Source organism: Streptomyces sp. NPDC028289, assembly GCF_055565975.1.
Window position 1 is genome coordinate 1 of the sequence record NZ_JBVHTI010000007.1, and the last position, 55258, is coordinate 55258.

A 55258-nucleotide genomic window follows, 5' to 3' on the forward strand; every position below is an offset into this window, starting at 1 on the left:
TGGTACTGCAGGGGGGACCCTGTGGGAGAGTAGGACACCGCCGAACAAATATTGGAAAGAGCCCCACACCTCACGGTGTGGGGCTCTTTTGCGTTGTTCAGAAAGTGACGTCCGCCGTATCGGCCGTGCCGCCCTTTCGGCCCGGGGCCTCCTGCCAGCTCCAGTAGAGGTTGGTGTGCGAGATGACCTGCTCCGGGGCCGGCGCGCCGTACGCGGTGAGGTCCTCCGTGGTGTGGGCGTCGGCGACCAGCGTCGCGTCGTAACCGCGGACCATCGCGCCGTGCAGCGTGGAGCGGATGCAGGCGTCGGTCTGGGCACCGGTGACGACCACGCGGCCCACTCCGCGTTCGGCCAGTACGGACTCCAGTTCGGTGTCCTCGAAGGAGTCCCCGTAGCGTTTGTGGACGAGGGGCTCGGTGGCTTCGCGGACGAGTTCCGGGACGTACTGCCAGGGGGCGCTGTCCGGTTTCAGTTCGTCGCTGGAGTGCTGGATCCAGACGACGGGGATCGCCTCGGAACGGGCCTTGGCGAGCAGGGTGTTGATGTTGGCGATGACCTCGTCGCGGTTGTGGGAGCTGTCCACCACGCCGTTCTGCACGTCCACGATGAGCAGGGCGGTGTTCGGTCGGTTCGGGAGAGTCGTCATGGCGCCCACCGTAGACCGCGGCAGTGACAAGCCAACTGACAAACCAGGTGAGTGCGGTGGGCGGTGGGGGTTAGCGTGGCCGCATGAGTGCTACGACCAGCGGTGATTACGTGATTCGCGCGATACGGGCCGACGAGTGGGAGGCGGTCAAGCGGCTGCGTCTCGTCGCGTTGCGGGATCCGGTTGCGGACATCGCGTTTCTCGAGACCTATGACGACGCCCTGGGGCGGCCGGACTCCTTCTACCGGGAGCGGGCGGCGCGTTCGGCCGAGGAGCCGAGCGGTGCGCGGCAGTTCATCGCCGAGGCGGCGGACGGGGAGTGGGTCGGGTCCGTGACCGTGCTGATCGAGGAGGCCGGGACCACGGACTGGGCCGGGTTCCCGGTGGAGCGGCGGCAGGGGCATGTCGTGGGCGTGTTCGTACGGCCCGAGCACCGGGGGAGCGGGCTGGTCAAGGCGTTGTTCGACGCCGGTGTGGCGTGGGCTCGGGAGCGGGGTGCGGAGCGGGTGCGGCTGCTGGTGCACGAGGACAACCCCCGGGCGCAGGGTGCCTACCGGAAGGCCGGGTTCGTGCCGAGCGGAGTGAGCGTGCAGCTCGAGGCGGACGCGGGCAAGCGGGAGTTCGAGTTCGTCCTGGAGTGGCCGGCCTAGACCGGCAGCTCCCGGTGCGGCCAGCGGGAGCGGGCCTGTTCCTGGGAGCGGAGCAGGGCGAGGGACGGCAGGCCCTGGTCGGTGCCGGTGGCCAGGAGGTCGGGGAGCTGGGGGAACGGCGCCACGGCCGCCACGTCGTCCAGGACCAGGGTCAGTGGTGGGTCGAGCCGACCGGAGGATGACCGTTCGGCCATGCGCCGGCCGCGCTCGACCACGCTGGAGACGAGGGCCGTCAGGAGGGGCATCGCGCCGGGGTTGGTCCTGGGGTCCTCGATGGATTCACCGACCACATAAAGCGTGCCCCCTTCGTCGATGAAGGAATCCAGGGCGAGGGCATCGGTTCGGTTGGGTGTGCAGGCCTCGCGGATGTTGACCGTGAAGAGGGCGGCGAGTGCCCTGGCCGTCAGTTCCTGTGCGATGTCGCGGCGTTCGGGGTGGGACGTGAGGGCGGCCTCCAGTTCGCCCGCGGCGCCGGGGGCGGCCTTCGGGTGGGTGCGGAGGGTGCGTACGGCGTCCTGGACGCCGGTGCCCTGTGCCCAGCGGTGGACGTGGCGGATCGTGCGGTTCTCCAGGGCGGCGGCGTGCAGATAGCTGCGCAGGAGGGTCTCGGCCGTGTCGGTGAGCGTCTGGTCGATCTTCGCGGTGGGCCGGACCGGGGTGAGGAGGGCCTGGGCGCGCTGGATCGCGGTGGGCTTGTCCTCGCAGTGGGCCGTGGGGGACCAGTGGAAGCGGGCGGGGGTGTCGCAGAGGTGGTTCGGGTCGTAGAGGAGGACGGGTCCGAGTTTGGCTCTGGCGTCCTTCGTCTCCGACCAGAGGGCGGGGTTGGAGGTGACGACGAGGGCGGGGCCGAGTGCGTCCTGGATCGCCTGGGTCGCGGTCGCCTGCCGGCTCTCCCGTGGTGCCGCGTGGATTCTGGTCCAACTGGTCCAGGTGCCCGGCCGGTCGCCGTTGGCAGCGGAGGGGCGGATGTCCTCCAGAGGGCGTTGCGGTTCTGCGGCGGGTGCGGGGGGCGTCGGCTCCCTGAAAACCTCTTGGAAAGCCGGCTGAGGTGCCTCCTGGAGCGTTTCCGGCTCGGGGCGGGGCTCCGGGACCGCGGTCGCGGGTCTGGTCTTCGCCGCCGCCGTCCGTCTTCTTCTCCCGGCCCGCCAGCGGGCGATCGTCCCCAGCACGAACACGGTGAGGACGATCAGGACCATCAGCTGGCCGATGAACAGGCCCCAGAACAGTCCCCAGCCGGCCAACTGGGCCGCCGGTGTGTCCGGCCAGGCGCCCGTGATGTCGTGCGGGGAGCCGATGAGGTGGCGCATCGCGAGCGGGGTGTGGGAGAGGTTGACGGTCGACGGCCAGCTGCCGTGGGCGAACCAGGCTGCCAGGCCCGTCGCCGTCCACACCATGATCGTGATGCCGAGCAGGAACCCGAGTATGCCGATCAGCAGGCCGTCGGGGATCCCGCCGCCCTGCTGGTCGCGTTCCTGCCGAGGGTCCGGTCTCACGAACGGCCTCCCTACGCCACCGTCGACTCGGAGTCGCCGAGGTGCTGCTCCACGAAGGCGGCGGCCCGCTGCTCCGCCTCCAGTTCGGCGGCGACCAGGGCGTCGTCCGCGGCCAGTAGGTCGCTGGACGACTCGGTCATCGCGCGGTCCGTGAAGACGAGAGGGCGTTCCGTCTCGGTGACCAGGTGTTTGACCACCTGGACGTTGCCGTTGACGTCCCAGACGGCGATACCGGGGGTCAGGGTCGGGATGATCTCGACCGCCCAGCGGGGGAGGCCGAGGACGCGGCCGGTCGCCCGTGCCTCGTCCGCCTTCTGGGCGTAGACCGTCCTGGTCGACGCCATCTTCAGGATCGCCGCCGCCTCCTTGGCCGCCGCGCCGTCCACGACGTCGGAGAGGTGGTGCACCACCGCCACGAAGGACAGGCCGAGCCGGCGGCCGAACTTCAGCAGCCGCTGGAACAGCTGGGCCACGAACGGGCTGGCGATGATGTGCCAGGCCTCCTCGACCAGGAAGATGCGCTTCTTGCGGTCGGGGCGGATCCAGGTGTGCTCAAGCCACACGCCGACGATCGCCATCAGGATGGGCATGGCGATGGAGTTGCGGTCGATGTGGGAGAGGTCGAAGACGATCAGCGGGGCGTCCAGGTCGATGCCGACCGTGGTCGGGCCGTCGAACATGCCGCGCAGGTCACCGTCGACCAGGCGGTCCAGGACCAGGGCGACGTCCAGGCCCCAGGCCCGTACGTCGTCTATGGCGACGTTCATCGCCTCGGCCGACTCCGGCTCGGGGTGCCGCAGCTGCTCGACGATGTCCGTCAGTACGGGTTGGCGGTCGAGGATCGACTCGTTGACGTACGCGTGGGCGACCTTGAGGGCGAAGCCGGAGCGTTCGTCGAGGCCGTGGCCCATCGCGACTTCGATGATGGTGCGCAGCAGCGCCAGCTGGCCGGTGGTGGTGATCGCCGGGTCCAGCGGGTTGAGGCGGATGCCGTGGTCCAGGGCCGCCATCGGGTCGAGCCGGATGGGTGTTATCCCCAGCTCTTCCGCGATGAGGTTCCACTCGCCGACGCCGTCCTCGCCCTGGGCGTCCAGGACGACGACCTGGCGGTCGCGGAAGCGGAGCTGGCGCAGGACGTAGGTCTTCTCCAGGGCCGACTTGCCGTTGCCGGACTCGCCGAGGACGAGCCAGTGCGGGGCGGGGAGCTGCTGGCCGTAGAGCTGGAAGGGGTCGTAGATGTAGCCCTTGCCGGAGTACACCTCGCGGCCGATGATCACGCCCGAGTCGCCGAGGCCGGGCGCGGCCGTGGGGAGGTAGACGGCCTGGGCCTGGCCGGTGGAGGTGCGGACCGGGGAGCGGGTCGTCTCGACCTTCCCGAACAGGAAGGACGTGAAGGCTTCGGTGAGGACGGACAGCGGGTCCCTCATCAGCGCATCAGCCTCTACCTTCGGATTCCGGTGGCGAAGGGCAGTGTGTTCACGAAGGCGCGGTGGTGCTCGCGGTCGCACCACTCCAGTTTCAGGTACGACTTTCCGGCGGACGCCCTTATCGTGCGCTTGTCGCGGTTGAGGGCCTCCGGGGTGCGGGAGGAGACGGTGATGTAGCCGACCAGGTTGACGCCGGCCGCGCCGCTGGCCAGGTCCTCACCGCGCTGGTCGAGGCGGTTGTGGGCGGCGATGTCGCGGGGGTCGACGGTCCGGTTCATCTTGGCGGCGCGGGACGCCTCCGCCTCGTCGTTCGTCTTCTCGGTCAGCATGCGCTCGATGGCGACCTCGGTGGGTTCGAGGTCCATGGTGACGGCGACCGTGCGGATGACGTCCGGGGTGTGGACCAGGAGCGGGGCCAGGAAGTTGACGCCGACCGGGGTCATCGGCCACTCCTTCACCCAGGCCGTGGCGTGGCACCAGGGCTCGCGGGTGGCGGACTCGCGGGTCTTCGCCTGGAGGAACGTCGGCTCCATCGCGTCCAGTTCGGCCGGCCAGGCGTTGCGCTGGGTCATGGCCTGGATGTGGTCGATGGGGTGGTCCGGGTCGTACATGGAGTGGATGAGCGACGCCAGGCGGCCCTGGCCGAGGGGCTGGCGGACGCGGATGTCCGCCTCCTGGAGGCGGGAACAGATGTCGGTGAGCTCGCGGGCCATGACGACGGCGAGACCGGCGTCGCGGTCCAGTTTGCGGCCGGACTGGGGGCGGGCCGCGCGGGCCATCGCCTGGGCCTCGGCGGCCAGTTCGCGGGAGTAGTGCATGCAGGCGACGAGGTACGCGCGGTGCTGCTCGCTGCTGGTGGAGACCATGGACTGGAGCTGGTCGTAGGAGCGGGACAGCCAGTCCGGGGCCTTCTCGTCCCCGCGCTGGGCCACGTCCTTGGCGTGGGCGTCGGGGTCGGCGGGGAGGGTGCGGGCGAGCATCTGGAGGCGGGTGACGAAGCCGTCGCCGTTGGCCACGTGCTTGAGGAGGGTGCCGAAGCGGTCGACGAGGGCTTCCTGGTCCTCGGAGTCGCGCAGGCCGACGCCGGGGCCCTCGATCTCGATGGCCGCCGTCACCGTCTTGCGGTCCGCGTGCAGGAGTACGGCGATCTCGTCGGGGCCGAAGGGCGCGGCGAGCCAGGTGATGCGGCCGATGCCGGGCGGCGGGCCGATCTCGACCTCACGGCCGTCGAGGCGGGTGCCGGCCTCGGACGCCGTGGAGCGGTAGACGGTGCCGTTGCGCAGTGTCCGCTTGAAACTGCGGTTGATCTCGAACCACTTGTAGAACGTGCGGCGCTTGTACGGCACGTAGACCGCGGCCAGCGCGATCAGCGGGAAGCCCATGAGCAGCACGATCCTGAGGGAGAGCACCGGGACGAGGAGCCCGCACATCATGCCGAGGAACGCGCCCGCGATGATGAGCACGATCTCGCCGGACTCACGGTTCCTGCCGATGATCGCGTTCGGCCGGGCGCGGCCGATGAGATACGTACGGCGGGGCGTGATCGGATGGGACAGGTGGGACTCTGTCGTCAACGCCCTTCACCTCCCGAGCTGTTGTTGCGGGTGTTGCTGGCGTGCGGGGTGTTCGCCGGGCTGGGCGCGCGGGGCGCGGGTGCGGCGGAGGGGACAGTTCCGCCGCCACCACCGTTCGGGGTGCGCGTGCTGTGCGCGGCGACGCCGCCCGAGGCGGGGTTGGACGGGCGGGCACCGGAGGCGCCGGAACCGCCGCCCCCGCCGCCGTTGTTGTCGGCGCGGGCGCTGTGGGTTCTGATGCCCTGGGCGACGAGGTTGGCGGGGCTGCTGATGACGGCGGCGGCCTTGCCTTCGGCGCCCGACATGAGGCGGTTGCTGCGGCCGGCCGCGATCTCGTCGCCGAAGCCGGGGACGAAGCGGTAGATCATCGCGCTGGCGAAGATGGCGAGCAGGATGATGGCGAGGCCGGAGACGACGGCGGAGAAGGAGTCGGGGCCGCCGTCGGAGGACAGGGCGCCGGCGAGGCCGAGCACTATCACGATGACCGGCTTGACGAGGATGACCGCGATCATGATGCCGGCCCAGCGGCGGACGTGGCCCCAGAGGTTCTTGTCGACGAGGCCGGCGTAGACGACGGTGCCGAGGAGGGCGCCGACGTAGAGCAGGGCGGCCCTGATGACGAGCTCCAGCCAGAGCACGCCGGCGGCGAGGATGCTGACGAGGGAGACGACGATCAGCATGATCGGGCCGCCCCCTATGTCGTTGCCCTTGCTGAGGGCGCCGGAGAAGGTGCCGAAGAACGTGTCGGTCTGGTCGCCGGTGGTCTTGGCGAGGACGTCGGTGACGCCGTCGGTGGCCGAGACGACCGTGTAGAGGATCAGGGGGGTGAAGGCGGAGGCCAGGACGGTGAGCCAGAGGAAGCCGATGGCCTCGGAGATGGCGGTGGAGAGGGGGACGCCTCGTACCGCGCGCTTGGCGACGGCCAGCAGCCACAGGAGCAGGGTGAGGATCGTCGACGCGGCGAAGACGACGGCGTACTGCTGGAGGAACTTCTCGTTGGTGAAGTCGACGTTCGCGGTCTCCTTGACGGCCCCGCTGAGCTTGTCGATGGTCCAGGAGGCGGCCTTGGCGCAGCCCTGGCCGAGGGAGGAGAGGGGATCGAGGGTGGAGGTGAGGGGGTCGGTGGTGGAGCCGCTGCTGCCGCCGGAGCCGCTCTCGCAGAGCTGCAGGGACGGGCCGGTGATTCCGGCGCAGTTGTTGCTGCTCGGGGTGGCGGACGGGGTCGCGGAGGGGGTGCCGCTCGGCGACGGGGCCGCGACGGCACGCGCGGCCAGGAGGATGGCGGAGGCCTGTACGGAGGCCACCAGGCCGGTCAGCTTGAGCACGTGGTGCTGGCTAGCGGGCATAGGTGAACCCTCCGAATTCCTGGACCGCCTTGCTGATCTCGTCGGTGCCGGAGACGGGGTTGTCTCCGCTGACCGGGGTGGGACCGGTCGTCTGGCTGGACTCCAGGACCTTCCAGTCGCCGTCGCTCCAGTTCAGCTTCATGGTGATGGTGAACCAGTTGCTGGTGACCGGGTTGGTGGACTTCTCGCCGGCCATGCCGAACAACCCGTTGCACCAGACCGCGACGGTGGCGGCGGCGTCGCTGTACGCCGTGACCTTGGTGCCGGCGGGGAGCGTGCGGTTGACGAAGGTGCTGCCCGTGGGGGCCCTGCCGTCGGTGCTGAGGCCGGCCTTCTTCAGGAAGTCGGCCGAGTAGTCGGCGTCGAAGCCGGACTGCATGCTGTTGATGACGCTGGGGTCGGCGACGGTCTGCACGATCGAGTGCCGGGTGGCCGTGATGAACATGCCGTCGGAGCCCAGCGCCGTGGCGTAGTTGGCCGCCGCGCTCTGCGCTCCCTGTGCGCTGTGTGCGTACCCCGTCGGGATCCCGTCGCTCTTCGTCTCCACCGGCTTGGTCCCGCTGGCCGCCGTCGAGGAGGTCGCCGGCCCGCCGCCGTTGCCGGTGCTGCCGGTGTCGGTGCTGTTCGAGGGGGTGTCGTTGCCGCCTCTGTTCGCGAAGGCGATCGCCGCGATGAGGAGGACGACCACGCCGACGACCGTGACCAGGCTCCGGGAGGAGGACCGGCCGCCGCGGCGGGAGGCGCCGCCGTACGGGTCGCTGTCGGGCAGGCGGGTGCGGGTGTGGCCGGTCTCCGGGTAGCCGGGCTCGTCTCCGAGGCTCATGCCGGGTGCTCCCCCTCCACGTCGTACCGGAACGCGTAGCAGTACGACGGTAGCCGTGCTGGTTCCCGCGCGGGCGCGGTGTGGTGACTCGACATCAGGGAAACGCAACCTCGGAGCGGGGGATACGGAGGTCCAGGCGGCTAGACGGCCATGCCGTACACGATGGTGAACAGGGTGCCGAGTGAGCCGATGATGAAGACTCCGGTCAGTCCGGCGATGATGAGGCCCTTGCCCTGTTCGGCGCTGAAGGTGTCACGGAGGGCCGTGGCGCCGATGCGCTGTTTGGCGGCACCCCAGACGGCGATGCCGAGGCAGAGCAGGATGGCGACGGCCATGACCACCTGGATCATCGTCTTCGCTTCGTTGCCCAGGCTGCCGAAGGGGCCCCAGTCCGGAGCGATTCCGCCGATGATGGTGTTGATGTCACCCTTGTCGGCTGCAAGGAACATGTAAGTCACCGCCCCTGGTGGGTAGTTCCGTCCGCCCCTGCTCGGTGCAGAGGTCACGCATCATTGTCGCCGACAACGCCGCCGGAGTATGTCGACTTGACGTCATTGATTGGCGGGTTTCGTACGAAGGGATCGTACGGTCACTCTGTGTATCACGGCAGGTCACGCCGGGCAATGAGGCCTGGGCGGAACCTGTGGTGCAGTTCCGTCGTTAACCCCTTTTACGACCTGGCGGGGTTTTTGACGGCCAGTCGGGTGAATACCACCGTCCCGATGTTCTCATGACGAACGGGCCGCGGCTGGTTGCCGCGACCCGTGAGCCCGTGCGAGGCGGGAGCCGGTACTAGTTGGCGAAGGCGGTGATGCCCTCGGGGGTGCCCCAGCCGGTCGGACCGTCGTAGCCGGTGGTGGCGGTGCAGTAGTACGAGACGGAGCAGGTGCCGTTGTTGCCGCTCGTCACGTCGTTGAGGTACGAGGTGCCCTTGTAGTCGTACGGGTACTGCGCGGGGTAGGTGCCGCTGGCCGGGGTGCCGGCGAGGGCGTAGACGCCGGCGATGATCGGCGCGGAGACGCTGGTGCCGCCGAAGGTGTACCAGCCGGCGGTGACGCCGTAGGAGTCGTAGACGGAGACGCCGGTCGCCGGGTCGGCCACCGCGGAGACGTCGGAGATCATGCGCTTGGTGCAGCTGGTGTCGGTCTGCCAGCTGGGCTTGGCGTCGTAGGAGGAGCAGCCGGAGCCGGTGCCCTCGGAGCTGGACGTCTTCCAGACGGTCTCGGTCCAGCCGCGGGTGGTGGAGGACGTGGACAGCTTGGTGCCGCCGACCGAGGTCACGTAGCGGGAGGCGGCCGGGTACTCGGCGCCGTAGCCGCTGTCACCGGCGGAGACGGTGATGGCGACACCGGTGTGGTTGAAGTACGAGGAGTCGTACGAGGTGTCGGAGGAGGACTCGCTGCCGCCGTAGCTGTTGGACACGAACTTCGCGCCCAGGGTGACCGCCTCGTTCACCGCGGTGCCGAGGTTGGCCATGGTGGCGCTGGTGGCCTCGACGAGCAGGATGTTGCAGTTGGGGCAGATCGCGGAGGCCATGTCGAGGTCGAGGGAGATCTCCTCGGACCAGCCGGCGTCGGAGGAGGGCAGCGAGGTGGTGGAGCCGGTCTGGCTGACCTTCTTGAAGCAGCCGTTGGCCGTGGTGCAGGCGGAGAGGCCGTAGTACGAGCGGTAGGTCGCGAGGTCGGACTCGGCGTTCGGGTCGTTGTACGCGTCGACGATCGCGATGGTCTCGCCCGAGCCGTTGGAGGCGGCGGCGGAGGTGAGGCCGTAGGCCGACCGGAGGTTGGTCGGGCTGTAGCCGGAGGGGGTGGACGCGTCGGCGGCCTTGGGGGTGATGCCGGTCTTCGCGGCCTGCTGCTTCTGGTAGGCGGTGAGACCGCCGGTGACGCGGTAGGAGTTGCAGGCGAGTTCACCCGTGTGCTTGGGGGTGGCACAGGGGGTCGCGGTGTAGGTCACCTTGGACGACGCCGAAGGTGCCGCGTCGGCCTGGACGGCGGTGCCGAAGCCGGCGAACACCAGCGCGGCCGTGGCCGCTGCCGCGGCGCCGATCCGGCGCCAGCTGCCGCGGGTGGACGGTCTGTTGGGGGGAGTGGAACGCATACGTGCAGCCTCCTGAGTTCCTGTACTGGGGTTGGAACAGGGGCGGTGCGGGTGCGATCTGGTGCGTTCGCCGCCGGTACGGGTTCCCCGGCGGCGGGGCGGCGGCCCGCGAAGAGAATCCTTTGTTGAGTACGTGACAACAAGAGGCTGCTGGAATCCTGACTTCCGCATTGCCGAACGGGGCCTTCGCGTGACCCTTCGATGGCGGCCCGTTGGATTACGGGTGACGGGTGCTTGACTCAACTCACAGGAAATGCATGGGAGTTGCCAAGGACAAGAAACCTGGGGCAGCGCGGACATGAAAAACGGGCCACGGCCGGATGCCGTGGCCCGTCTCTCTTTCGCTGCCGCCGAGGGGACCCCACGTCCCCCTCACGGTGGCGGCTCCCCGTGACCCGACGGGGAGGTCATGCGGTGAAGGGCTCAGCCGGTGAAGGCGTCGGTCCCCTCGGGGGTGCCCCAGCCGGTCGGGCCGTCGTAGCCCGACTTCGCGGTGCAGAAGTACGAGGTGGAGCAGGTGCCGTTGTTGCCGCTCGTCACGTCGTTGAGGGCGGAGGTGCCGGCCGCGGCGTACGGGTACTCGGCCGGGTAGTCGCTGGTGCCCGGGGTGCCGGCCAGCGCGTAGACCGAGGCGATGAGCGGCGAGGAGGCGCTGGTGCCGCCGTAGGTGTTCCAGCCGGTGCCGTCGGAGCCGTAGGAGTCGTAGACGGAGACGCCGGTGGCCGGGTCGGCGACGGCGGAGACGTCGGCGATCATGCGCTTGGAGCAGCTGGCGTCGGTCTGCCAGCTGGGCTTGGCGTCGTAGGCGGAGCAGCCGGAACCGGTGCCCTCGGTGCTCGACGTCTTCCACACCGACTCGGTCCAGCCGCGGCTGTTGGAGGAGGTCTTCAGGGCGGTGCCGCCGACGGCGGTCACGTACCGGGAGGCGGCCGGGTACTCGGCGCCGTAGCCGCTGTCACCGGCGCTCGCGGTGATGGCCACGCCCGCGTGCTTGTAGTACGAGGTGTCGTACGTGGTGTCCGAGGACGACTCGGAGCCGCCGTAGCTGTTCGACACGAACTTCGCGCCCAGCTTGACGGCCTCGTTCACCGCGGTGCCCAGGTTGGCGTCGGAGGCCGACTTCGCCTCGACGAGCAGGATGTTGCAGTTCGGGCAGGTCGCGCTGACCATGTCGAGGTCGAGGGACTCCTCACCGGCCCAGCCGCTGTCGGCGGAGGGGAGGGAGGTCGTGGAGCCCGTCTGGGAGACCTTCGTGAAGCAGCCGTTGTCGGTGGTGCAGTCCGACAGGCCGTAGTAGGAGCGGTAGGTCGCCAGGTCTTCCTCGGCGTTCGGGTCGTCGTAGGCGTCGACGATGGCGACGGTCTCGCCCGAGCCGTTGGAGGCGGCGGCGTCCGTCAGGCCGTAGGCGGACTGGATGTCGCTCGGGCCGTATCCGGTGGGGGAGTCGGAGGCGGCGTCCGGCTTGACGGTCTTCGGCGCGACGCCCTTGAGGGCGGCCTGCTTCTCCATGAAGGCGGTGGTGCCGCCGGTGACCCGCAGGGCGTTGCACGCGGCGTAGCCCGCCTTCGGGGTGGCGCCGCAGCCGGCCTTCTCGTACTGGACGTGGGCCTTGGCGACCTGGGCGGCGATGGCCTTGGCGCTGACCTTGTGGGCCGCGGTGGCGGTCGCGGTGGCCGCGCTGGCGTGGGCCGCGGTGCCGAAGCCGGCGACCAGGAGCGCGGCGGTGGCGGCGGCTGCCGAGCCGAGCTGGCGCCATCTACCGCGTATGTGGGGGGAGTTGGGGGTGGGCGTACGCAACGTACAGCCTCCTGGAAGAGGTGGGACAGAGGCCTGCGGGTGGGGGACCACCGGTGTGGTTGCCGGTGGGGGCGGCGGCCCGCGACGAACCATCCCCTTGTTGAGTACGCGACAACAAGGTGGGTTTCGGAATCCTGACTTCCGCGTTACTGAAGGGCGGGAAGGACTTACTGATCAATGGGGCCCGGATGGCCGGAAGTTGGGGTTCGGTTGACCTGGAGCCCCTCCGGAGCGGGGCTCAATGCGCGTTGATCGGGGCGTACCGAGCCCTCTGAAGCCTCCAAGTGGGCCGGAATCAGCGGGGCTTGAGGCCGTGCAGGACGAGGTGGACGTGCTGGTCCAGACCGGCAAGGACCGCGTCCGGCGGGAGGGTGCCGTTGGTGGCCAGCGCGGCCAGGCCGTGGATGCAGGCCGCGGCCGTGAGGGTGACGGTCTCCGGGTCGCCCTGGACGACCTCGCCGCGCCGCTGGGCGTCGGCCACCAGCAGGACGAAGGAGCCCAGGGAGTGCTCGGCGGCGGCGGCCAGGTCGGTGCCGGCGTCCGGGTCGTGCTTGCGGGAGTACATCAGCTCCAGCAGCTCGGGGTTGCCGACGGCGAAGCCGACGTAGGCGCGGGCGAGCGCGGTCATGCGCGGTTCGAGCGCGGCGTCCGGGCGGTCCGCCGAGGTCAGGGCCTGATTCAGCCGCTCGTAACCGCTGAGGGCGAGCGCGTCCAGCAGGGCCTGCTTGTCCTTGAAGTGCCGGCCGGGGGCAGCGTGGCTCACCCCGATGTCGCGGGCCAGTTCGCGCAGGGACAGGGCGGCGGTGCCCTTCTCGCGCAGGGTTCGCTCGGCGCTCGTGAGCAGGGCGGCGCGCAGGTCTCCGTGGTGGTAGGGGCGGCTTTGCGGCATGGGGGCCATCGTATCTCGATGTAGTCGACGTCAGCTTTGTTGGCGTTGCCATCTTTGTTGTCGTTGACAGCATTGTTGTCGACGCCTACATTGGCGGGCATGGCTGAGAAGAATGACAAATGGAACGCTTCCGACCTCCCCGGTCTCTCCGGTCGCACGGCCGTGGTCACCGGCGCCAACAGCGGCCTCGGCTTCACGGCCGCGGACGCGCTGGCCCGGGCGGGTGCGCATGTGGTGCTGGCGGTGCGGGACCCGGAGCGCGGGCGGGCGGCCGCGGCGCGGGTGAACGGCAGCACCGAGGTCCGCCGCCTGGACTTGGCCGACCTGTCCTCGGTAAGGGAGTTCGCCGCCGGCTGGGACCGGCCGCTGGACCTCCTGGTCAACAATGCGGGCGTGATGATGCTCCCGGAGCAGCGCACCAAGGACGGCTTCGAGATGCAGTTCGGCACGAACCACCTGGGCCACTTCGCACTGACCAACCTGCTGCTGCCCTACCTCACGGACCGTGTGGTCACCGTCTCCTCGGGCCTGCACCGGGGCGGCGACGGAGTGATCCACTTCGAGAACGTGAACCTCGAGGGCGCCTACAACCCGACCCGCGCCTACGCCCAGTCCAAGCTGGCGAACCTGTTGTTCGTGCTGGAACTCCAGCGCCGGCTGACGGAGGCCGGCTCCCGCGTCCGCGCCCTCGCCGCCCACCCCGGCTACGCGGCCACCAACCTGCAGAGCCACACCGCCAACCCGCTGGCCCGCCTGGGCATGCGGCTCGGCAACCGCCTCCTCGCCCAGGACGACCGCGCGGGCACCCTCCCCACGCTGTACGCGGCGACCCAGGACCTGCCGGGCGCGAGCTATGTCGGCCCGGACGGCCTCGGTGAGATGCGGGGAGCGCCGACCCTCGTCGGACGCAGCGCGGCGGCGAGTGACCCGGCGGCGGCCCGCAGGCTGTGGACGCTGTCGGCGGAGATGACGGGGGTGACCTGGGCGCTCGGGGTGGCGGCCGCGTGAACGCCGTGGTCGTGTGAACGTCGTGACCGCCCAGTTTCCGGACGCCCGGCGGGCCCGTCGCGGCACCCGGATACGGTGAGCCGATACGACGGACAAGACGGTTCTCCGGGAGGTGGCCGGATGAGCGGCGGCGCCGTGGACTTCACGCTCGGCGGGCGTACGGCCCTGGTGACCGGCTCCGTGCGGGGGCTGGGCCTGGAGATGGCGCGGGGACTGGCCGGCGCCGGTGCGCGGGTGGTCCTCAACGGCCGGGACGCCGTGACGCTGGAGGAGGTGGCGGCGGGCCTGCGCGAGGACGACGGCCTGGACGTGACCGGCGCCGCCTTCGACGTCACCGACCGCGAGGCGGCCGAGGAGGCGGTGACCGCCCTCGGCGCGATCGACATCCTTGTCAACAACGTGGGCCACCGGGACCGCCGGGGCGTCGAGGAGATGGCGCCGGACGAGCTGTCCACGCTGCTCGACGTCCACCTGACGTCGGCGTACGCGCTGAGCCAGACGGTCGCCCGGGGCCTGGCCGAACGGGGCACCCCCGGCCGCATCATCAACGTCTCCTCCGTCGTCGGCCAGCTCGGCCGCATCGGCGACGTCGCCTACGCCACGGCGAAGGCGGGCCTCGACGGCCTGACCCGGGCCCTCGCGGCCGACCTGGGCCCCAGCGGCACCACGGTCAACTCGGTGGCACCGGGCACCTTCGCCACGGACGTCAACGCGGAGCTGGCCGAGGACCCGGAGTGGGGCAGATGGCTGCGGACCCGCACCGCACTCGGGCGCTGGGGCCGCCCGGCCGAGATCGCGGGCATCGTCGTCTTCCTGGCGAGCGACGCGGCGTCGTTCATCACGGGGCAGACGATCGCGGTGGACGGCGGGATGACCACGACGTTCTGAGGCCGCCCGGCGTGGTGAAACCGGCCGGAAGAGCGGTTCCCAGAAAAATCTCAGTGAAGTCGGGAACCGTTTCTCACCTTTGTGGGAGACAGTGGGCGCTGATGAAGCGCACCTCACGCATCTCTGCCACCTCGCGACGCGTCGCGCTCTGCGCCGTCGTCGTGCTGGCCGCCACCTCGGCCTCCGTCGCGGCCGCCGACGAGGCGGCCGGGCCCTTCGGGGTGACCGCGGTGGTCGGGTCCACCACGGAGAGCGCCAGAGTCGGGGCGCTGTTCGGTGCCGACAAGGCCGGGAGCCTGTCCGGCAACCACTTCTGCACCGCCTCCGTCGTGCACAGCCCGCAGCGGGACCTCATCGTCACCGCCGCGCACTGCATCGACGGGGAGGGCGACGCCACCGGGCTGGTGTTCGTGCCCGGGTACCGGGACGGGCAGGCGCCGTACGGGGTGTGGAAGGTAGGGAAGCGGTACCTGCCCGACGGCTGGGCCCACGGGCAGAGCGAGGACAGCGACGTCGCCTTCGCCGTCGTGGACGAGAGGGGCGGGAAGCGGGTCGAGGACGTGACCGGGAGCAACCGGTTCGCCGCCGGGGTGGCCACCGGCGCCACCGCGGTCACCGTCACCGGGTACCCCGACTCCCGTGAGGTGCCCGTCAGCTGCACCAACAAGCCCGTCGCCCGCGGCGCCACCCAACAGCGCATCGACTGCCCCGAGTTCACGGGCGGGACGAGCGGGAGCCCCTGGGTGAACGGGGACCACGAGGTGGTCGGGGTCCTCGGCGGGCACGAGCAGGGCGGGTCGACCCCCGACGTCTCGTACAGCGTGGTGCTCGGCCGGGAGGCCGCCGAGCTGTACAAGGACGCCACGGACGGCTGAGACGGCCGGATGAGGGGGCGTCATGTGCGCCGTCTTCCTGTGAAATAGCGCCACTCTCGGCCGAAATGGCGTTGAACAGCCCTGACATGGGGGAGGGTTGGGGCGTGCGGAAAGTATGGGTGGTCGGTGGCGCGGTGACGGCGCTCGGGGTGAGCTTCGTCATGCTGCTCGTCGTCGGCGTGTACGTCGTCGCCGGGAACCTTCTCAACGGGGTCGGCGGCGCCGGCAAGACCCTGGCCAAGGGAGCCGTACCGGCCGCGTACTCCACCCTCGTGCAGAAGTGGGGCAACCTCTGCTCCGCCATCAACCCCGCCCTGCTCGCCGCACAGCTCTACCAGGAGAGCGGGTTCAACCCGAAGGCGCAGAGCGCGGCGGCCGCGCAGGGGATAGCCCAGTTCATCCCGGGGACCTGGGCCACCCACGGCATCGACGGGAACGGGGACGGGGTCCGCGACGTCTGGGACCCGAACGACGCCATTCCGTCGGCCGCCTCCTACGACTGCGAGCTCGCCTCGTACGTCAAGGACGTGCCCGGCAACATCTCCGACAACATGCTGGCCGCCTACAACGCGGGGGCGTACGCGGTCATCAAGTACCAGGGTGTGCCGCCGTACAAGGAGACCCAGAACTACGTCAAGACCATCACCACCCTGGAGGAGAGCTTCGCCGCGCCGGTCAGCCGGCTCTCCCCGACCAAGCAGGCCGCCGGGGCCATCAACTACGCCCAGAACAAGCTCGGCACCCCCTACCTCTGGGGCGGCAACGGCACCGCGGCGGACAACGGCCGCTTCGACTGCTCCGGGCTGACCAAGGCGGCGTACGCCAGTGTCGGGATCACGCTGCCGCGGGTCGCCAACGACCAGTACAACGCGGGACCGCATCCCTCCCGCAACGAACTGCTCCCCGGGGACCTGGTCTTCTTCTCCACCGACCTCTCGAACTCCCGCGCCATCCACCACGTGGGGATCTACGTCGGCGGCGGATACATGATCGACGCGCCGTACACCGGGGCCGTGATCCGTTTCGACCCCATCGACTCGGCCGACTACTTCGGGGCCACCCGCGTCACCGAGGATGGCGCGAAAGCACTCCCCACCACGGTGTGAACGGAGCGTATAACCCACCCCCTGAGCTGGGGGTTTGTATCTCTCTTCGATAACGTCTGCGTGATCATTCGGTGGAACCTGGAACGTAGTGGTGTGGGCCGTGCGTTCCTGTTGACGTAGCCGACCACGGGGGTGGCAGCGAGCGACGCACACCAGGTGCGTCCCGGAACGACGACGAAGGGGCCGCAGCGCGATGGCTGTAATCGCCGAATCCGGGTCGAACCCTGACGTCGACCTGCTCTACGACATCAACGGCCTGGCCAAGGACGCGCCGCACTGGTTCGACCGGGCCATGGAGTTCGTCGGGGAGTACGGGCTGCTGGTCGCGATGGTGCTGCTGGTGGTGTGGTGCTGGTGGTCCGTGCGGCGCCGTGACGATGAGGACGTGCCGTCCACCATGGCCGCGCTGGTGTGGGCACCGCTCGCCGCCGCGATCGCCGTCCTCGTGAACGTTCCCATCCGCGGCTTCGTCGAGCGGCCCCGGCCGTTCCTCACCCACCAGGGGATCGACGTCCTCGTCTCCGGCAAGACCGACTACTCCTTCGTGAGCGACCACGCGACGATCACCATGGCGCTGGGGGTCGGTCTGTTCGTCGCCAACCGGCGGTTCGGGGCGGCGGGGATAGGGCTGGCGCTGCTGGAGGGGTTCTGCCGGGTGTACATGGGGGTGCACTACCCGACGGACGTGGTCGGCGGCTTCGCGCTGGGTACGGCGGTCGTCCTCCTTCTCTCCCCGCTGGCCACGGCTCTGCTGACGCCGGTGATGAAGGCGGTGGCGGGGTCTGCGCGGGTGGGGTGGCTCGTGCGGCGGCGGTCGGCGGCGGTCGGTGTGGTGCCGGGGGCACGTACGACGGTGGAGTCGGAGGAGCGGGACCTGGCGGCGTAAGCGGGGGCTGGGGCCGGGGGCGGGGACGCTTACCGGCGCCGGCAGGGTGCCGCTGCGCCCACCCGTGCCGCCCTGCGGCACGCCTGCCCGCAGCGGAGCAGCTGCGACGGCGTGCCTGCAGCTGAGTGGCTGCGACGGCGTGCCTGCAGCTGAGTGGCTGCGACGGCGTGCCTGCAGCTGAGTGGCTGCGACGGCGTGCCCGCAGCCTATGTAGCCGGCGCGACTGCGGCGCCCCGTAAGGGGCGCTGGGGGTACCCCGGCCGAAGGCTGGGGGAGGAACTGCGCGATCAGCCCCCGCGCGGCCGCGGATGCACGATCCGCCGAGCCACCCCTTCTTACAACCCCTGCGGAGAAGAGAAGAACCGATTCGGGTCGTACTGCTTCTTCACCTTGCCCAGCTTCGGCACGGCGTCGCCGTAGTACGCCTTCTTCCAGTCCGTGAGCGTCGGGTCCGTGTAGTTCTGGTAGGCCGCGCCGGAGGCGTACGGCTTCATCGCGGTGTGCGCCCCGTTCAGCCAGGACTGACCCGTGCTGCCCGAGGACCCGGCCCCCCACGACACGATGTACTGCGCCAGCATCCGCGACCGGCGGTGCACGAACGCCGTCGCCGTCGGCGAGACCCTGTTCACCGCTCCGCCCAGCGCCGTGAACGCGATGCTGCCCGCGCCGCCGCGGACGGCGGCGATCTGCCGCAGGGCCGTCTGGATGCCGGCCGCGGAGAGCGAGCGGTCGAAGAAGTCGGAGCGGGCGGTGTACGTCTCGCGGCCGAGCCTGCCCTGCGGGGAACGGCCGGGCGTGGAGCCGGGCAGGTGGCACTGGGGCTCGGTGGCGAAGGAGGAGCAGCCGGCGTAGATCTCCATCACCTCCTCGTAGGCGTGGCGGCGCAGCGAGACGGAGGAGGCGTTGGCGCCGGCCTTGTGGGCGAGGGCGTCCACCGCGTTCTGGAGTTCGCCGTACGTGCCCATCGAGAAGCAGGCGACCGAGACGCGGGGGCCGCTGCCCGAGTTCTCCAGGTGGAGGGAGGACCAGATCTCGTCCGGCTGGGACGGGCCCCACTCCTGCCAGGCCTTGAACACCTGCGCCGCCTTCGACCACGGCCAGGTCAGGTACGCCGTCACCCCCTGCGGGGTGGGGTGGGTCCTGAACTGCAGCTCCGTGACGACGCCGAAGTTGCCGTTGCCGGCGCCGCGCAGCGCCCAGAAGAGGTCCTTGTTCGTCGTCGCGTTGGCCACGACCTGCGTGCCGTCCGCCGTGATCAGCGTCGCCTGGGTAAGGCTGTCACAGGTCAGGCCGTACGCGCGGGACGCGACCCCGTGTCCGCCGCCGAGGACCAGGCCGGAGACACCGACGGTGGGGCAGGAGCCCGCGGGTATGGTCACGCCCTTGGCCGCCAGGCCCCGGTAGACGTCGATCAGCTTGGAGCCGGCGCCGACGACCGCCGTACCGCCGCTGACGCGGATGCGGTTCAGTTTCGAGACGTCGAGGATCAGGCGGCCGTCGCCGGAGGAGTAGCCCGCGTAGGAGTGGCCGCCGTTGCGGATCGAGACCTTCAGTGAATGGGCCTGGGCGTACGACAGCGTGGTGCGGATGTCGTCGGCGTGGGCGACGTACGCGACCGCCGCCGGCTTCAGGCCGTCGAACCGGGTGTTGTAGAGCTGATGGGCTGTCGTCCAGGAGGCCTCGCCGGGGCGGACCAGGGTGCCGTCCAGAGCGTGGGCGAGGGCCGTCCAGTTGGCCGCGGCCGCTGCGCTGGTGGTCTTCAGCCCCGTACGAGAGGATGTGGTCGCGAGTGGCGCCCCGGTCGTGTGGGTCGCGGTGGCGCCTCCGGAGCTGCACCCCGTCAGCGCGGTCGCCGCGAGGGCGGCCGCCCCGCCAGATATGAAGGTACGCCGTTCCATGCCCGTGCCTTTCGCGTCGGCTTTCGTGGGACGAGACGGCGTCCGTCGCACAGGGGTTCCCGTGCGGTGTAACGAACGCTGTGACGTCGTAACGACTGCGATGGCGAACGGCGAAGAAATGTTCGCGTAACCCGCCCGTTGGAACCGGCATGTGCCCTCACCGTAAGCGTTCCGTGACCTAACCGGGTCGACGGCAGGGGTTCACCCTCCGTTCACCTATGGCCATCGGCGGCTTCACCTGTTCTGCCTAATTTCGGCCGTACCGGGTGCGGTGAGCGGTCGTGAATGCCCAGTCAGGAGGCCCTCACTCACCACCTACTTCGCACGCCGCCGAAGGTGGCGCCTCTGGAAGGAACTCCCGAAAGTGAAGCTTCAGCGCAAGAACCGGCTGCGCGCCCTGTCTCTCGGTGCTGTCGCCGTCTCCGGCGCCCTGGCCCTTACGGCGTGCGGCTCCGACGACAACGGTGGCGGCAGCGGTTCGAGCACGTCTTCGGCCTCCGCCAACGCCAGCTCCATCAAGTGCGACAACGCCAAGGGTCAGCTGCTCGCCGACGGCTCCTCCGCGCAGAAGAACGCGATCGACGCCTGGGTGAAGAACTTCTCGCAGGCCTGTGGCGTGCAGATCAACTACAAGGGCTCCGGCTCCGGTGCCGGTGTGACCGCCTTCACGCAGGGCCAGATCGCCTTCGCCGGCTCCGACTCCGCGCTGAAGCCCGAAGAGGTCACCGCCTCCAAGAAGGTCTGCTCCGGCGGCCAGGGCATCGACCTCCCGATGGTCGGCGGCCCGATCGCCCTCGGCTACAACGTCCCGGGTGTCGACAACCTGGTTCTGGACGCGCCGACGATCGCCAAGATCTTCGACAGCAAGATCACCAAGTGGAACGACGCCGCGATCAAGAAGCTGAACCCCGACGCGAAGCTCCCCGACCTCAAGATCCAGGCGTTCCACCGCTCGGACGAGTCGGGCACGACGGACAACTTCACCAAGTACCTGATCGCCGCCACCCCGTCCAACTGGAAGTACTCCGGCGGTAAGGCCTGGCAGGCCAAGGGCGGCCAGTCCGCTCCGCAGTCCGCGGGTGTCGCCCAGCAGGTCAAGCAGACCTCCGGCGCCATCGGCTACTTCGAGCTCTCCTACGTCTCGGACGGCATCAAGGCCGTCTCGGTCGACACGGGTGCCAGCAAGCCGGTCGCCCCGTCGACCGAGTCCGCCACCGCCGACATCGCGGCCGCCAAGGTCGTCGGCACCGGCAAGGACCTGGCGCTGCAGCTCGACTACAACACCAAGGCCGAGGGCGCGTACCCGATGACCCTGGTCACGTACGAGATCGTCTGCGACAAGGGCAACAAGGCCGACACCCTCCCGGCGACCAAGGCGTTCCTGCGCTACATCGCCTCCGAGGACGGCCAGAAGATCCTCTCCACGATCGACTACGCCCCCGTCCCCGACGAGATCATCGCCAAGGTCCGCACCACCATCGAGGGCCTGAGCTAAAGATCCGCGTGTGCGGCCGAGTTCCGAACGGAACCCGGCCGCACCGTCCGGTGCACCGCCGCCCGGAGCCGTACGCCCCTACGTGTGGGACGTACGGCTCCTCCGAGCCGCCTCCCCAAGGCGACTCCGCAGACCGGAGATCCCGATGGACATATCGACGCAGACAGCAGACGCCTCTCCCCCTCCGCCCCCACAGCCCTCCGTTGCCGAGCAGAAGCGCAACGCGCGCGGCGCCACCCGGGCCGGTGACCGAGTCTTCCTCGGTCTCTCCCGCGGTTCCGGCATCCTGCTCCTGGTGATCATGGCCGCGATCGCGGTCTTCCTCACCTACCGGGCCGCCCTCGCGATCAACCGCGACCACGGCAACTTCCTCACCACCTTCGAGTGGAACACCAACCTCATCCCGCCGACCTTCGGCATCGCGGTCCTCGCCTTCGGCACGATCGTCTCCTCGATCATCGCCATGGCCGTCGCGGTCCCGATCGCGGTCGCGATCGCGCTGTTCATCACGCACTACGCGCCGCGCCGCCTGGCCGGCCCCGTCGCGTTCGTGATCGACCTGCTCGCCGCCGTGCCGTCCATCGTGTACGGCCTCTGGGGCGCGCTGATCCTCGTGCCGCACATGACCGGCCTGTTCAGCTGGCTGAACGACTACTTCGGCTGGACCGGGATCTTCTCCTGGGACGGCGGCGCCCCGCGCTCGATCCTGACCGTCTCGATCCTGCTCGCGATCATGATCCTGCCGATCATCACCAACGTGAGCCGCGAGGTCTTCCGCCAGGTCCCGCAGATGCACGAAGAGGCCGCCCTGGCCCTCGGCGCCACCCGCTGGGAGGTCGTCCGCATGTCGGTGCTGCCCTTCGGGCGCTCCGGCGTGATCTCCGCCTCGATGCTCGGCCTCGGCCGCGCGCTCGGCGAGACGATGGCCGTCGCCACCGTGCTCTCCCCGGACTTCGACATCCACGCCAGCCTGCTCAACCCGGGCGGCGGCACCTTCGCCCAGAACATCGCCAGCAAGTTCGGCGAGGCGACCTCGGACGGCCGTGACGCGCTCATCGCCTCCGGTCTGGTCCTCTTCGTCATCACCCTGCTGGTCAACGGCGCGGCCCGCATCATCATCCAGCGCCGCGCAGAGTACTCGGGGGCCAACGCATGAGCACCGCAGCAGTCGACAGGCGCGCGAGCACCCTGCGCGGCGCCAGCCTCCCGAAGTGGTCCCCCTACGCCATCGTCGCCGGATCCATCCTCCTCGGTGTGGTCATCGGCCTCGTGGGCGGCCTGGACAGCAAGGTCCAGTGGGGCCTGATCGCCGGCCTCCTCTACGTCCTCGGCACCTATGTCGTCGCCGCCCGCGTCGAGGGCCGCCGGCAGGCCAAGGACCGGGTCGCGACCTCTCTGGTCTGGGTTGCCTTCGTCATCGCCGTGGTCCCACTGGTCTCCCTGATCTGGGTGACCATCTCGCGCGGTGTGAAGGTCCTGGACCCCTACTTCCTCAGCCACTCCATGGGCGTCGTCGCCAACGCCGACACCGGCGGTGGTGCCTACGCGGCCATCATCGGCTCCCTGGAGCAGGTCGGCCTCGCCACCCTGATCGGTGCGCCGATCGGCATCCTCACCGCGGTCTACCTCGTCGAGTACGGACGCGGTCGCCTCGCGAAGGCCGTCACGTTCTTCGTGGACGTGATGACCGGTATCCCGTCGATCGTCGCGGGTCTGTTCATCCTCAGCCTCATGCTGATCTTCGACATGCAGCCCTTCGGCTTCGCCGGATCGCTGGCCCTGGCCATCCTGATGATGCCGGTGGTCGTGCGCTCCACCGAGGAGATGCTCAAGCTCGTCCCGAACGAGCTGCGCGAGGCGTCCCTGGCGCTCGGCGTGCCCAAGTGGCGCACCATCCTGAAGGTGGTCCTGCCGACCTCCATCGGCGGTATCACGACCGGTGTCATGCTGGCCATCGCCCGTATCGCGGGTGAGACCGCGCCGGTGCTGCTGCTGGTGTTCGGCAACCCGTTCATCAACAACAACCCCTTCGAGGGTGCGCAGTCGTCGCTGCCGCTGTTCATCTACCAGCAGTACGCGGACAGCGCCGGTGCCAACGCGGCCTACGACCGTGCCTGGGCGGCCTCGCTCACGCTGATCGCCTTCGTGATGATCCTGAACCTGGTGGCCCGCGGCATCGCCCGCTGGAAGGCCCCCAAGACCGGTCGCTGACCGGCCTGCAGCGACCGACTCCCTGGAAGTGAAGAAGTAATGTCCAAGCGAATCGACGTAAGCGGGCTCACCGCCTACTACGGCTCCCACAAGGCCATCGAAGACATCTCGATGAACATCGAGCCGCGCACCGTCACGGCGTTCATCGGCCCCTCCGGCTGCGGCAAGTCGACGTTCCTGCGCACGCTCAACCGCATGCACGAGGTCACCCCCGGCGGCCGCGTCGAGGGCAAGGTCCTCCTCGACGACGAGAACCTGTACGGCGCCAACATCGACCCGGTGGCGGTGCGCCGCGAGGTCGGCATGGTGTTCCAGCGCCCGAACCCGTTCCCCACGATGTCGATCTTCGACAACGTGGCCGCGGGTCTGCGGCTGAACGGCAACTTCAAGAAGAGCGAGCTGACCGACATCGTCGAGAAGTCGCTCAAGGGCGCGAACCTCTGGAACGAGGTGAAGGACCGCCTGAACAAGCCGGGCTCCGGTCTCTCCGGCGGTCAGCAGCAGCGTCTGTGCATCGCCCGCGCGATCGCGGTCGAGCCGAAGGTGCTGCTCATGGACGAGCCCTGCTCGGCGCTCGACCCGATCTCGACCCTCGCCATCGAGGACCTGATCGGTGAGCTGAAGGAGCGCTTCACGATCGTCATCGTGACGCACAACATGCAGCAGGCGGCGCGGGTCTCGGACCGCACGGCGTTCTTCAACCTGGCCGCGGTCGGCCAGCCCGGCAAGCTGATCGAGATCGACGACACGGAGCGGATCTTCTCCAACCCGTCGGTCCAGGCCACCGAGGACTACATCTCCGGGCGATTCGGCTGAGCCGGAACTGACCCCTCGCGGTGCTGCATGGCGGTGCCACCGCGAGGATGCAAAGGGCCCGCCCCTGGCTCCCGGGGGCGGGCCCACCTGCGTTCTCCGTGCCCACCCGCCCACCCGACTCGGTTCTTCGAGAGAGGCGAGGTCGAGGGTGGGTGGCACCGCCGCACGGCGGCCGCGGGCGCGTCGTGGCTGGTCGCGCAGTTCCCCGCGCGCCTTGCGGGGCTGTGTCCGGGCCTTGGCCGCGGGCGCGTCGTGGCTGGTCGCGCAGTTCCCCGCGCGCCTTGCGGGCGCTGTCTGGACCGTTCCTGAGACGCCTTCGCTGTCAACTCACGCCCGCCCCTTGCGCCTCCACCTCGCTTTTCGGCGGACCGAGTCGGGTGGGCGGGTGGGCCGAGGGGCTACAGGAACGCCAGGTGCACGATGCCGTAGGCCGCTGCTGCCACCAGGGCCGCTGCCGGCATGGTGATGAACCAGCCCAGGACGATGTTCTTGGCGACGCCCCAGCGGACCGCGTTCACGCGCTTCGTCGCGCCGACGCCCATGATGGCCGAGGTGATGACGTGCGTGGTGGAGATCGGCGCCTTGAAGAGGTACGCCGTGGTGAACATGATCGAGGCACCGGTGGCCTCGGCGGCGAAGCCCTGGGGCGGGTCGAGTTCGATGATCTTGCGGCCGAGGGTGCGCATGATGCGCCAGCCGCCGGCGTAGGTGCCGAGGGAGAGCATGAGGGCGCAGACGATCTTGACCCAGGCCGGGATCGGGTCGCCGTACGTCTCGTGGCCGGAAATCACCAGTGCCATGACGACGACGCCCATCGTCTTCTGGGCGTCCTGGAGGCCGTGGCCGAGGGCCATGCCGGCCGCGGAGACGGTCTGCGCTATCCGGAAGCTGCGCTTCGCCTTGTGCGGGTTGGAGCGGCGGAACAGCCACATGATGGCCGTCATGACCAGGTAGCCGAGGATCAGGCCGACGACCGGGGACAGGAACATCGGGATGATGACCTTGTCCACGACACCGTTCCAGAGGACGGTCGTGCCGCCGGCCAGCGCCGCACCCACCAGGCCGCCGAACAGCGCGTGGGAGGAGGACGAGGGCAGGCCGAAGTACCAGGTGACGAGGTTCCAGACGATCGCGCCGACCAGCGCCGCGAAGAGGATGCCCATGCCCGTGGAGCCCTTGGGCGTCTCGATCAGACCCTCGCTGACCGTCTTGGCGACCCCGGAGCCCAGGAAGGCACCCGCGAGGTTCATCACGGCCGCCATCGCGAGGGCCGCCCGCGGCGTCAGCGCCCGGGTGGAGACCGAGGTCGCGATCGCGTTCGCCGAGTCGTGGAAACCGTTCGTATACGTGAAGAAGAGCGCGACCAGGATGGTCACGACGAGCGCGAAGGTGTCCATCGACGACTCAGGACTCCTTGACGGCGATGGTCTCCACCGTGTTCGCCACGTGTTCGAACGCGTCCGCCGCCTCTTCCAGGACGTCCACGATCTGCTTGAGCTTCAGCACCTCGATCGCCTCGTACTTGCCGTTGAAGAGGTGCGCGAGAAGCTTGCGGTGGATCTGGTCCGCCTGGTTCTCCAGACGGTTCACCTCGATCCAGTACTCGGTGAGGTTGTCCAGCGTGCGCAGGTGGGGCATCGCCTCGGCCGTCAGGTCGGCGGCCCGCGCCAGCACCTCGATCTGCTGCTCGACGCCCTTCGGCAGTTCCTCGACGTTGTAGAGGACGACCAGGTCGACGGCCTCCTCCATGAAGTCCATGATGTCGTCGAGGGACGACGCGAGGTTGTAGATGTCCTCGCGGTCGAAGGGCGTGATGAACGAGGAGTTCAGCTGGTGGAAGATCGCGTGCGTGGCGTCGTCACCCGCGTGTTCCGCTGCCCGCATACGCTCTGCGATCTCGGCCCGGGCGGACGGGTCCGCCCCGAGCAGTTCCATCAGGAGTTTCGAGCCCGTGACGATGTTGTCCGCGGACGCGGCGAACATGTCGTAGAAGCTCGTCTCCCTGGGGGTCAGACGAAAGCGCACTTGGGGTCCTCGGTATGCATGGGTTTCGGTCAGGCTGATGCTAAGCGCATCATCCGGCCACGGCTAATGGGCCGCCCTCCAGTTTCGCCCATCGGGCATGGTGATCAGCACGGGGGCGTCCCGAGGGCCCTATACCCAGCAAAGTTCGTTACCATATACCCACCAGGGGTATATGTATCGACGATGCGGAGGACGCGATGACGACCACCGAGGCCGGCGCCACGACGCCCTCCGGAAGCGGAGCGCCGGCGGCCACGCACGGTTACCACAAACAGAAGGACGAGCACCTCAAGCGGCTGCGCCGGATCGAGGGCCAGATCCGGGGCCTGCAGCGCATGGTCGACGAGGACACCTACTGCATCGACATACTCACCCAGGTCTCCGCCTCCACCAAGGCCCTGCAGTCCTTCGCGCTCCAGTTGCTGGAGGAACACCTGCGGCACTGCGTCGCCGACGCGGCCGTCAAGGGCGGGGCGGAGATCGACGCGAAGGTCGAGGAGGCCACCCAGGCCATCGCCCGCCTGCTGCGGACCTGAGCGGGCCCGAGCGTGCCCGACCGGCTCCTGGCCTGAATCAGTAGGCCTCGCGCTCCTCGGCCACGCGCAGCACCTCGTCGATACTCTCCAGGCTGAGCCGTTCCTCGGCGGCCGACGCCGCGATGATCAGCTCTCCGCACAGCTCGATCTCGGCGAGGGCCACGTGGTCCTGAACTGCCGTACCGCCGACCGGAGCCACGTGCATCACCTCTTCTCTGCCGTCACCGGCTCTCTAGAGTAGGCAGCGGTCTACACAACGCGCATGGCACGGACGGGCTAGTTCACAGGTTGTACAGAGCCGTTCGCTGACTAGTGCGTCGGCTGGTTTTCGGCGATCCGGCCCGCGTAGATGTCCTCGGGGCGTGGCAGCTTCACGTCCACCGGAGTGCCGAAACCGTACAGCAGGGTCGTCGAGGCGACCGCCACCGTGCCCTTGTCGCTGTCGTTGACGAAGCTGAACCGCTGCCGCAGCTTCCGGATCCGGCCCTGGTCGTCGAGGTACACGTCGAACGGGACCTCGGGGGTGGCGAACCCTTTCGCCGCGGCTGCCAGGGCGGCCCTGTCGCCGGCGGACGCCGAACGGGCGGCGGCCGCGAGGTCGGCGGTGCCCCGGTAGTGCCGTACCCCGGTCCCGGCGAGCTCGGTCTTCCCCACGTACGTCGCGGTGCGGGTGCCGCGCAGCAGCTCGGCCGCCGCGAACGGGTCGGTCGCGCCGCCGGTGACCAGGTTGCCGTCGGAGAGGGACGCGGTCTCCACGCGGACCCACTTGTCGGCGGGCACCCCGGCGCCCCGGTTCTTCATGAACAGCGCGCCCGGGGCGAGGAGTTCGGTGATCGGGCGGTGCTCGGAGGCGCCGGCGGGGTCCTGCGGGAGGACGACGGTGAGCCTGCCGAGCTGCCGGTCGTAGTCGTAGACGCCCTTGCCGCGGATGGTGACCCGGGTGCCGCCGGTGGCCATCTCCATCGAGGTCGTGGCCTTGGAGGTGCGGGTGGCCCGCAGGGTGTCCGCCGCGTGCCTCAGGAGGGTGACCGGGTTGTCGCCGGGGGAGCCGCCGGCGCCCTCGGCCGTGGCGCCGCCACAGCCGGTGGCGCAGGCGCCGAGTCCGACCACGAGCCCCACGGTGACGGCCGTCTTCCCAGCGCGCCAGTGCTGCCGCCGATCCATTGCCTGCCTACCCCCAGCCGGTGCGTCCGTCACGGGTCCCGCGTCGTTCCGCTTAACGAGGGGTGGGTGGGGCCGTCACGCATACCAGTGCTTTGCCGGGCGTGGGTAACGTTGTCGGTGTGGCGCAGGAAGACGGTTCCGGGCGGGTCCTGCAGGGGGCGGGACACGATGCGGGCACGGTTGAACAGGGGCGGTTCTGTTTCGCGCGGTGCACGTGTGGGTGGCGGGGGCCGGCTCGGAGGGCGAGAAGCCTTGCGCGTTCTGATGCGGAAGGGCACGTGGCCGGGGGCGGCTGAGGCGGTGCGTCGGGTGCGGGTGGGTGGGGGCTGGTCGGGCAGTTCCTCCCCCAGCCTTCGGCCGGGGGTACCCCCAGCGCCCCTTACGGGGTGCCTCAGCTGACGCCCCTTCAAAGCTGCGGCCCTACTGGGTGTTGTGCAGCGACGCCAGTAGTTCGTCCACCAGTTCGGCGTCCCGTGGCTGGGTCAGGCGTTGGCGGGCCTCCGGGGGGCGGAGCCAGAGGATCCTGTCCACCTCGTGGTTCGGGGCGAAGTGGCCCTCGCCCGCTTCGGCGGCCCAGTAACGGACCGCTTTGGGGCGGCCGTTGGCGTAGTAGTGGGCCGTGGAGAGTTCGCTGCCGAGGGCGGCCGCGTAGCCGGTCTCCTCGGCCACCTCGCGCAACGCGCCCGTGACCGCGTCCTCGCCGCGCTTGAGCTTGCCCTTCGGGTGCGACCAGTCGTCGTACTTGGGGCGGTGGACGAGACAGACCTCCAGGTCGCCGCCGACCGGCGAGCGGCGCCACAGGACGCAGCCCGCCGCCAGCACCGGGGTGTCGGTCACACCGCCTCCACCCGCTGCTTCTGCCACGCCTGCTGGAACGCGAACCTGGCCGCCTCCACCTCGTGCCGCTGGTCGGCGTGGAGGACACCGAGGGCGTAGGCCGTCGCGGGGGCGATGCGCGGGGTGCGGGCCGCCGAGGCGGCCGCGGCCGCGGCTTCCGAGGCGTCGCGGTGCCGGTTCAGGGCCTGGCCGGCCGCGAGCAGCCGTACGTCCACGGGCGCGTCCTGGCCGCACAGCACCTCGCGGGCGTAGCGGTGCAGGCGCAGCAGGAGCCGGACCTGGTGCCAGGGGCCGTCCTGGGGGTGCGGGGCCGGGTCCGGGGACAGGCCGTGGACCAGGGCCTCCGCGTTGTAGGGGTGGCCCGCGGTGACCAGGGGGAGTGCGGCGATGGCGTCGGTGAGCCGCTCCTCGGCCGCCGACGCCAGCGGGCGCAGGTCGGTGGAGGGCGCCGCGGGCGTCAGCGGGACCTCGCTGGCCAGCACAGCGACCTTGTCGGCGACCGCGTGGAAGCGGGCGGAGCCGAGCGCCTGGAGGGCCGTGGAGTGGGCCCGGGTGCGGGCGAGGGTGAGCTGGCGGTCGAGGAGGGCGCCCGCCTTGGCCGCGCCCACCGTGAGGTTGCCGCGCTCGGCCACCGCCTCCGAAGTGGCCTGGTTGGGCAGGCTCGTCGAGCCGGAGAGGCGGTGCAGCGCCAGCAACAGGCGCTCCAGCCGGGCCTCGTAGGCGTGCTCAAGGCCCAACGTGCCCGACAGCCAGGCCAGTTCGGGCCGGATCTCCTCAGACCAGTCGGCCTCCAGGAGTGGTCGGAAGGTGTGCAGGCTGCCGCTGATGCGCCGGGCCGAGCGGCGCAGGGCGCGGGCTGCGTCGACGGACTCCTCCGTCGCGCTCACCGTCCCGGTCTCCCGGTGCAGGCGCAGCGCGCGGAGGAACTCCGTGGCCTGGGCGCGCAGGTAGCCCGCGAGGGCGTCCCCGGTCGTCACCCGGGCCGTCGGGTCCGTCGGTTCAAGGTGTTGCTGTGCCACGCCGGCGCCTCCGGGCGTCTATGAGCATCTCCTGGATGTTGCGCAGGGGCTGGCCGTCCGCGTCGGTCGCGTGCCGGGTCCATTCGCCGTCCGGGCCCAGGTGCCAGGAGGAGGTGGAGTCGGACATGCCGGATTCGAGGAACCGGTTGAGGGCGGCCCGGTGAGCCGGGTCGATGACCCGGACCAGCGCCTCTATCCGGCGGTCGAGGTTGCGGTGCATCATGTCGGCGCTGCCTATCCACACCTCGGGTTCGCCGCCGTTGCCGAAGGCGAAGACCCGGGAGTGCTCCAGGAAGCGGCCGAGGATCGAGCGGACCCGGACGGTCTCCGACAGGCCCGCGACACCCGGGCGGATCGCGCAGATGCCGCGCACCCAGATGTCGACCGGCACGCCCGCCATGGACGCGCGGTACAGGGCGTCGATGATCGCCTCGTCCACCATCGAGTTGACCTTGATGCGGATGAACGCGGGGCGGCCGGCCCGGTGGTGCTGAATTTCCTTCTCGATGCGCGCGATCAGTCCGTCGCGCAGCGACTTGGGGGCCACCAGCAGGCGGCGGTAGGTCTCCCGGCGGGAGTAGCCGGAGAGCCGGTTGAACAGGTCGGACAGGTCCGCGCCGACCTGCGGGTCGGCGGTGAGCAGGCCGAGGTCCTCGTACAGGCGCGCGGTCTTCGGGTGGTAGTTGCCGGTGCCCACGTGGCTGTACCGCCGGAGCGTCTCGCCCTCCTGGCGGACCACCAGGGACAGCTTGCAGTGGGTCTTCAGACCGACCAGGCCGTAGACGACGTGGCAGCCGGCCTCTTCCAGGCGCTTGGCCCACTTGATGTTGGCGTGCTCGTCGAAGCGGGCCTTGATCTCGACCAGGACGAGGACCTGCTTGCCGGCCTCGGCGGCGTCGATGAGCGCGTTGACGATCGGGGAGTCGCCGGAGGTCCGGTACAGGGTCTGCTTGATCGCGAGGACGTCCGGGTCCTCGGCGGCCTGCTCGACGAAGGCCTGCACGGAGGTGGAGAAGCTGTCGTACGGGTGGTGCAGCAGCACGTCCCGTTCGCGCAGGGCCGCGAAGATGTCGGGCGCGGAGGCCGACTCGACCTCGGCGAGGTCGCGGTGGGTGCCCGCGATGAACTTGCGGTACTTCAGCTCCGGCCGGTCCAGGCTCGCGATGCGGAACAGGCCGGTGAGGTCGAGCGGGCCGGGCAGCGGGTAGACCTCGGCCTCGGAGATCTTCAGCTCGCGCACCAGCAGGTCGAGCACCTCGCGGTCGATGGACTCCTCGACCTCCAGGCGCACCGGCGGCCCGAAGCGGCGCCGCATGAGCTCCTTCTCCAGGGCCTGGAGCAGGTTCTCCGCGTCGTCCTCCTCGACCTCCAGGTCCTCGTTCCTCGTGAGCCGGAAGGCGTGGTGCTCCACGACCTCCATGCCCGGGAACAGCTCCTCCAGGTGGGCGGCGATGACGTCCTCGATCGGGACGTAGCGGCCCGGGGAGCTCTCCAGGAAGCGGGACAGCGACGGCGGCACCTTCACGCGGGCGAAGTGCTTGTGACCGCTGACCGGGTTGCGGACGACCACGGCCAGGTTCAGGGACAGGCCCGAGATGTACGGGAACGGGTGCGCCGGGTCGACCGCCAGCGGGGTCAGGACCGGGAAGATCTGGTGCCGGAAGAGCGTGAAGAGCCGCGCCTGCTCCTTCTCGGTCAGCTCGGCCCAGCGGACCAGGTGGACGCCCTCCTCCGCGAGCGCGGGGGCGACGTCCTCGTGGTAGCAGGCGGAGTGCCGGGCCATCAGCTCGCGGGAGCGGGCCCAGATCATCTCCAGCACCTCGCGGGGCTGCAGCCCGGAGGCGGAGCGGGTGGCCACACCGGTGGCGATCCGGCGCTTCAGGCCCGCCACCCGGACCATGAAGAACTCGTCCAGGTTGCTCGCGAAGATCGCCAGGAAGTTCGCCCGTTCCAGCAGGGGCGTGTTCGGGTCCTCGGCCAGTTCGAGAACCCGCTCGTTGAACGCGAGCCAGCTGCGCTCCCGGTCGAGGAAGCGCCCCTGGGGCAGCTGGACCCCGTCGACCTGCGACTCCTCGTACGTGTCGAGGTCGGCGTCGATGTCGGGCTCCAGGTCGGAGACCACGGCGGCCACGGTGTGCGGACGGTGCGCGGCTATGGAGCCTACGGAGGGCTGGGTGTTTGAATTGTTTCCGCGGCCCGCAGGGCCTCCGCCAAGGGTGGTGGTGGGCGACGGGTGGGCCTCGGCCGCCTGGGCGTTCTGCTGACTCATGACCCCATTCTTCCGCGCCCGGGGCGTGACAGGCGCGTCGGAACGCGCGGGGGGGAGCTGGACGACCCCGTTTCCCGCGAACCCCTCGGGGGGCGGCGAAGGCTCTGGCACGGCGGGCTTCATTGGCTGAGCGTCGCAAGTCCGTCTGAACCAATGGTTACGAAGACATGGCGTATGGGATAGCGGCGGGAGGCTCGCGGACGTCCGTGCTCAGCCTCGGGAGGCCTTGGGGATCACGAAAGCGACGATCCTGTACGACCTTCCCACCGGCCCTGTGCGTCCTTGCCCCGTCCGGGGTACGCGTGGACCGACGGTCCCTCAGCCGGCCCGGCGGCGCAAGAGGAAGAACGCACCGGCCGTGGCCGCGGCGGTCAGCGCGAGCACCATCGCGGTGGCGCTGAGATGAACGGCCCAGAAGCCGTGCAGCGGGCCGTGCAGCGGCAGCCACGCCTCGCGCAGGTAGAGCCTGGTCACCAGGGTCACCGCGGCGGCCGTCCCGAGCGCCGGGAGGGTGCGGCGCAGCGCGATCCCGGCGAGCGCGCCGACGGCGAGGCCGAGCAGGAGCAGGGCCGGCAGCAGCGGGCCGCGCGGGATGAAGACGCGGTCGTAGGTCCAGTTGCTGACCAACTGCTCCTGGTCGGAGCTCCACACCCAGCCGAAGACCAGGGCGAGCAGCCCGCCCCCGGCGGCCAGCGACAGGGCGGCCGCGACCAGCTTGCCGGCCAGCCAGCGAGCCGGGGACACGGACTGGGTCCAGGCGAGCCGGGCGGTGCCGGACTCCAGCTCCCGCCCGATCAGCGCACCGCCCGCCCAGGCGGCGACGGCGACGCAGGAGTAGGTGAGGGCCTCGCCGAGGAAGTTGATGACGTTGTTGGCGTCGGTGAAGGCCGAGTAGTCGCAGCCGGGGAGGGAGCCGGAGGCCATCGGGGAGTACTGGAAGAAGCCTCGGCAGGCCCGCTCGGCCGGTACCTCCGAGAGGTGCAGCCAGAGCAGCCAGCCGGTCACGAGCAGCACGAACGCGGCCCAGACGAGCAGCGCGGAGCGGTGCAGCCGGCGCAGCGAGCGGTAGGCGGCCGCGGGGGCGGGGCCGGGGGCGGCGGGCAGGGCGGTCATCGGGCGGTCGTCTTTCCGGTCAGGCGGCGCAGTGCCAGGAAGCAGCCCAGGGTCAGCAGGGCCGCCACGGCGAGCAGCAGGGCGGTGCTGGTCAGCTGGAGCGGCCAGAAGTGCGAGACAGGGTGGTAGTCGCCGACGGGGACGGTGCCGCTCGGGCTCTGCCACACCGTCCAGGTGCTGTTGGGGAGGGCGAAGAAGGCCTCTCCGGTGCTGGTCCTCGTCGGCCACAGGCGGGGCAGGAGCAGCTGGACGGCGGTCCAGACCGCGCCGGTGAGGAGCAGGCCGAGGCCCAGGGCGGGCAGGGTGCGGCGGGAGAGCAGGCCCGTCAGTGCGCCCGCCGCCACTCCGCACAGGGCCAGGGCGACCAGGGTGGGGCCGTTGGTGTGGAAGGTCGGGACGTCGTACCACTGCTTGGCGGTGTCGATACGGCCGTTGCCCGCGGCCCAGGCCAGGTGGTGCAGCCAGACCAGCAGGGCGGTCCCGGCGACGACGGCCGCGGCCGGTACCGCGAGCCGGACGGTCAGCCAGCGCACGGGGGTGCTGGACTGGGTCCAGGCGAGCCGGGCGGTGCCGGACTCCAGCTCCTTGCCGAACGCGCCACCGGCCCAGGCGGCGGCCAGGAAGGGCACCGCGGCCGCGGTCAGGGTGGCGTAGTTGTACCAGTCCTTGTAGCGCAGGATCGCGTTCTGGTCGTACCTGCACCGCTGCCAGTCCGTGCAGGCGTCGTACTGGCGCCAGGCGTCGGCCGCGGCGTCGGTCAGCGGGCCGTACAGGAGGAGGAGCAGGACGGCGAGGACCAGGACCAGGCCCGTCCAGACGTAGAGCGCGGGGCGGTGCAGGCGCAGCAGCCAGCGCGTGAGGTGGGCCCGGGGGGCCGGTGCGGGTGCGGTCAGGGTGGTCATACGGCGGCCTCCACCGCGGTCAGGGCCGGGGCCTCGGGGTTGCGGAGATGGGCGAGGACCAGCTCCTCCAGGGAGGGGGCGCCGGTGCGCCAGTCCGCGGGCAGCGGGCCCGCCGGGCGGACCAGGGCGCTGAGCTGCCGGCCGGTGGTCCGGGAGTCCACGACGGTGTGCGGGGCGAGGTCGGCGTCGGCGGGGGCGGCGACCCGGGTGTGGGCGGCCAGCAGGTCGTCGATCTCGCCGGCCAGCCGGACCCGGCCGCCGCCGATCAGCAGCAGGTGGTCGCAGGAGTCCTCCAGTTCGGCGACCACGTGCGAGGACATCGCGATGGTGGTGCCGCGCTGGGCGGCCTCCACCATCAGCACGCCCATCAGCTCGTGCCGGGCGAGTGGGTCGAGGTCGGCCATCGGCTCGTCGAGGAGGAGCAGTTCGGGCCGCTTGCCGAGGGCGAGGGCGAGCGCGACCCGGGTGCGCTGGCCGCCGGAGAGGGCGCGGACCCGGGACTTCGGGTCCAGGTCGCCGCCGGCCACGACGTGTTCGGCGGCGGCCGCGTCCCAGCGCCCGGGGTTGAGGTCGGCGCCCATCGTCAGCGTCTCGGCGATCGTGAGCTGCGGATACAGCGGCTTGTCCTGGGCGACGTAACCGACCCGGCTGCGGGCCTCGGCCGGGGTGGTGCCGAGGACGGTCAGCTCGCCCTCGGTCGGGCCCAGCAGACCGGCGGCGAGGGCGAGGAGCGTGGACTTGCCCGCCCCGTTGGGGCCGACGACGGCGCAGACCCGCCCGGCGGGGAGCCGGAAGGCGCAGTCGCGCAGCGCCCAGCCCCCGCGCCGGCCGAACCGTTTGCCGAGCGCGGACGCCGCTATCGCGGTGTCGGTCATGAACTCTCTCCTTGGAGGTGCTTCGCGAAGTGTGTCTCGAGTACGGCGGTGAAGAGCGCGGCCACGTCGTCGCGGTCCAGGCCGGCCGCACGGGCCCGGGCGGCCCAGTCCGCCAGCTCCCCGTGCAGGGGGGACTCGGCGGCCGGGGCGGTGCCGAGCGAGCGCTTCACGAAGGTGCCGAGGCCGCGCCGGGCCTCGACCAGGCCCTCGCGCTCCAGCTCCCGGTAGGCCTTGAGGACGGTGTTGGGGTTGATGGCGGTGGCCTCGACCACCTCGCGGGCGGTGGGCAGCCTGTCTCCCGGCTGGAGGTGACCCAGGCGCAGGGCCTGCTTGGTCTGCTGGACGATCTGGACGTAGGTGGCGACGCCGGAGCGCCGGTCGATGCGGTACTCGACCACCCGTACAACCACCCTTTCACTAATTGAGTAGTGAAAGGGTGGTGGAAGGGCTGCCCGAAAGTCAACCCGGAATCGGTGAACCGATCGGCGGGGCTCGTGCGATGAGGAGACGTGAGCGGAACGAGAAGCGACGGTGAGCTGCTGCGGGCGGTCGCGGCGGATTCGGACCGGCGCGCCTTCGAGGAGTTGTACCGGCGGTACGCGCCGTGGCTGACCGCGCGGCTGCGCGGCCGGTGCGCGGACCCGGCGCTGGTCGACGACGTCGTGCAGGAGACCTTCCTCGCGGTGTGGCGGGGGACCGCCCGGTACCGCGAGACCACCGAGGACGGTGTGAACGCCGACGCCGCCGGGTGGCTGTGGCGCATCGGGTCGCGCCGGCTGGTCGACGCGCTGCGCGGCGACGGGGCCCGCGGCCGGCTGCGGCAGGCACTGGCCCGGCTGCGGCACCGGGACGAGGCCTCGGCGGAGGAACGCGTGCTCGCGGGGGTGGAGCACGGGGACCTCGCCGGGGCCCTGGTCCGGCTCTCGCCCGAACTGCGGGCGGTGCTCCAGGCGACGGTGATTGACGGACTGACCACCCGGGAGGCCGCGGTCCTGCTCGGCATACCACCGGGGACGGTCAAGACCCGCGCGATGCGGGCGCGCAAGCAGCTGCGGGAGGAGCTGGCATGACCTGGCACGTGTCTGAAGAGGATCTACGGGCGTACGCGCACGGCGAGTTGGCGCCGCCGCTGCTGTGGTCGGCCGACACCCACGTCGGTTCCTGCACCGAGTGCAGGGCGGTACTGGCGTCCGTGTCGGACCCGGTCGCGCTGGACGCCGGCTGGGAGCGCCTGGACGCCGAACTCGACGCGCCGCGGCCCGGCCCGGGCCAACGGCTCCTGGTCCGCCTCGGGGTCGCCGACCACACCGCACAACTGCTCACCGCGACCCCGGTGCTCCGCCGCTCCTGGCTGGCCTCGGTGGCCTTCGTGCTGGCGGCGACGGTCCTGGTGGTCCACGCGGTGGACGCCCCGGCGCTGTTCCTGGCCCTCGCCCCGCTGCTCCCGCTCGGCGCGGTGGCGCTGTCGTACGGCCCGGTCCTCGACCCGACGTACGAGATGGCCGCAGTGGCCCCGACGCACGGCTTCCGGCTGCTGATGATCCGCACCGTGGCCGCGCTGACCGCCTCGCTCGGCCTCAACTGCCTGGCCGCGCTGGCCCTGCCCGGCTACGGTCTGCTCGCCTTCGGCTGGCTGCTGCCCGCCCTGGCGCTCACCGCGGCCGGCCTCGCCCTCTCCGCCCGGCTGGGCCCGCTGCTCGGGCCCGGACTGGTCGGCGGGGTGTGGACGGCCCTGATGGCGGTGGCGGCGATGCACCCGGCGCACACACCGGCCGCCTTCACCACGGCCGGGCAGTCGGTGGCCGCCGCGCTCGCCGCACTCGCGACGCTCCTGCTCCACCAGGCGCGGGACCGCTTCGACGCCAAGCCCTACTGACCGCTGGAGTCCCACGTTGAACACCACCGTCTCCGCCGCCGGCCTCACCGTGCGCTACGGCGGCACCCCGGCGCTCGACGGCGTCACCCTGTCCCTGACGGACGGCGTCACCGGCCTGCTCGGACCCAACGGGGCCGGGAAGACCACCCTGTTGAAGGTCCTCGCCACCGCCGTACCGCCGGACGGCGGCGCCTTCACGGTGCACGGCCAGGACCCGGCCACCCCGGCCGGCCGGCTCGCGGTCCGCCGCACGCTCGGCTACCTCCCGCAGACCCCCGGCTTCCACCCGGACTTCACGGCCTTCGAGTTCGTGGACTACGTCGCCATCCTCAAGGAGCTCACCGACCGCGTCGGACGCCACCGGGAGGTGCGGCGCGTCCTGGACCAGGTCGGCCTGGCCGACGTACGCGGCAGGCGGATCAAGCGGCTCTCCGGCGGGATGCGGCAGCGGGTCGCGCTGGCCGCCGCGCTCGTCGGCGACCCCCGGTTCCTGGTCCTGGACGAGCCGACGGTGGGACTCGACCCCGAACAGCGCATGCGGTTCCGGGAGCTGGTCGCGGAGGCCGGCGAGGGCCGGACGGTCCTGCTGTCCACCCACCAGACCGAGGACGTCGCGATGCTCTGCAACCGGGTGATCGTGCTGGCCGGCGGCCGGGTCCGCTTCGACGGCACGCCGGCCGAACTGACCGCCCGCGCGGCCGGACACGTGTGGAGCAGCACGGAACGCGCCCGGGGCGCACGGGCGGGCTGGCGCACCGGCACCGGCGCCTTCCGCAACGTCGGCGACCCGCCCACCGGCGCCGACCTGCTCGAACCGACCCTGGAGGACGGCTACCTGCTGGTCCTCGACGCGGAGAACCCGGCGGGCACGGCGGGCACGGAGGTGGCGGCGGCATGACGACGGCACTCGTGACGGAGCCGGAGACGGCCGGGCGTGCGGACCGCGAACGCGACACCGCGTCCGCGTCCGTCTTCGCCCTGGCCGTGTTCGAGGCCCGTCAGCTCCTCCTCCAGATCCCGCTGCTGGTCTTCGGCCTGCTGTACCTCGCCTACGTCGGGTACGGCCTGTTCGGCCACAACGAGGGCATGGACGCCTATCCCGTCCTGCACGACGTGGACCGCTCCACCCAGGGCGGCCCGGAGCTGTTCGCCGTGGCCCTGCTGGTGTGCGTGCACCGGGCGGCGCTGCTCAACCGGCGGCGCGGCCTGGAGGAGCAGTTCGGGGTGCTGGCGATGTCGCCCGCGCGCCGTACGCTCGCCCACGCCCTGTCCGTCGTGCCCTTCGCGGTCGGCGTGGCCCTGGTGGTCGACGTCCAGTTCGCCCGCGCGGCGCTGCGGCCGGGCGCGGTCGGCCACGGCTCGGTCTTCGAACTGGCGGTGGCCCCGCTGACCGTCCTGCTCGCCGGTGGGTTCGGCGTGCTGCTGGCCCGAATCCTGCCCCACCCGGCGGCCCCGCTGCTCTTCCTGCTCGCGATCGGGCTGGTCGCCGGCCTGCTGCCCGGCGGTTCGGGCACGCACGGTGTGGACTGGCTGTGGCCGGCGGTGCTGCAGAACGGCGGCACCCCGGTTCCGGGCGAACTGCTGGGCCGCCCGGCGGGCTGGCACGCGCTGTATCTGCTGGGGCTCGCGGTGCTGTCGGTGTGCGCGGCGATGCTGGTGGCCGGCGGCCGGGCGCGGCTCCTGAAGGCGGCGACGGCCGTGGCCCTGGCGGCGGCGGTGACCGGCGTGGTCGGACAGGCGGCGGGGGACTCCACGGGTCTGCAGGCCCGGCGGAAGGCGGAGGCGGACCATCCGGCGACGTTCCAGACGTGCGTCGAGCGGGCCGGCTCCCGGTACTGCGCGTACCCCGACTGGAAGGGCTGGCCGGTCGACTGGGCCGGAGTGGTGCACCGGGTCCAGTCCGAGGCCGGCGGTGCACAGGCGACCACCCGCCTCACCGTCCGTCAGCGCATCCAGGAGATCACCGACCTGACCACGGACGCCACCCTCCCGACGAGCTCCACCCCCGGGACGGTCACCGTCGGCACCCAGTGGGGCGGCAACCGGGTCCCCGAGTTCGCGGTCGGGGTCGCCCGGGTCCTGGTCGCCGGCAACGAGCGGGCCTCCGTCGAGATGTGCGACGCCCGCCCGGTCACCACGATGTGGCTGGCCCTGGCCACCGACCCCGCCCCCGAGGACACCTTCCGCCGCCTGCGCATCGACGACAGCCTCTCGGGCCCGGCCGCGGTCCTCACCCCGGACGGCGGCAGCATGTCCGTCTCGGCCCAGCAGACCGAGGTCGTACGCGAGCTGTTCCGCGAGCCGCACGACACGGTGGCGGCCCGGGTGAAGTCCCACTGGCGGCAACTGGTCTCACCGCACACGACGACGACCGAGGCGGCCCACCTCCTCGGCGTGAAGGCACCGAAGGGGCCGGACGACTGCCAGGAGGGCTGACGGCGACCGCCCGGCGGGCCGAGGCGGGCATGATGGAGGCGACAGGTGCCGGGGCGGGTGAGGAGACGGGCGTGGACAATCCCTTGCGCGACAACCTCTTCCGGGACAACCCCTTCCGCGACGGGGGACCGGCCGAGAGGGCGATGCCCTGGCTCTCGGCCGCCGTCGTCCTCGTCCTCGCCGCGGCCACCCTGGCGGGCGGCGCCGGGCCCCTCGTCAAGGCGCTCGCCGCGGCGGTCGCCGTCGCCGTGACCGGCTGGTCCGCCTACCTGATCAACCGCAGGCGGCCGCCGCACCGGTGAGGGCCCCTCAGAGCCTCCCTCAGGTCTCCGTCCGGTACATCAGGTCTGTCTCGTGCGTCACGAAGCCCAGGCGCTCGTAGACCGCGACCGCCGCCGTGTTGTCGGCGTCGACGTACAGCATCGCCGTGGGCAGGCCGCGGTCGGCCAGGTACCGGAGCCCGATCGTCGTGAGGGACTTGCCGAGGCCGCCGCCCTGGGCGGCGGGGGAGACGCCGAGGACGTAGACCTCGCCGAGGCGTTCCGTGTCGTGGACCTTCGTCCAGTGGAAGCCGAGGAGTTCGCCGCCGCGCTCCGCGAGGAAGAAGCCGGCCGGGTCGAACCAGGGCTGGCTCTTGCGGTCGTCCAGGTCGCGCTGGGTGAGCGAGCCCTGTTCCGGGTGGTGGGCGAAGGCGGCCGCGTTGACGGCGAGCCAGGCCGCGTCGTCCCGGCCGGGGACGAAGGTGCGGACGGCGACGCCCTCGGGCAGCTTCGGGTCCGGCAGGTCCAGGCCGGTCAACGGGCGGCGCATCTGGCGCAGTTCGCGGAACAGGGTGAGGCCGAGGACCTGCGCGAGGTGGCGGGCCGCCGAGTGGCCGCCGTGCGCCCAGACCCGCAGCCGCTTGCCGGACGCGGCCAGCAGGGCGGCGCCCAGCGCGCGGCCGTGGCCGTGGCCCCGGTGGGCCGGATGGACGACCAGCTCGGCGGCCGGTGCCTCCACCGGGTCGGTGTCCTCCAGCTGGGCGTAGCCGACGAGTTCGCCGCCGACGGAGAGGAGCAGGTGGGAGACGCCCTCCCGGGCGCCGCCGCTCAGCTGCAGGCGGCCCTGCTCGGACACCGGCTGCTGGCCGTCGGCCCGCGCGGCCTCCGCCAGCAGTTCCCGTACGGCCTCGGCCTGATCCGGGGTGAGCGCGGAGTAGGTGTCGATGGAGCGGGAGTACATGGGCGGCCGTGCGGTGTCGTCGCTGGTCATGCGTACGAGGGTACGGGGCCGGATCGGCAAAGTGCGGAGCCCTGGAAAGGCGGAGGCAGGGCACCAGGATGTAACCATGAACCGTTCCTAAGGGCTGTCCCGTAATCCCTGGTGGATCAGCGCGCGGCGTCAGATGCGGTGCATCGCAAGGCGGAGGGTCGTCCTCATACTGGGCGTATTCGGGCGAGCCCGACAACGCTGCGAGGTGCCGTAGCTGTCGTCGTGCGCCCGCCGGGGATTACGGGACAGCCCTTAGAGGCTGAGTGGGAGTGAGTCCTGTTTCCAGATCTCGTGCTCAGCCGAACGCCCCGGACGGTGTTGGGCGTTCTGGTCGACCGTGTTCGCTCCGCGTCCGGGCGGCACAGATCGTGTCCGTGGTCCGGGGATGCGGGGGCGGTGTCCCTCACGCCCTGGGCTGCTCGGTTCGGCCTGGACGGTCCGATGCCCGCATCCATCGCTCTGGTGGGTACGGGGCGGTGCCGTCCTCCCCCAGTGCCTTGAAGGCCTGGGAGGTACCCCCATCCGGATCGGGTGACCCAAGGCGCGTCTTCCGATCGCCACGGCGGCTGCGTCGTGGCGGGTGGTGTTCCTGTTCTTGGTGGTGAGGGGTTTCTGCCAGTGCTGGGCGCCCCAACGGCTGGTGCAGGCGGGGTCGACGGCGATGACGGGGATGCCGAGTTCCGTCGCCATGGATACGAGCCGGGCCCGCATCCTGGCCACCGGCATGCCAGAGATCAGCTTGCGGAACCGTTTGCGGCGGCCGTGCTTCTCGCGCGTCTTCTCTCCGTGGAAGTCGAGATCCTCGATCGCGATCGCGAGGCCGTGCCGATGGGCCCAGTGCAGCAGCCGGATCAGGGCATGCCTGACCTGGGCGTCACGGTGACCTGCGGTGCCGGTGAGGTCGTATGCGAAGCGGAGCGGTTCGCCGAGCGGGTTGCCATGTAAGTCCAGGCGCCAGGCAGCCAAGTGATCGGCGTTGGTGTCCACGCCGACCACACCTCTCGCGCGGGCGGCATCCAGCGGGAGTGTCTGGACGGGTGGCAGGGTCCATGACGCGGTCAGATACCAGCGTCCCCGCCCTACGTCTTCGTGAATGCGATAGGCGACCGCGCGGTTCGTAGTGACGCGGTCGGCCCACTGCTCGCCCCGGTGCGCGAACGACACACGGCCGGTGAGTACGTACCGGCCGTTCGGAGCATTCGCAAGGTACGCCAGCGGCGCGGGAAGCTTGAGCGAAACCTCGCCGTCCGGGGTGACACGGATGGTCTCGTTGCCGTACAGCTTGCCCGCTTCGCCATCGGCCTGGAGGAAACGGCGTTCGGCCTGCCACCGGTGCCGCCACTGCTCCTCGGTGAGCCCGGCGGTGTCAAGGTGGTGGCGGGTGTTCAGCAGCCGTCTGCCGCCGCGCACCACGCGCACGACTCCCGCCTGCCAGTCTTCCCCTGCCGTCCGGAGCCGGTCTTCGAGGACGTGCAGACGGCGGGACTTGGCGAACCACTCCCGCCTGCTGCGATATCCGCCCGGCGTGTGCTTGGTGCCTTTCGCGCCCACAGGCAGGGACAGCCGGTGCGTGATCGTGTTGATGCCCTGACGGAGGCTGTGGATGTGCGCGAGATGGCCGCGGCGGAAGAGGGCCCATTGGTCGTGGGTCGCCTTGGTGAGCGACCCGGCACAACGGGAGGAGGACTCCTGGGTCAGGCCACGCTTGCGTTCGGCCCACCGGCCGGCGTCGTGGTCCAAGCCAGCCGCGCATCGTGTCTTCAGGTCCTTGGCGGCGAGGGATGCGAGGTGGTCACCGACCAGGCGCAGTGCCTCTTCGTCCTCGGTGGCCAAATCCTTCAGCCGGTCACGGATCGTGACCTGAGGGGCCCGGAGCCACGAAGGGTGCCGTCACCTCCCGCAACCCGCCCATCCCTGTCACCCCCGCTCCAGTGCCAGAACTCCCTTGCCCCACCCAACGACCACCACGGGCGAAGGTCACGCATTCGATGCAAGAACCTTCGTTCCCCACCTGATGAGTGCCCTTGCCCTCGCCGGAGACCTGCTCATCCAGACGCTATCGACCGCCAGGGCACCGACGACCTCTCGGCCCTCGCCGAAGTACATGACGGCCAACTCCTCGTCGTCCGCCCCGCTCGCGCCGCCGGCCGCGGACCGGATCACGATCGTGCAGTAGGCGCCTGCTCCTGCGGCAGCACGCCCCAGGGCCCGGTACGCACGCCCGTGCGTACCGGGCCCTTTCTGCTGCGTCTGCTGGATAAAACCTATGTGAGGCAGTGAACGGTTCCCGGTTGCTCCTGAAAATTCATCTCAGCCGCAATTCATCGAGGTCTAACTGAAAATGGCTTTCTCGGGCTCCCGGACCGCGTAATGTTTTCCATGTCGAAAGCGAACGGCGCGGACGACAGAACGAAGGAGAAGATCATGAGCTTTCACAAGATCGTCCCGGTGAAGAAGGCCGAGAAGCCCGCCCCGAAGCCGGCTCCGAAGAAGAAGGACTGCAAGAAGTCCCAGCCCAAGCGTCCCGTGGGCAACCGCTAACTCGCCAGCCCAGAGGAGGGAATTTCCATGAGCTTCCACAAGATCGTCCCCGTCAAGAAGCACCACAAGCCCGCTCCGGCCCCGAAGAAGCCCGCGCCGAAGAAGCCGGCTCCGAAGCGCCGCCCGGTCGGCGACGAGCGCTGACAAAGCATTTACAGAAGTAATTCAAATCAATTCACAGGTTGTTGCAGCGGGCCAGTAGAAAAACTGTTGCAGAACCACGACACAAGTCGCCAGAGAGAGGAACACCACCATGAGCTTCCACAAGATCGTCCCCGTCAGGAAGCACCGCAAGCCGGCCCCGGCCCCGAAGAAGCCCGCGCCGAAGAAGCCGGAGCCGAAGCGCCCCGTCGGCGACAAGCACTGAGACGCGCCGTGAGGCGGGGTCACCGGTTACGCGTGGTCGCACCGGTGGCCCCGCCTCGGCCATGTCCGCCCCCATACGACCCCTGAAGGGAGTCGCCGACCATGAGAGAAGCCCGCAAGGCCTTCCGCCGCTTCTGGCCGCTGACCCGCGGCGACCGCAGGTGGCTGTGGATGATCATCGCGTGTGTCGTGGTGTCCGCGCTCGCCGAGACCGCCGCGATCCTGCTCTTCGCCGACCTCACCGACAACGCCCTCCAGGCCGGTTCGCTCTCCGCCTTCTGGGGCCCGGCCGGTGCCTGGCTCCTGGTCGCCGCGGTGGGCGCCCTGGTCGGCTACCTCGGCAACTCGCTCGCCACCTGGACCGCCGAGAGATTCGTACTGCGGCTGCGCGCCAAGGTGTTCCGGCACGTCCAGGACCTCCCCCCGCACTTCTTCCAGAAGCACCGCCAGGGCGACCTGGTGGAACGCCTCACCGGTGACGTCGAGGCCATCGAGCAGATGGTGGTGTCCGGTGTCGTCGGCACCGTCGCCGCCGGGTTCTCCGCCGTCTTCTACGCGACCGCCGCCTTCTGGCTGCGCTGGGACCTGGCGCTGGCCACCTTCGTGCTGGCGCCCCTCTTCCTGTTCGCCGCCCGCCGCTTCTCCGGCCGGATCAGGACGGCCTCCCAGGACGAGCGGGTCGCCGACGGCGCGATCACCTCCGTGGTGGAGGAGTCCCTCGGCAACGTCGTCCTCACCCAGGCGTACAACCGCCGCCGGGACGAGGAGAAGCGCCTGGACGTCGAGGCCCGCGCCTGGATGCGGGCGAGCGTGCGCGGCGCCCGCCTCAGCGAGATGTACGCCCAGTTCGTCGAGGTCGTCGAGACCCTCTGCGTCCTGGCCGTCATCGGCCTGGGCGTCTGGGAGATCTCCGCCGACCGCATGACCCTCGGCCGGCTCCTCGCCTTCGCCGCCTTCCTCGGCTACCTCTACCCGCCGATCCGCAACCTCGGCCAGCTCGGCCTCACCCTCACCGCGGCCACCGCGGGCGCGGAGCGCATCGGCGAGATCCTGGACGCCGAGCCCGCCGTCACCGACCCCGCCCGGCCCGTCGGCTCCTGGCCGGTCCGCGGCTGGGTCAGCTTCCACAACGTCTCCTTCCGCTACCCCGAGTCCCCCCGCGCCTCCCTCCGCGACGTCGACTTCGCCGCGGGCCCCGGCGAACTGATCCTGGTCACCGGCAGGAGCGGCGCAGGCAAGTCCACCCTCTCCAAGCTCCTCACCCGCTTCTACGACCCCTCGGCCGGCGTGATCTGCCTGGACGGCGTCCCGCTCACCGACGTACCCCTGGAGTTCCTCCGCGAGAACGTCGCCCTGCTCCCGCAGCAGACGCTGATCCTCAACGGCACGGTCCGCGAGAACATCGGGTGCGGCCGCCCCGGCGCCACGGACACCGAGATCGAGCAGGCGGCGCGGGACGCGGCCGCCCACGGCTTCATCACCGCCCTCCCCGAGGGCTACGACACCCACATCGCCCCCGGTACGGCGGCGCTCTCCGGCGGCCAGCTCCAGCGCATCGCCATCGCCCGCGCGATGCTCCGCGCCGCCCCGGTCCTCGTCCTCGACGAGCCGACGGCCGGCCTGGACGCGATCGCCGCCCGCCAGGTCGTCGCCCCCCTGCGCAAGCTCATGGCGGGCCGTACGACCATCATGATCACCCACGACCTCACCCTCGCCCCCGACGCCGACCGCATCCTGGTCGTCGACCGCGGCCGCCTGGTGGAGGCGGGCACCCACGCCGAACTCCTCGCCCGCGACGGCGCCTACGCGGCCCTGGCCCACCCGCTCCCCGAGGCCATCGCGGCGGAGTCGGCGGCGCCGGTCCCGGACGAGACGATGATCCTCAGGTGGTAGCACCGTTCCTGAGCGTGTACCCCAGCCCGCGCACGGTGTGGATGAGCCGCGGTTCGCCGCGGCTCTCCAGTTTCCGCCGCAGGTACATGATGTAGACGTCCAGCGTGTTGGACGTCGGCGCGAACTCGAAGCCCCACACGTCCCGCAAAATCTTCTCCCGGCTGAGCACCCGCCCGGGCTGCCGCAGCAGGAACTCCAGCAGCGCGTACTCGGTCCTGGTCAGGTCGATGGCATGCTCCCCGCGGTGCACGGTCCGGCACCGCAGATCCATCGAGACGTCGCCGAACCCGAGGAACCGGTCCCCGCCGCCCGCCTCCGTCCCCGCCTCCCGCCGCGGACTGCGCCGCAGCAACGCCCGCACCCGGGCGAGGAGTTCCTCGGCGGCGAACGGCTTCGCCAGGTAGCCGTCGGCCCCGTTGTCGAGGGCGACGATGCGGTCCCCCACGGCATTCCGCCCGGTGATCATGAGAATCGGCACGGTGCACCCGGACGCCCGGATCCGCCGGGTGGCCGCAAGCCCGTCGAGCCCCGGCATCTCGACGTCCATCAGCACCAGGTCCGGCTCGCTCTCCGCAACCCCGAGGAGATCGAGGGCCACCCTGCCGTCCCCGGCGAGGACCGTCTCGTACCCCTCGAACCTGAGCAGCCGCCCGATCCCGTCCCGCACGGCCGCGTCGTCGTCGGCCAGCAAAATCTTCCTCGCCATCTGACTCGCCATCCGACAAAAGTGTGACGAGGCGCTGTGACGGGCCTGGGGGTGGGATGTGGATGGGCTACGGCTGCCGGGCCGGGGAGCGCGGCGGCCGGGTGCTCCAGTACCGGTCGAGTACGGCGGCCAGGGCGACACCCGAGGCCAGGGGCACGCACACGAAGAGCACGAACGGATGGTCCGGACGCCCCACGGCGATCAGCCAGATGTCGGCCACGAACATGAGGAGGAAGACCGCGATCGCGCCGTACGCCCCCCACGTCCCGGCCTTCCGACGCGCCGCCCCGCGCAGGATCAGCTCCTCGACGTCCGGCCGGCGCTCCCAGGTGAGGCTGCGCAGCGGGGCCGCGGCCAGGCACAGCTCCGCGACCTCGGCGTACGGGTCGTCCAGCTGCCAGTCGTTGAGGTGCCACAGCAAAAAGCGGCGGCCCTGGAAGTCGTACAGGTAGGTGAGCCACCGCGGGGCCGCCCGCCCGGAACCGCGCGGCGCCTGCTCCACCCGGATGTCGTACACCTCCGACCAGGCCCAGGTCCGCGCCCGCACCGGCCCCTGCGCGGTGATGCCGGCAGCCGTGACCCTGGTGCGCGCCCGGAACTGCTCCAGCGCGATCCGTACGATCGTCAGGCCCATCAGCAGCGCGAAGACCGGCCACCACCAGGACCCGTTTCCGCCTCCGTCCCCGTCGCGGGAGACCCGGCTGGTCTGGATGAACGCGTTCATCATCAGCAGCCCCGGCACGATGAGGTACGCGACAGGCGGCTTGCGCCGCCTCCGGTACTCCCGCTCGACTCCACCCTCGTCCACGAACCGTGCCCCTCCCCAGGCGCACCGAACGGGTGCGCGACTGGAGGAGAGGATAGGACGGCCGTCTGTGGCCTGGGGAACCGGTCCGGGCCGGGCGCCGGCGGACCGTTCCGCCACCGCTCGAACGGGTGACCTGAAGCCATTTCGCCAGGTCACGGCATGTCGATCACGGCAACCGGATGGTCGCCGGGTCTTCGAAGTCCGGATCGGTCATTGGAGGGTCCGTGCCAGGTCCGGCCACTGCGATCGGCGCTTCCGTGCTCGTGAGTGGCACGGATCTGCCCCTACTGCCTCTCAGACGTCGGCCACGTGGTCGATGGCATTGCGAAGCTGGCGCTGCCACTGGTCGTGACTTTTCCCGACGGGCAGGGCTTTCTACGGGTGTCACATGATCACTACCACTGACGAGCATGATGTCCGAAGCCGAGTGGTGAGCCCAGCCAGCCTTGAGCGGACAGTCACACCGAGTCCGGCGGAGCCGTAGGCGCACCCGGCAGCCGTACCGTCGCCACCGTGCCGCCGCCGTCGGCGCGGGCCAGGGTGACGTCGCCGCCGGCCTGCTGGACCGTGCGGGCCACGATGGAGAGGCCGAGACCGGAGCCGGGCAGGGCCCTCGCGCTCGGTGAGCGCCAGAAGCGGTCGAAGACGTGGGGGAGTTCGTCCTCGGCGATGCCAGGGCCGTGGTCGCGGACCGTGAGGACGCCGCGTTCGAGGGTGACCTCGATCTTGCCGCCCTCGGGGCTGAACTTCACCGCGTTGTCCAGGATGTTGACGATCGCCCGCTCCAGAGCGGAGGGTTCCGCGCGTACGAACCACGGCTGGACGTCCGCCGTGATCGTCAGCTCCGGGCCGCGCAGGCGGGCGCGGCGCAGGGCCGCCTCGACCGTGTCCTGAAGGGCCACGATCTGCACGCGCTCACCGCGCTGCCCCTCCGAGCGGGACAGCTCCTGGAGGTCGCCGATCAGCGACGCCAGCTCCGTCATCTGCGCCTTCACCGAGGCGAGCAGCGCCTTGCGGTCCGCCGGGGGGATCGGGCGGCCCGTCTCCTCGCTGCGGGTGAGGAGTTCGATGTTGGTGCGGAGGGAGGTGAGGGGGGTGCGGAGTTCGTGGCCGGCGTCCGCGATGAGCTGCTGCTGGAGCTCCCGGGAGCTGGCCAGAGAGCTGGTCATGCTGTTGAAGGAGCGGGAGAGGCGGGCGATCTCGTCGTCCGACTCCTCCTCCACGGGGATGCGGACGCTCAGGTCCTCGGTACGGGCGACGTGCTCGACGGCCTCCGTGAGTTTGTCGACGGGGCGCAGACCGGCCCGGGCGACGGCGAGGCCGGCGGCTCCGGCGCCGACGACTCCGATGCCGGAGACGAGGAGGAGGATCAGGGCGAGGTCTTTGAGGGTGTCCTGGGTGCCCTTCAGGGGGACAGCGGTGAGCAGACCGACGTGGGAGCCGCCTTCGGTGGCGAACACCTGGGTCATCACGCGCAGCGGGTTGCCGTCCGCGTCGGTGCCGTTGCTGAAGTACAGGGTGTTGGTGTCCCCCGCCTTGATGAGGTCTTTGTCTGCCTGACTGACCTTGATCACGCCCGTGGCGTCGTGGGTGAGGCAGAACGTGCCGTCCGTCTTGACCACCTGGCCGTACCCGATCCGCAGGCCGTTGGTGTCCTGAACCGTGCTGGTGCAGTCGATGAGGGCGTTCTGGGCGACGATGTTCGCCGGCCCCCGCACCTTCTGGAGGTCGCTCTCAAGCTGGTCGTACAGCTTCCCCTGCACGATGAACCAGCAGGTCACCGAAACCGCCGCCACCGCGAACGCCACCGCTGCCGCGACCAGCATCGACAGGCGGGCGCGGATCGGGAGGGTGCGGAAGCGGGCGGTGAGCCTGTTCACTCGGCGCCGCCCTGGCGCAGGACGTACCCGACGCCGCGCACGGTGTGGACGAGGCGGGGCTCGCCGCCGGCCTCGGTCTTGCGGCGGAGGTACATGACGTAGACGTCGAGGGAGTTGGACGAGGGCTCGAAGTCGAAGCCCCAGACGGCCTTGAGGATCTGCTCGCGGGTGAGGACCTGGCGCGGGTGCGCCATGAACATCTCCAGGAGGGTGAACTCCGTGCGGGTCAGCTCGACCTGGCGGCCGGACCGGGTGACCTCGCGGGTCGCGAGGTCCATGCGCAGGTCGCCGAAGGTGAGCGCCTCGTCCTCCTGGAGGCCGTCGCCGACCGTGGCCGCGTAGGAGCTGCGGCGGAGGAGAGCGCGGATGCGGGCGAAGAGTTCGTCCAGTTCGAACGGCTTGACCAGGTAGTCGTCGGCCCCCGCGTCGAGGCCGGTGACGCGGTCGCCGACCGTGTCGCGGGCCGTCAGCATCAGGATGGGGGTCGTGTCGCCGGCGCCGCGGATGCGGCGGGCGGCCGTCATGCCGTCCATCCGCGGCATCTGGATGTCGAGGACGATCAGGTCCGGCTTGTAGGCGGTCGCCTTCTCCAGCGCGTCCGCGCCGTCGACCGCGACCTCGGTCTCGTATCCCTCGAAGGCGAGGCTGCGCTGGAGGGCTTCGCGTACGGCCGGCTCGTCGTCGACGATCAGGATGCGCTGGGGTTCACGGTCGCCATCGGCGGGGCTCATCGCTCGCGGTTCCTCGGGGTGCGGTGGGTCTTGGTCGGGACGCCTCTCAGCCTCGCATGTTTCTCGGCTGTCGGGTATGCACGCTGGTGGGGCGGTACGCCCCTAGGTGGGTCGGGCGAAGTCCGCTGCGGTTCGGCAGCGCCCCGAAGGGGCGCGGGGCTGTATTTGATGTGCGGCTACCGCCGCGTGGGCGCGACCAGCCACGACGGCGCCGCAGTCGGCAGATCGCGGCACGTCCAGCGGAGCGCTTAGCCGCGTACCAGGGTCATGCGGCTCAGCGGCACCTTGCGCTGGTGCGGCCGGGCCGCCGAGGTGCGCAGGCCCATCAGCTGCGGGGCCGGCACGACCTCCGGGGCGCGCGGGGCCGGGGGCGCAGCCACCATGGACTCCGGGGCGCGCGGGGCCGGGGTCGGCGCCACCACGGCCTCCGTCGGTGCGTGGAGCTCGTACGCCACGGCAAGGGCCATGCTGACACCGGCCGGGCTGTCGGCGGACATCGTGTGCGAAACCTGCTTGATCATGACGTGCTCCCTTGCTCTGGTGCCGGTGGTTCAGCTGGTGGAGCCCGACCGCAGCTTGGCCAGGTCGGACTTGACGGTGTTGATCGGGATGGCGAAGCCGAGGCCGACGCTGCCCGCGTCCGAGGAGGACGAGGAGGAGTCGGAACTGGCCGAGTACATCGCGGAGTTGATGCCGACGATGTCGCCGCTGGCGTCGATCAGCGCGCCGCCGGAGTTGCCTGGGTTCAGGGACGCGTCGGTCTGGATCGCCTTGTAGGTCGTGGTGGACGATCCGGTGTCGCCGTTGAACTGCTGGCCGCCGAAGGAGAACGGCCACTGGCCGCTGCCGCCGCCCTGCTGTTGCTGCTGCTGGCCCTCGTCGGTGGAGACGGTGACGTCCCGGTTGAGCGCGGAGACGATGCCGCTGGTGACGGTGCCGGTCAGGCCCTCGGGCGAGCCGATCGCCACGACCGTGTCGCCGACCTGGACGCCATCGGAGTTGCCGAGGGTGGCGGGCTGGAGGCCGGAGGCGTCCTTGAGCTTGAGGAGGGCGAGGTCCTTGGAGCTGTCGGTGCCGACGACCTCGGCGGTGTACGACTTGCCGTTGCTGGTGGAGACCTTGACGGACTGGGCGCCGGAGATCACGTGGTTGTTGGTGATGATCTCGCCGTCGCTGGTGATGACGACGCCGGAGCCGGTGGAGGTGCCGTTGCTGAGGGTCGCGTTGACCTCGACGACGCTCGGGCTGACGGCGGCGGCGATCGTGGCGACGTCGCCCTTCTTGCTGGAGGGCACCACGCTGGTGGTGGTGCTGCTGGAGACGACGTTGTTCTTGCCGGTGAGCTCCTGGAAGGCGTACGCGGTGCCGCCGCCGACGGCGGCCGCGACGATCGCGACCGCGGCGAGGAGGGCTATCGGGCCCCGGGTGCGCTTCTTGGGCGCCGAGTGCACGCCGTGCTCCGGGTGCTCCGCCGGGTGCTCCGCCATGTGCTCCGCTTCGGGGCCGACCGTGGGGAGTACGGCCGTACCGCCGCCGTAGCCGCTCTGGCCGCCGTCGGTCGCCGGCTGCTGCGCCGGCTGGTGGGTGGGCGGGGGCGGCCACTCCGGGTTGACGGGGGAGGAGGCGTGCTGCTGCTGGGGGTACGCGCCCTGGTAGGCGTCACCCTGGGGACCCTGCGGGTTCTCGTACTCGCCGCTGCGGCGGAAGCTCTCGGTCATGACAAGTAGCTTGTCCCGTGACCATGAGAGCTCCCTGAGTGCCCGCTGAGAACGCCGCGAGAAGCTCGTTTGCCCGATATAAGGAACCTTCTCGCAGGTCGCGGGCGGTTCTCAGACGGGGTTCATGAAGTCTTTGCTGTGAGTCCGGTGGATCCTGTGGCTGCGGGCCGGTGGGGGCCGGCCGCGCAGTTCCCCGCGCCCCTGAAGGGGCGCTCAGCGCATCGCCCTGCTTTCAGGGGCGCGGGGAACTGCGCGAGCGACCACGGCGCACAGTTCGCCGACGTACTACTGGCACCCGCAGGAACCCCGCACCACCAGCCGGGAAGGAAACGTCTTCAGGCGTTCCCTGCGCGACCCCGCCACGCGCAGACCGTCGTCGAGGACCAGGTCCACCGCCGCCCGGGCCATCGCAGGGCGGTCCGAGGCGATCGTCGTGAGCGGGGGATCCGCCAGCGCCGCCTCCTTGATGTCGTCGAAGCCGGCCACCGCCAGCTCCCCGGGCACGTCGATGCGCAGCTCCCGCGCCGCCCGCAGCACGCCGAGGGCCTGGTCGTCGGTGGAGCAGAAGATCGCCGGGGGACGGGCGGGGCCGGAGAGGATCTCCAGGGCGATCCGGTACGCGTCGTACCGGTTGTACGGCGCCTCGAACAGCCGGCCCTCCGTCGGCAGGCCCGCCTCGGCCATCGCCCGCTTCCAGCCCTCGACGTGGTCGGAGACCGGGTCGCCGACGGCCGGCGTCTCCGCCGTACCGCCCAGACAGGCCACGTACTCGTAGCCGTGCTCCAGCAGATGGCGGACGGCGAGCTGGGCGCCGCCGAGGTCGTCCGTCACCACGGCCACGTCGTCGATCGCCTCCGGCCGCTCGTGCAGCAGCACCACCCGGGCGTCCCAGGCCTCGATCTCGGCGGCGGCCAGGTCGTTCAGCGCGTGGGAGACGAGGATGAGGCCCGAGACCCGCATCCCGAGGAACGCGCGCAGGTAGTGGACCTCGCGCTCGCCGACGTAGTCGGTGTTGCCGACCAGCACCATCTTTCCGCGCTCGGACGCGGCCTGCTCGACCGCGTGCGCCATCTCGCCGAAGAACGGCTGACGGGCGTCGGGAATGATGAGGCCTATGAGGTCGGTGCGCCGGGACGCCATCGCCTGGGCGACCCGGTCCGGGCGGTACCCCAGTTCCTTGATCGCCGCGAGGACACGCTCGCGCGTGGCCGGGGCGACCGGCCGGGGTCCGTTGTTGATGACATAACTGACAACGGCGGTGGAAGTCCCCGCCAGCCGCGCCACATCATCCCGAGTCACCTTGGCCACGCGCGGAGTCTACGCGGATGGACCCGCTCTGGGCAGGGCGAATCGAAGCTTCGCTTGCGTAAGCAATGCCCCGTCCGGGCGAGGGCCACGCCTCGCCCGGACGACGACTACGCCTCCGCCGGTACCTCGACCGCGTCCAGGGCCGCCGATGCGTCCGCATCCTCCGGCTTTGGCCGGTCGGCGTGCGCCTTGGCCGCCTCACCGGCCCGGTCGCCCTTCTCGGGCGTAACGAATCGATAACCGACGTTCCGGACGGTCCCGATCAAGGACTCGTGCTCCACGCCGAGCTTGGCGCGCAGTCGTCGTACGTGTACGTCGACGGTCCGGGTGCCGCCGAAGTAGTCGTAGCCCCAGACCTCCTGGAGCAGCTGTGCACGAGTGAACACCCGGCCGGGGTGCTGGGCGAGGTATTTGAGCAGCTCGAACTCCTTGAAGGTGAGGTCGAGGACCCGTCCCTTCAGCTTCGCGCTGTACGTCGCCTCGTCGACCGACAGGTCGCCGTTGCGGATCTCCATGGGGGAGTCGTCGGCGACGATCTGCTGCCGGCCCATGGCCAGCCGCAGCCGGGCCTCGACCTCGGCGGGGCCCGCGGTGTCGAGGAGGACGTCGTCGATGCCCCAGTCGGCGGTGACGGCGGCGAGCCCGCCCTCCGTGACGACGAGGATGAGCGGACAGCCGGGGCCGGTGGAGCGGAGCAGCTGGCAGAGGCTGCGGACCTGCGGGAGGTCACGGCGGCCGTCGATCAGGATGACGTCGGCACCCGGGGTGTCGACGAGGGCGGGCCCTTCCGCCGGTGCGACCCGCACGTTGTGCAGGAGCAGCCCGAGGGCCGGCAGCACCTCCGTCGATGGCTGGAGGGCGTTGGTCAGGAGCAGCAGAGAACTCATATGTCTGGTTCCTCCTCGGTCCCTGCGAGGACTGTGTGCAACGACACTGCGCTGCGCTCCCGATGTTCCGTACATCCGCGGTCACCTGGAGTTTCCCGCTTCGTATACAGCCCTTCCGAAAGCACAAAAGGACCCGGTGGCGGCGCTGCCCGAGTCCTCTGCCCAGCAGAATAGCCCACATGAGCATCGGTCCGGCAGGTCATGTGGCACGTTCCGCCGTTCGTCCGACATATGAGACGAGCAGAAACGCCTCTATGCGGACGTTTCTGTGCACGGACGACGGGATTTCCATCGATTCCGTATACGATCCCGCCTCCGTCGTATACGACGGCTCCCGGCCACCTTCCCGCGACCTGGTGTTCGTCATGGCCCACGGTTTCACGGGAGACGTGGACCGGCCACACGTACGACGGGTGGTGGCCGCCCTGACGGATTACGCGCCGGTGGTCAGCTTCTCCTTCCGCGGCCACGGCCGGTCCGGCGGCCGCACCACCGTCGGCGACCGCGAGGTCCTCGACCTGGCGGCGGCGGTGGCGTGGGCCCGGGACCTCGGCCACGCCCGCGTCGTCACCGTCGGCTTCTCGATGGGCGGCTCGGTGGTCCTGCGGCACGCGGCGCTGCACGCCGGTGCGGACGCGGTCGTCTCCGTGTCGTCCCCCGCCCGCTGGTACTACCGGGGCACCGCCCCCATGCGCCGCCTCCACTGGCTGGTCACCAGACCGGAGGGCCGTCTCGTCGGCCGCTACGGCTTCCACACCCGGATCCACCACCGCGACTGGGACCCGGTGCCGCTCTCCCCTGTGGAGGCGGTGCCGAAGATCGCCCCGACCCCGCTGCTGATCGTGCACGGCGACAGCGACGGCTACTTCCCGGTCGACCACCCCCGGATGCTGGCCGACGCCGCAGGTGGCGCCGCCGAGCTCTGGCTGGAGCCCGGCATGGGCCACGCCGAACACGCGGCGGACGATGCCCTGCTGGCCAGGATCGGCGACTGGGCGGCGTCCCGGGCGGGCTAGCCTGACCCAGTACACAGGTACACAGCCGACTGATTGTTCTTATCGAGTCTCTTGAGGAACCGCATGCCCAAGGTCACGGTGCGCTACTGGGCCGCCGCGAAGGCCGCGGCCGGCATCGCCGAGGAGCCGTACGACGCGGACACCCTCGCCGAGGCGCTGGCCGCGGTGCGCACGCGACACCCCGGGGAACTGGCGCGGGTCCTGCGGCGATGCTCCTTCCTCGTCGACGGTGACCCCGTGGGCACGCGCGGACATGAGACGGTACGGCTGGCCGAGGGCGGCACGGTCGAGGTGCTCCCGCCGTTCGCAGGAGGGTGAGCGAGAGCGATGACCAACCAGCCGTACGAGGGCTACGACCCCTACCAGCAGCAGGCGCAGCCCCCTGCGCAGCCGCAGTGGGGGTACGAGGAGCAGCAGTACGCCACGCAGCAGTGGCAGGGCCAGACCTGGGAGACGCAGACGCACGCCCCGGTGCAGGCCGCGGAGCCGGCGTACCTGCCGCCGCAGTCGTACGAACGGCCGTACGTTGCTGAGCAGCAGCAGCAGCAACAACAGCAGCCGCCGCAGGCGTACAGCGCCCCTCCCGCCGCCTCTGCGCCTGCGCCTGCTCCCGCTCCCGCCGAACCCGACTCGGGCTACGGTCCCGCCACCCTCGCCGGCAACGCGCGCGTCACGGACGCCCAGCGGGCCCGGCTGGAGGGCCGCTCGCCGATCATCGAGCCCGGCATGCAGCCGGCGTTGCTCACGGCCGTGCTGGGCCTGCTGCTCGCGGTGACGGCGCCGATCTCGTCGTACGCCCTCGTCGTCCCCCTGGTGATCCTCCAGGCCGTGACGGCGGCGGGCTGGTTCCGCCTGAACGGCATGTGGCCGGCCCGGCAGGGCATCGCGCTCGCCTTCCTGGGCGGGGTCACGGCGGACGTGGCGGTCCTGGTGGCGGGCCGCGACCAGGCCCCGGCGGCGATTCTCGGCCCGCTGGGCATCTGGGTCCTGCTCACGCTCGTCCTCCAGCTGCGCTCGCACGCGGACCCCGACACCCGTATGTACGGCCTGATGGCCACGGTCGCCGCCTCCGCGCTGGCGATCATCGCGACGGGGTACCTGGGCGCGGACCCCGACGCGGTGTCGGTCGGCTCGGCCGCGGTCGCGGTGGCCGTCCTGGCACGGGCGCTGCCC

The 55258-nt window shown here is 70.8% G+C and carries 53 protein-coding genes (1 of these 53 cut by a window edge); 21 read left to right on the forward strand and 32 right to left on the reverse strand.

The window, feature by feature from the left end; genetic code table 11:
* Nucleotides 1-97: 97 nt before the first annotated feature.
* Complete coding sequence (locus ACZ4UV_RS33085; RefSeq protein WP_451020749.1) at nt 98-646, reverse strand: cysteine hydrolase family protein; 549 nt, start codon at nt 644-646, stop codon at nt 98-100.
* An 83-nt stretch (nt 647-729) separates the two neighbouring features.
* Here ACZ4UV_RS33085 and ACZ4UV_RS33090 point away from each other — a divergent pair, with 83 nt between their 5' ends.
* Nucleotides 730-1296 carry a GNAT family N-acetyltransferase gene (locus tag ACZ4UV_RS33090; protein WP_467842957.1) on the forward strand — a complete coding sequence of 189 codons (567 nt, stop codon included), beginning with the start codon at nt 730-732 and terminating at the stop codon, nt 1294-1296.
* Here ACZ4UV_RS33090 and ACZ4UV_RS33095 read toward each other — a convergent pair.
* The 9 genes from ACZ4UV_RS33095 to ACZ4UV_RS33135 form a co-directional block, all read right to left on the reverse strand.
* A complete protein-coding gene (locus ACZ4UV_RS33095; RefSeq protein ID WP_451020751.1) occupies nt 1293-2789 on the reverse strand; it encodes a type IV secretory system conjugative DNA transfer family protein in 1497 nt (498 codons plus the stop codon). The genes ACZ4UV_RS33090 and ACZ4UV_RS33095 overlap by 4 nt on opposite strands.
* Nucleotides 2790-2800: 11 nt before the next feature.
* Complete coding sequence (locus ACZ4UV_RS33100; protein WP_451020752.1) at nt 2801-4216, reverse strand: ATP-binding protein; 1416 nt, start codon at nt 4214-4216, stop codon at nt 2801-2803.
* A 14-nt stretch (nt 4217-4230) separates the two neighbouring features.
* A complete protein-coding gene (locus ACZ4UV_RS33105) occupies nt 4231-5790 on the reverse strand; it encodes an SCO6880 family protein (RefSeq protein ID WP_351499910.1) in 1560 nt (519 codons plus the stop codon).
* Nucleotides 5787-7136 carry a hypothetical protein gene (locus tag ACZ4UV_RS33110; RefSeq protein ID WP_467842963.1) on the reverse strand — a complete coding sequence of 450 codons (1350 nt, stop codon included), beginning with the start codon at nt 7134-7136 and terminating at the stop codon, nt 5787-5789. Before ACZ4UV_RS33110 ends, ACZ4UV_RS33105 begins: the two co-directional genes overlap by 4 nt.
* Nucleotides 7126-7959 carry a DUF8175 domain-containg protein gene (locus tag ACZ4UV_RS33115; protein ID WP_467842966.1) on the reverse strand — a complete coding sequence of 278 codons (834 nt, stop codon included), beginning with the start codon at nt 7957-7959 and terminating at the stop codon, nt 7126-7128. Before ACZ4UV_RS33115 ends, ACZ4UV_RS33110 begins: the two co-directional genes overlap by 11 nt.
* Nucleotides 7960-8099: 140 nt before the next feature.
* Nucleotides 8100-8408: a hypothetical protein gene (locus ACZ4UV_RS33120; protein WP_089101683.1), complete on the reverse strand. Its 309-nt coding sequence runs from the start codon at nt 8406-8408 to the stop codon at nt 8100-8102.
* Between the two features lie 343 nt (nt 8409-8751).
* Nucleotides 8752-10059 (reverse strand): S53 family peptidase, encoded by a 1308-nt coding sequence (locus ACZ4UV_RS33125; protein WP_467842970.1) that lies wholly within the window; start codon nt 10057-10059, stop codon nt 8752-8754.
* Between the two features lie 423 nt (nt 10060-10482).
* Entirely contained in the window at nt 10483-11856 is a 1374-nt protein-coding gene (locus ACZ4UV_RS33130; RefSeq protein ID WP_467842973.1) for a S53 family peptidase, read from the reverse strand.
* Between the two features lie 295 nt (nt 11857-12151).
* Nucleotides 12152-12754, reverse strand: coding sequence for a TetR/AcrR family transcriptional regulator (locus ACZ4UV_RS33135; protein ID WP_467842976.1), 603 nt, complete (start codon nt 12752-12754; stop codon nt 12152-12154).
* Nucleotides 12755-12844: 90 nt separating this feature from the next.
* Here ACZ4UV_RS33135 and ACZ4UV_RS33140 point away from each other — a divergent pair, with 90 nt between their 5' ends.
* From ACZ4UV_RS33140 to ACZ4UV_RS33160, 5 genes are all read left to right on the forward strand, one after another.
* Complete coding sequence (locus ACZ4UV_RS33140) at nt 12845-13753, forward strand: oxidoreductase (protein ID WP_451020757.1); 909 nt, start codon at nt 12845-12847, stop codon at nt 13751-13753.
* A gap of 120 nt (nt 13754-13873) precedes the next feature.
* Nucleotides 13874-14641, forward strand: coding sequence for an SDR family oxidoreductase (locus tag ACZ4UV_RS33145; protein WP_390042401.1), 768 nt, complete (start codon nt 13874-13876; stop codon nt 14639-14641).
* Nucleotides 14642-14742: 101 nt separating this feature from the next.
* The gene (locus ACZ4UV_RS33150) at nt 14743-15516 is read left to right on the forward strand and encodes a trypsin-like serine peptidase (RefSeq protein WP_451022669.1); all 774 of its coding nucleotides are present in this window, start codon (nt 14743-14745) and stop codon (nt 15514-15516) included.
* Between the two features lie 86 nt (nt 15517-15602).
* Nucleotides 15603-16622 carry a C40 family peptidase gene (locus tag ACZ4UV_RS33155; protein ID WP_451022670.1) on the forward strand — a complete coding sequence of 340 codons (1020 nt, stop codon included), beginning with the start codon at nt 15603-15605 and terminating at the stop codon, nt 16620-16622.
* A gap of 193 nt (nt 16623-16815) precedes the next feature.
* Entirely contained in the window at nt 16816-17508 is a 693-nt protein-coding gene (locus ACZ4UV_RS33160) for a phosphatase PAP2 family protein (protein ID WP_451022671.1), read from the forward strand.
* A gap of 335 nt (nt 17509-17843) precedes the next feature.
* Here the strand turns inward: ACZ4UV_RS33160 and ACZ4UV_RS33165 are convergent, their stop codons facing one another.
* Nucleotides 17844-19406: an FAD-binding oxidoreductase gene (locus tag ACZ4UV_RS33165; protein ID WP_467842982.1), complete on the reverse strand. Its 1563-nt coding sequence runs from the start codon at nt 19404-19406 to the stop codon at nt 17844-17846.
* A gap of 364 nt (nt 19407-19770) precedes the next feature.
* Between ACZ4UV_RS33165 and pstS the strand changes: the two genes are divergently transcribed.
* The 4 genes from pstS to pstB all read left to right on the forward strand — a co-directional run bounded on the left by pstS (nt 19771) and on the right by pstB (nt 23928).
* The gene (gene pstS / locus ACZ4UV_RS33170; RefSeq protein WP_451017920.1) at nt 19771-20901 is read left to right on the forward strand and encodes a phosphate ABC transporter substrate-binding protein PstS; all 1131 of its coding nucleotides are present in this window, start codon (nt 19771-19773) and stop codon (nt 20899-20901) included.
* Between the two features lie 145 nt (nt 20902-21046).
* Nucleotides 21047-22057 carry a phosphate ABC transporter permease subunit PstC gene (pstC, locus tag ACZ4UV_RS33175; RefSeq protein ID WP_451017919.1) on the forward strand — a complete coding sequence of 337 codons (1011 nt, stop codon included), beginning with the start codon at nt 21047-21049 and terminating at the stop codon, nt 22055-22057.
* On the forward strand, nt 22054-23112 hold the full coding sequence (gene pstA / locus ACZ4UV_RS33180; protein ID WP_451017918.1) for a phosphate ABC transporter permease PstA: 1059 nt from the start codon (nt 22054-22056) through the stop codon (nt 23110-23112). The genes pstC and pstA overlap by 4 nt, the downstream gene beginning before the upstream one ends.
* Before the next feature lie 39 nt (nt 23113-23151).
* Nucleotides 23152-23928 carry a phosphate ABC transporter ATP-binding protein PstB gene (gene pstB / locus ACZ4UV_RS33185; protein ID WP_451017917.1) on the forward strand — a complete coding sequence of 259 codons (777 nt, stop codon included), beginning with the start codon at nt 23152-23154 and terminating at the stop codon, nt 23926-23928.
* A 398-nt stretch (nt 23929-24326) separates the two neighbouring features.
* Here the strand turns inward: pstB and ACZ4UV_RS33190 are convergent, their stop codons facing one another.
* Together ACZ4UV_RS33190 and ACZ4UV_RS33195 are read right to left on the reverse strand one after the other, a co-directional pair.
* Nucleotides 24327-25325, reverse strand: a complete 999-nt coding sequence (locus tag ACZ4UV_RS33190) for an inorganic phosphate transporter (protein WP_451017916.1) — start codon at nt 25323-25325, stop codon at nt 24327-24329.
* A gap of 7 nt (nt 25326-25332) precedes the next feature.
* On the reverse strand, nt 25333-25953 hold the full coding sequence (locus ACZ4UV_RS33195) for a DUF47 domain-containing protein (RefSeq protein WP_366364526.1): 621 nt from the start codon (nt 25951-25953) through the stop codon (nt 25333-25335).
* A gap of 197 nt (nt 25954-26150) precedes the next feature.
* Between ACZ4UV_RS33195 and ACZ4UV_RS33200 the strand changes: the two genes are divergently transcribed.
* On the forward strand, nt 26151-26489 hold the full coding sequence (locus ACZ4UV_RS33200) for a metal-sensitive transcriptional regulator (RefSeq protein ID WP_451017915.1): 339 nt from the start codon (nt 26151-26153) through the stop codon (nt 26487-26489).
* 37 nt (nt 26490-26526) lie between these two features.
* Here the strand turns inward: ACZ4UV_RS33200 and ACZ4UV_RS33205 are convergent, their stop codons facing one another.
* From ACZ4UV_RS33205 to ACZ4UV_RS33245, 9 genes are all read right to left on the reverse strand, one after another.
* Nucleotides 26527-26694, reverse strand: a complete 168-nt coding sequence (locus ACZ4UV_RS33205) for a hypothetical protein (RefSeq protein ID WP_451017914.1) — start codon at nt 26692-26694, stop codon at nt 26527-26529.
* A gap of 104 nt (nt 26695-26798) precedes the next feature.
* A complete protein-coding gene (locus ACZ4UV_RS33210) occupies nt 26799-27653 on the reverse strand; it encodes an SCO4651 family lipoprotein (RefSeq protein ID WP_451017913.1) in 855 nt (284 codons plus the stop codon).
* A 420-nt stretch (nt 27654-28073) separates the two neighbouring features.
* A complete protein-coding gene (locus ACZ4UV_RS33215; protein WP_451017912.1) occupies nt 28074-28490 on the reverse strand; it encodes an NUDIX hydrolase in 417 nt (138 codons plus the stop codon).
* Nucleotides 28487-29509, reverse strand: a complete 1023-nt coding sequence (locus tag ACZ4UV_RS33220) for a CHAD domain-containing protein (RefSeq protein WP_390042374.1) — start codon at nt 29507-29509, stop codon at nt 28487-28489. The genes ACZ4UV_RS33215 and ACZ4UV_RS33220 overlap by 4 nt, the downstream gene beginning before the upstream one ends.
* Nucleotides 29490-31778 (reverse strand): RNA degradosome polyphosphate kinase, encoded by a 2289-nt coding sequence (locus ACZ4UV_RS33225; RefSeq protein ID WP_451017911.1) that lies wholly within the window; start codon nt 31776-31778, stop codon nt 29490-29492. The genes ACZ4UV_RS33220 and ACZ4UV_RS33225 overlap by 20 nt, the downstream gene beginning before the upstream one ends.
* A gap of 318 nt (nt 31779-32096) precedes the next feature.
* Nucleotides 32097-32891, reverse strand: a complete 795-nt coding sequence (locus ACZ4UV_RS33230; protein ID WP_467842992.1) for a hypothetical protein — start codon at nt 32889-32891, stop codon at nt 32097-32099.
* On the reverse strand, nt 32888-33793 hold the full coding sequence (locus tag ACZ4UV_RS33235; RefSeq protein WP_467842995.1) for an ABC transporter permease: 906 nt from the start codon (nt 33791-33793) through the stop codon (nt 32888-32890). The genes ACZ4UV_RS33230 and ACZ4UV_RS33235 overlap by 4 nt, the downstream gene beginning before the upstream one ends.
* A complete protein-coding gene (locus ACZ4UV_RS33240) occupies nt 33790-34668 on the reverse strand; it encodes an ABC transporter ATP-binding protein (protein WP_451017908.1) in 879 nt (292 codons plus the stop codon). The genes ACZ4UV_RS33235 and ACZ4UV_RS33240 overlap by 4 nt, the downstream gene beginning before the upstream one ends.
* The gene (locus ACZ4UV_RS33245) at nt 34665-35066 is read right to left on the reverse strand and encodes a GntR family transcriptional regulator (RefSeq protein ID WP_390042366.1); all 402 of its coding nucleotides are present in this window, start codon (nt 35064-35066) and stop codon (nt 34665-34667) included. The genes ACZ4UV_RS33240 and ACZ4UV_RS33245 overlap by 4 nt, the downstream gene beginning before the upstream one ends.
* Nucleotides 35067-35177: 111 nt before the next feature.
* Between ACZ4UV_RS33245 and ACZ4UV_RS33250 the strand changes: the two genes are divergently transcribed.
* The 5 genes from ACZ4UV_RS33250 (at nt 35178) to ACZ4UV_RS33270 (ending at nt 39282) form a co-directional block, all read left to right on the forward strand.
* On the forward strand, nt 35178-35738 hold the full coding sequence (locus ACZ4UV_RS33250; RefSeq protein WP_351497770.1) for an RNA polymerase sigma factor: 561 nt from the start codon (nt 35178-35180) through the stop codon (nt 35736-35738).
* Nucleotides 35735-36544 carry a cupin domain-containing protein gene (locus ACZ4UV_RS33255; protein WP_467843001.1) on the forward strand — a complete coding sequence of 270 codons (810 nt, stop codon included), beginning with the start codon at nt 35735-35737 and terminating at the stop codon, nt 36542-36544. The genes ACZ4UV_RS33250 and ACZ4UV_RS33255 overlap by 4 nt, the downstream gene beginning before the upstream one ends.
* A gap of 16 nt (nt 36545-36560) precedes the next feature.
* Entirely contained in the window at nt 36561-37442 is an 882-nt protein-coding gene (locus ACZ4UV_RS33260; RefSeq protein ID WP_467843004.1) for an ABC transporter ATP-binding protein, read from the forward strand.
* Entirely contained in the window at nt 37439-38980 is a 1542-nt protein-coding gene (locus tag ACZ4UV_RS33265; RefSeq protein WP_467843007.1) for an ABC transporter permease, read from the forward strand. Before ACZ4UV_RS33260 ends, ACZ4UV_RS33265 begins: the two co-directional genes overlap by 4 nt.
* Nucleotides 38981-39051: 71 nt before the next feature.
* Complete coding sequence (locus ACZ4UV_RS33270) at nt 39052-39282, forward strand: hypothetical protein (protein WP_467843010.1); 231 nt, start codon at nt 39052-39054, stop codon at nt 39280-39282.
* A gap of 19 nt (nt 39283-39301) precedes the next feature.
* Here the strand turns inward: ACZ4UV_RS33270 and mshD are convergent, their stop codons facing one another.
* On the reverse strand, nt 39302-40231 hold the full coding sequence (gene mshD / locus ACZ4UV_RS33275) for a mycothiol synthase (protein ID WP_467843013.1): 930 nt from the start codon (nt 40229-40231) through the stop codon (nt 39302-39304).
* Between the two features lie 252 nt (nt 40232-40483).
* Complete coding sequence (locus ACZ4UV_RS33280) at nt 40484-42064, reverse strand: IS200/IS605 family accessory protein TnpB-related protein (RefSeq protein WP_467843914.1); 1581 nt, start codon at nt 42062-42064, stop codon at nt 40484-40486.
* Between the two features lie 181 nt (nt 42065-42245).
* Here ACZ4UV_RS33280 and ACZ4UV_RS33285 point away from each other — a divergent pair, with 181 nt between their 5' ends.
* Nucleotides 42246-42407, forward strand: coding sequence for a hypothetical protein (locus tag ACZ4UV_RS33285; protein ID WP_467843917.1), 162 nt, complete (start codon nt 42246-42248; stop codon nt 42405-42407).
* 833 nt (nt 42408-43240) lie between these two features.
* Nucleotides 43241-45031 (forward strand): ABC transporter ATP-binding protein, encoded by a 1791-nt coding sequence (locus ACZ4UV_RS33290; RefSeq protein ID WP_467843016.1) that lies wholly within the window; start codon nt 43241-43243, stop codon nt 45029-45031.
* Here ACZ4UV_RS33290 and ACZ4UV_RS33295 read toward each other — a convergent pair.
* The 8 genes from ACZ4UV_RS33295 to ACZ4UV_RS33330 all read right to left on the reverse strand — a co-directional run bounded on the left by ACZ4UV_RS33295 (nt 45021) and on the right by ACZ4UV_RS33330 (nt 53069).
* Entirely contained in the window at nt 45021-45737 is a 717-nt protein-coding gene (locus tag ACZ4UV_RS33295) for a response regulator transcription factor (protein WP_467843019.1), read from the reverse strand. The genes ACZ4UV_RS33290 and ACZ4UV_RS33295 overlap by 11 nt on opposite strands.
* 67 nt (nt 45738-45804) lie before the next feature.
* Complete coding sequence (locus tag ACZ4UV_RS33300) at nt 45805-46545, reverse strand: PH domain-containing protein (protein ID WP_467843023.1); 741 nt, start codon at nt 46543-46545, stop codon at nt 45805-45807.
* 458 nt (nt 46546-47003) lie between these two features.
* The gene (locus tag ACZ4UV_RS33305; RefSeq protein WP_467843026.1) at nt 47004-48425 is read right to left on the reverse strand and encodes a HAMP domain-containing sensor histidine kinase; all 1422 of its coding nucleotides are present in this window, start codon (nt 48423-48425) and stop codon (nt 47004-47006) included.
* Nucleotides 48422-49156 carry a response regulator transcription factor gene (locus ACZ4UV_RS33310; protein ID WP_351497748.1) on the reverse strand — a complete coding sequence of 245 codons (735 nt, stop codon included), beginning with the start codon at nt 49154-49156 and terminating at the stop codon, nt 48422-48424. Before ACZ4UV_RS33310 ends, ACZ4UV_RS33305 begins: the two co-directional genes overlap by 4 nt.
* A gap of 248 nt (nt 49157-49404) precedes the next feature.
* On the reverse strand, nt 49405-49677 hold the full coding sequence (locus ACZ4UV_RS33315) for a hypothetical protein (protein WP_467843029.1): 273 nt from the start codon (nt 49675-49677) through the stop codon (nt 49405-49407).
* 30 nt (nt 49678-49707) lie between these two features.
* Nucleotides 49708-50874, reverse strand: a complete 1167-nt coding sequence (locus ACZ4UV_RS33320) for a S1C family serine protease (RefSeq protein ID WP_467843032.1) — start codon at nt 50872-50874, stop codon at nt 49708-49710.
* Nucleotides 50875-51159: 285 nt separating this feature from the next.
* Nucleotides 51160-52182: a LacI family DNA-binding transcriptional regulator gene (locus tag ACZ4UV_RS33325; protein WP_351497742.1), complete on the reverse strand. Its 1023-nt coding sequence runs from the start codon at nt 52180-52182 to the stop codon at nt 51160-51162.
* A 107-nt stretch (nt 52183-52289) separates the two neighbouring features.
* Nucleotides 52290-53069, reverse strand: coding sequence for a response regulator transcription factor (locus ACZ4UV_RS33330; RefSeq protein ID WP_351497740.1), 780 nt, complete (start codon nt 53067-53069; stop codon nt 52290-52292).
* 179 nt (nt 53070-53248) lie between these two features.
* Between ACZ4UV_RS33330 and ACZ4UV_RS33335 the strand changes: the two genes are divergently transcribed.
* The 3 genes from ACZ4UV_RS33335 to ACZ4UV_RS33345 form a co-directional block, all read left to right on the forward strand.
* Nucleotides 53249-54085, forward strand: a complete 837-nt coding sequence (locus tag ACZ4UV_RS33335; protein WP_467843036.1) for an alpha/beta hydrolase — start codon at nt 53249-53251, stop codon at nt 54083-54085.
* Nucleotides 54086-54148: 63 nt separating this feature from the next.
* Nucleotides 54149-54403: a MoaD/ThiS family protein gene (locus tag ACZ4UV_RS33340; RefSeq protein ID WP_351497736.1), complete on the forward strand. Its 255-nt coding sequence runs from the start codon at nt 54149-54151 to the stop codon at nt 54401-54403.
* Between the two features lie 9 nt (nt 54404-54412).
* Nucleotides 54413-55258 carry the 5' portion of a hypothetical protein gene (locus ACZ4UV_RS33345; protein ID WP_467843039.1) on the forward strand. The gene runs 240 nt beyond the window's last position, so only the first 846 of its 1086 coding nucleotides appear in the window; the start codon lies at nt 54413-54415; its stop codon lies beyond the right edge, outside the window.

Excerpts from the sequence above, each read along its gene's own strand:
- ACZ4UV_RS33240 (WP_451017908.1), bottom strand. The coding sequence starts at position 34,668 with ATGACCGACACCGCGATAGCGGCGTCCGCGCTCGGCAAACGGTTCGGC.
- ACZ4UV_RS33135 (WP_467842976.1), bottom strand. The coding sequence starts at position 12,754 with ATGGCCCCCATGCCGCAAAGCCGCCCCTACCACCACGGAGACCTGCGC.
- ACZ4UV_RS33085 (WP_451020749.1), bottom strand. The coding sequence starts at position 646 with ATGACGACTCTCCCGAACCGACCGAACACCGCCCTGCTCATCGTGGAC.
- ACZ4UV_RS33230 (WP_467842992.1), bottom strand. The coding sequence starts at position 32,891 with ATGACCGCCCTGCCCGCCGCCCCCGGCCCCGCCCCCGCGGCCGCCTAC.
- ACZ4UV_RS33285 (WP_467843917.1), top strand. The coding sequence starts at position 42,246 with ATGAGTGCCCTTGCCCTCGCCGGAGACCTGCTCATCCAGACGCTATCG.
- ACZ4UV_RS33335 (WP_467843036.1), top strand. The coding sequence starts at position 53,249 with ATGAGCATCGGTCCGGCAGGTCATGTGGCACGTTCCGCCGTTCGTCCG.
- ACZ4UV_RS33205 (WP_451017914.1), bottom strand. The coding sequence starts at position 26,694 with ATGCACGTGGCTCCGGTCGGCGGTACGGCAGTTCAGGACCACGTGGCC.
- ACZ4UV_RS33330 (WP_351497740.1), bottom strand. The coding sequence starts at position 53,069 with ATGAGTTCTCTGCTGCTCCTGACCAACGCCCTCCAGCCATCGACGGAG.
- pstB (WP_451017917.1), top strand. The coding sequence starts at position 23,152 with ATGTCCAAGCGAATCGACGTAAGCGGGCTCACCGCCTACTACGGCTCC.
- mshD (WP_467843013.1), bottom strand. The coding sequence starts at position 40,231 with ATGACCAGCGACGACACCGCACGGCCGCCCATGTACTCCCGCTCCATC.
- ACZ4UV_RS33310 (WP_351497748.1), bottom strand. The coding sequence starts at position 49,156 with ATGAGCCCCGCCGATGGCGACCGTGAACCCCAGCGCATCCTGATCGTC.
- ACZ4UV_RS33115 (WP_467842966.1), bottom strand. The coding sequence starts at position 7,959 with ATGAGCCTCGGAGACGAGCCCGGCTACCCGGAGACCGGCCACACCCGC.
- ACZ4UV_RS33210 (WP_451017913.1), bottom strand. The coding sequence starts at position 27,653 with ATGGATCGGCGGCAGCACTGGCGCGCTGGGAAGACGGCCGTCACCGTG.
- ACZ4UV_RS33200 (WP_451017915.1), top strand. The coding sequence starts at position 26,151 with ATGACGACCACCGAGGCCGGCGCCACGACGCCCTCCGGAAGCGGAGCG.
- ACZ4UV_RS33255 (WP_467843001.1), top strand. The coding sequence starts at position 35,735 with ATGACCTGGCACGTGTCTGAAGAGGATCTACGGGCGTACGCGCACGGC.
- ACZ4UV_RS33295 (WP_467843019.1), bottom strand. The coding sequence starts at position 45,737 with ATGGCGAGGAAGATTTTGCTGGCCGACGACGACGCGGCCGTGCGGGAC.
- ACZ4UV_RS33100 (WP_451020752.1), bottom strand. The coding sequence starts at position 4,216 with ATGAGGGACCCGCTGTCCGTCCTCACCGAAGCCTTCACGTCCTTCCTG.
- ACZ4UV_RS33225 (WP_451017911.1), bottom strand. The coding sequence starts at position 31,778 with ATGAGTCAGCAGAACGCCCAGGCGGCCGAGGCCCACCCGTCGCCCACC.
- ACZ4UV_RS33110 (WP_467842963.1), bottom strand. The coding sequence starts at position 7,136 with ATGCCCGCTAGCCAGCACCACGTGCTCAAGCTGACCGGCCTGGTGGCC.
- ACZ4UV_RS33190 (WP_451017916.1), bottom strand. The coding sequence starts at position 25,325 with ATGGACACCTTCGCGCTCGTCGTGACCATCCTGGTCGCGCTCTTCTTC.
- ACZ4UV_RS33235 (WP_467842995.1), bottom strand. The coding sequence starts at position 33,793 with ATGACCACCCTGACCGCACCCGCACCGGCCCCCCGGGCCCACCTCACG.
- ACZ4UV_RS33150 (WP_451022669.1), top strand. The coding sequence starts at position 14,743 with ATGAAGCGCACCTCACGCATCTCTGCCACCTCGCGACGCGTCGCGCTC.
- ACZ4UV_RS33120 (WP_089101683.1), bottom strand. The coding sequence starts at position 8,408 with ATGTTCCTTGCAGCCGACAAGGGTGACATCAACACCATCATCGGCGGA.
- ACZ4UV_RS33265 (WP_467843007.1), top strand. The coding sequence starts at position 37,439 with ATGACGACGGCACTCGTGACGGAGCCGGAGACGGCCGGGCGTGCGGAC.
- ACZ4UV_RS33340 (WP_351497736.1), top strand. The coding sequence starts at position 54,149 with ATGCCCAAGGTCACGGTGCGCTACTGGGCCGCCGCGAAGGCCGCGGCC.
- ACZ4UV_RS33090 (WP_467842957.1), top strand. The coding sequence starts at position 730 with ATGAGTGCTACGACCAGCGGTGATTACGTGATTCGCGCGATACGGGCC.
- ACZ4UV_RS33315 (WP_467843029.1), bottom strand. The coding sequence starts at position 49,677 with ATGATCAAGCAGGTTTCGCACACGATGTCCGCCGACAGCCCGGCCGGT.
- ACZ4UV_RS33320 (WP_467843032.1), bottom strand. The coding sequence starts at position 50,874 with ATGACCGAGAGCTTCCGCCGCAGCGGCGAGTACGAGAACCCGCAGGGT.
- ACZ4UV_RS33140 (WP_451020757.1), top strand. The coding sequence starts at position 12,845 with ATGGCTGAGAAGAATGACAAATGGAACGCTTCCGACCTCCCCGGTCTC.
- pstA (WP_451017918.1), top strand. The coding sequence starts at position 22,054 with ATGAGCACCGCAGCAGTCGACAGGCGCGCGAGCACCCTGCGCGGCGCC.
- ACZ4UV_RS33160 (WP_451022671.1), top strand. The coding sequence starts at position 16,816 with ATGGCTGTAATCGCCGAATCCGGGTCGAACCCTGACGTCGACCTGCTC.
- pstC (WP_451017919.1), top strand. The coding sequence starts at position 21,047 with ATGGACATATCGACGCAGACAGCAGACGCCTCTCCCCCTCCGCCCCCA.
- ACZ4UV_RS33165 (WP_467842982.1), bottom strand. The coding sequence starts at position 19,406 with ATGGAACGGCGTACCTTCATATCTGGCGGGGCGGCCGCCCTCGCGGCG.
- ACZ4UV_RS33155 (WP_451022670.1), top strand. The coding sequence starts at position 15,603 with ATGGGGGAGGGTTGGGGCGTGCGGAAAGTATGGGTGGTCGGTGGCGCG.
- ACZ4UV_RS33125 (WP_467842970.1), bottom strand. The coding sequence starts at position 10,059 with ATGCGTTCCACTCCCCCCAACAGACCGTCCACCCGCGGCAGCTGGCGC.
- ACZ4UV_RS33290 (WP_467843016.1), top strand. The coding sequence starts at position 43,241 with ATGAGAGAAGCCCGCAAGGCCTTCCGCCGCTTCTGGCCGCTGACCCGC.
- ACZ4UV_RS33145 (WP_390042401.1), top strand. The coding sequence starts at position 13,874 with ATGAGCGGCGGCGCCGTGGACTTCACGCTCGGCGGGCGTACGGCCCTG.